The organism is Acidobacteriota bacterium (assembly GCA_016715115.1).
Classification (GTDB): domain Bacteria; phylum Acidobacteriota; class Blastocatellia; order Pyrinomonadales; family Pyrinomonadaceae; genus JAFDVJ01.
In genome coordinates, this window is the sequence record JADKBM010000004.1 from 922,747 (window position 1) to 980,417 (window position 57,671).

At 55.2% G+C, this 57,671-nt stretch carries 52 protein-coding genes (1 of these 52 running past the window's edge); 34 read left to right on the forward strand and 18 right to left on the reverse strand.

Annotation, left to right across the window (positions count from 1 at the left end; translation table 11 throughout):
• Positions 1 to 442 precede the first annotated feature (442 nt).
• A complete protein-coding gene (locus IPN69_06295) occupies positions 443 to 2,464 on the forward strand; it encodes a cation:proton antiporter (GenBank protein ID MBK8810331.1) in 2,022 nt (673 codons plus the stop codon).
• Positions 2,465 to 2,827: 363 nt separating this feature from the next.
• Here the strand turns inward: IPN69_06295 and IPN69_06300 are convergent, their stop codons facing one another.
• Both IPN69_06300 and IPN69_06305 read right to left on the reverse strand, forming a co-directional pair.
• Positions 2,828 to 3,649, reverse strand: coding sequence for a GNAT family N-acetyltransferase (locus IPN69_06300; protein ID MBK8810332.1), 822 nt, complete (start codon positions 3,647 to 3,649; stop codon positions 2,828 to 2,830).
• Between the two features lie 3 nt (positions 3,650 to 3,652).
• Positions 3,653 to 4,216, reverse strand: a complete 564-nt coding sequence (locus IPN69_06305; GenBank protein ID MBK8810333.1) for a sigma-70 family RNA polymerase sigma factor — start codon at positions 4,214 to 4,216, stop codon at positions 3,653 to 3,655.
• Between the two features lie 85 nt (positions 4,217 to 4,301).
• Here IPN69_06305 and IPN69_06310 point away from each other — a divergent pair, with 85 nt between their 5' ends.
• From IPN69_06310 to IPN69_06320, 3 genes are all read left to right on the forward strand, one after another.
• The gene (locus IPN69_06310) at positions 4,302 to 6,707 is read left to right on the forward strand and encodes a hypothetical protein (protein ID MBK8810334.1); all 2,406 of its coding nucleotides are present in this window, start codon (positions 4,302 to 4,304) and stop codon (positions 6,705 to 6,707) included.
• 81 nt (positions 6,708 to 6,788) lie between these two features.
• Positions 6,789 to 7,268 (forward strand): nuclear transport factor 2 family protein, encoded by a 480-nt coding sequence (locus tag IPN69_06315; GenBank protein MBK8810335.1) that lies wholly within the window; start codon positions 6,789 to 6,791, stop codon positions 7,266 to 7,268.
• A gap of 88 nt (positions 7,269 to 7,356) precedes the next feature.
• On the forward strand, positions 7,357 to 10,161 hold the full coding sequence (locus tag IPN69_06320) for a serine/threonine protein kinase (GenBank protein MBK8810336.1): 2,805 nt from the start codon (positions 7,357 to 7,359) through the stop codon (positions 10,159 to 10,161).
• Positions 10,162 to 10,186: 25 nt separating this feature from the next.
• On the opposite strand, the gene IPN69_06325 is transcribed toward IPN69_06320, so the two are convergent.
• Entirely contained in the window at positions 10,187 to 10,624 is a 438-nt protein-coding gene (locus tag IPN69_06325) for a hypothetical protein (GenBank protein ID MBK8810337.1), read from the reverse strand.
• A gap of 247 nt (positions 10,625 to 10,871) precedes the next feature.
• Between IPN69_06325 and IPN69_06330 the strand changes: the two genes are divergently transcribed.
• Positions 10,872 to 12,926, forward strand: a complete 2,055-nt coding sequence (locus IPN69_06330; protein ID MBK8810338.1) for a M4 family metallopeptidase — start codon at positions 10,872 to 10,874, stop codon at positions 12,924 to 12,926.
• Between the two features lie 137 nt (positions 12,927 to 13,063).
• On the opposite strand, the gene IPN69_06335 is transcribed toward IPN69_06330, so the two are convergent.
• Positions 13,064 to 13,972 carry a carboxypeptidase regulatory-like domain-containing protein gene (locus IPN69_06335; protein MBK8810339.1) on the reverse strand — a complete coding sequence of 303 codons (909 nt, stop codon included), beginning with the start codon at positions 13,970 to 13,972 and terminating at the stop codon, positions 13,064 to 13,066.
• A gap of 161 nt (positions 13,973 to 14,133) precedes the next feature.
• Positions 14,134 to 16,125, reverse strand: a complete 1,992-nt coding sequence (locus tag IPN69_06340; GenBank protein MBK8810340.1) for a VCBS repeat-containing protein — start codon at positions 16,123 to 16,125, stop codon at positions 14,134 to 14,136.
• A gap of 182 nt (positions 16,126 to 16,307) precedes the next feature.
• On the opposite strand from IPN69_06340, the gene IPN69_06345 reads away from it, so the two are divergent.
• Positions 16,308 to 16,820, forward strand: a complete 513-nt coding sequence (locus IPN69_06345) for an NUDIX hydrolase (GenBank protein MBK8810341.1) — start codon at positions 16,308 to 16,310, stop codon at positions 16,818 to 16,820.
• Here the strand turns inward: IPN69_06345 and IPN69_06350 are convergent.
• Entirely contained in the window at positions 16,770 to 18,134 is a 1,365-nt protein-coding gene (locus tag IPN69_06350; protein ID MBK8810342.1) for a 1-acyl-sn-glycerol-3-phosphate acyltransferase, read from the reverse strand. The two genes, IPN69_06345 and IPN69_06350, sit on opposite strands and share 51 nt — an antisense overlap.
• A 102-nt stretch (positions 18,135 to 18,236) precedes the next feature.
• Between IPN69_06350 and IPN69_06355 the strand changes: the two genes are divergently transcribed.
• The gene (locus IPN69_06355; protein MBK8810343.1) at positions 18,237 to 18,761 is read left to right on the forward strand and encodes a thermonuclease family protein; all 525 of its coding nucleotides are present in this window, start codon (positions 18,237 to 18,239) and stop codon (positions 18,759 to 18,761) included.
• Between the two features lie 20 nt (positions 18,762 to 18,781).
• Positions 18,782 to 19,336, forward strand: coding sequence for a dihydrofolate reductase (locus IPN69_06360; protein MBK8810344.1), 555 nt, complete (start codon positions 18,782 to 18,784; stop codon positions 19,334 to 19,336).
• A gap of 117 nt (positions 19,337 to 19,453) precedes the next feature.
• On the opposite strand, the gene IPN69_06365 is transcribed toward IPN69_06360, so the two are convergent.
• A complete protein-coding gene (locus IPN69_06365) occupies positions 19,454 to 20,533 on the reverse strand; it encodes an aminotransferase class I/II-fold pyridoxal phosphate-dependent enzyme (GenBank protein ID MBK8810345.1) in 1,080 nt (359 codons plus the stop codon).
• Between the two features lie 510 nt (positions 20,534 to 21,043).
• On the opposite strand from IPN69_06365, the gene IPN69_06370 reads away from it, so the two are divergent.
• Positions 21,044 to 22,729, forward strand: coding sequence for a hypothetical protein (locus IPN69_06370; protein MBK8810346.1), 1,686 nt, complete (start codon positions 21,044 to 21,046; stop codon positions 22,727 to 22,729).
• A gap of 563 nt (positions 22,730 to 23,292) precedes the next feature.
• On the opposite strand, the gene IPN69_06375 is transcribed toward IPN69_06370, so the two are convergent.
• The 6 genes from IPN69_06375 to lexA form a co-directional block, all read right to left on the reverse strand.
• Positions 23,293 to 23,748 carry a hypothetical protein gene (locus IPN69_06375; protein MBK8810347.1) on the reverse strand — a complete coding sequence of 152 codons (456 nt, stop codon included), beginning with the start codon at positions 23,746 to 23,748 and terminating at the stop codon, positions 23,293 to 23,295.
• Between the two features lie 271 nt (positions 23,749 to 24,019).
• A complete protein-coding gene (locus IPN69_06380) occupies positions 24,020 to 24,475 on the reverse strand; it encodes a hypothetical protein (GenBank protein ID MBK8810348.1) in 456 nt (151 codons plus the stop codon).
• Between the two features lie 233 nt (positions 24,476 to 24,708).
• A complete protein-coding gene (locus IPN69_06385; GenBank protein ID MBK8810349.1) occupies positions 24,709 to 27,798 on the reverse strand; it encodes an error-prone DNA polymerase in 3,090 nt (1,029 codons plus the stop codon).
• Positions 27,799 to 27,950: 152 nt separating this feature from the next.
• Positions 27,951 to 29,201 carry a hypothetical protein gene (locus tag IPN69_06390; GenBank protein MBK8810350.1) on the reverse strand — a complete coding sequence of 417 codons (1,251 nt, stop codon included), beginning with the start codon at positions 29,199 to 29,201 and terminating at the stop codon, positions 27,951 to 27,953.
• Positions 29,194 to 29,832 carry a hypothetical protein gene (locus IPN69_06395; protein ID MBK8810351.1) on the reverse strand — a complete coding sequence of 213 codons (639 nt, stop codon included), beginning with the start codon at positions 29,830 to 29,832 and terminating at the stop codon, positions 29,194 to 29,196. Before IPN69_06395 ends, IPN69_06390 begins: the two co-directional genes overlap by 8 nt.
• Positions 29,833 to 30,043: 211 nt before the next feature.
• Complete coding sequence (gene lexA, locus IPN69_06400) at positions 30,044 to 30,646, reverse strand: transcriptional repressor LexA (protein ID MBK8810352.1); 603 nt, start codon at positions 30,644 to 30,646, stop codon at positions 30,044 to 30,046.
• Between the two features lie 251 nt (positions 30,647 to 30,897).
• On the opposite strand from lexA, the gene IPN69_06405 reads away from it, so the two are divergent.
• The 22 genes from IPN69_06405 to IPN69_06510 all read left to right on the forward strand — a co-directional run bounded on the left by IPN69_06405 (position 30,898) and on the right by IPN69_06510 (position 47,444).
• A complete protein-coding gene (locus tag IPN69_06405) occupies positions 30,898 to 31,779 on the forward strand; it encodes a serine/threonine protein kinase (protein MBK8810353.1) in 882 nt (293 codons plus the stop codon).
• On the forward strand, positions 31,776 to 32,966 hold the full coding sequence (locus IPN69_06410; GenBank protein ID MBK8810354.1) for a hypothetical protein: 1,191 nt from the start codon (positions 31,776 to 31,778) through the stop codon (positions 32,964 to 32,966). The genes IPN69_06405 and IPN69_06410 overlap by 4 nt, the downstream gene beginning before the upstream one ends.
• An 856-nt stretch (positions 32,967 to 33,822) precedes the next feature.
• Positions 33,823 to 34,944 (forward strand): replication-associated recombination protein A, encoded by a 1,122-nt coding sequence (locus IPN69_06415; protein ID MBK8810355.1) that lies wholly within the window; start codon positions 33,823 to 33,825, stop codon positions 34,942 to 34,944.
• A 160-nt stretch (positions 34,945 to 35,104) separates the two neighbouring features.
• Positions 35,105 to 35,458 (forward strand): transcription initiation protein, encoded by a 354-nt coding sequence (locus IPN69_06420; protein MBK8810356.1) that lies wholly within the window; start codon positions 35,105 to 35,107, stop codon positions 35,456 to 35,458.
• The gene (locus IPN69_06425) at positions 35,427 to 36,677 is read left to right on the forward strand and encodes a sigma-70 family RNA polymerase sigma factor (protein ID MBK8810357.1); all 1,251 of its coding nucleotides are present in this window, start codon (positions 35,427 to 35,429) and stop codon (positions 36,675 to 36,677) included. The genes IPN69_06420 and IPN69_06425 overlap by 32 nt, the downstream gene beginning before the upstream one ends.
• Positions 36,678 to 36,765: 88 nt before the next feature.
• Positions 36,766 to 37,203, forward strand: coding sequence for a hypothetical protein (locus IPN69_06430; GenBank protein ID MBK8810358.1), 438 nt, complete (start codon positions 36,766 to 36,768; stop codon positions 37,201 to 37,203).
• Between the two features lie 287 nt (positions 37,204 to 37,490).
• Positions 37,491 to 37,925: a hypothetical protein gene (locus tag IPN69_06435; protein ID MBK8810359.1), complete on the forward strand. Its 435-nt coding sequence runs from the start codon at positions 37,491 to 37,493 to the stop codon at positions 37,923 to 37,925.
• Between the two features lies 1 nt (position 37,926).
• Positions 37,927 to 38,265, forward strand: coding sequence for an MmcQ/YjbR family DNA-binding protein (locus IPN69_06440; GenBank protein MBK8810360.1), 339 nt, complete (start codon positions 37,927 to 37,929; stop codon positions 38,263 to 38,265).
• Between the two features lie 64 nt (positions 38,266 to 38,329).
• Positions 38,330 to 38,809 carry a hypothetical protein gene (locus tag IPN69_06445; protein MBK8810361.1) on the forward strand — a complete coding sequence of 160 codons (480 nt, stop codon included), beginning with the start codon at positions 38,330 to 38,332 and terminating at the stop codon, positions 38,807 to 38,809.
• A 51-nt stretch (positions 38,810 to 38,860) separates the two neighbouring features.
• Entirely contained in the window at positions 38,861 to 39,214 is a 354-nt protein-coding gene (locus IPN69_06450; protein MBK8810362.1) for a TfoX/Sxy family protein, read from the forward strand.
• A complete protein-coding gene (locus tag IPN69_06455) occupies positions 39,207 to 39,614 on the forward strand; it encodes a VOC family protein (protein ID MBK8810363.1) in 408 nt (135 codons plus the stop codon). The genes IPN69_06450 and IPN69_06455 overlap by 8 nt, the downstream gene beginning before the upstream one ends.
• Positions 39,614 to 40,018, forward strand: a complete 405-nt coding sequence (locus tag IPN69_06460) for a VOC family protein (GenBank protein ID MBK8810364.1) — start codon at positions 39,614 to 39,616, stop codon at positions 40,016 to 40,018. Before IPN69_06455 ends, IPN69_06460 begins: the two co-directional genes overlap by 1 nt.
• On the forward strand, positions 40,018 to 40,761 hold the full coding sequence (locus tag IPN69_06465) for an ankyrin repeat domain-containing protein (GenBank protein MBK8810365.1): 744 nt from the start codon (positions 40,018 to 40,020) through the stop codon (positions 40,759 to 40,761). Before IPN69_06460 ends, IPN69_06465 begins: the two co-directional genes overlap by 1 nt.
• Positions 40,761 to 41,141 carry a VOC family protein gene (locus tag IPN69_06470; protein MBK8810366.1) on the forward strand — a complete coding sequence of 127 codons (381 nt, stop codon included), beginning with the start codon at positions 40,761 to 40,763 and terminating at the stop codon, positions 41,139 to 41,141. The genes IPN69_06465 and IPN69_06470 overlap by 1 nt, the downstream gene beginning before the upstream one ends.
• A 4-nt stretch (positions 41,142 to 41,145) precedes the next feature.
• Positions 41,146 to 41,733, forward strand: a complete 588-nt coding sequence (locus tag IPN69_06475; protein MBK8810367.1) for a YdeI/OmpD-associated family protein — start codon at positions 41,146 to 41,148, stop codon at positions 41,731 to 41,733.
• A gap of 309 nt (positions 41,734 to 42,042) precedes the next feature.
• On the forward strand, positions 42,043 to 42,540 hold the full coding sequence (locus IPN69_06480) for a hypothetical protein (GenBank protein MBK8810368.1): 498 nt from the start codon (positions 42,043 to 42,045) through the stop codon (positions 42,538 to 42,540).
• 13 nt (positions 42,541 to 42,553) lie between these two features.
• Entirely contained in the window at positions 42,554 to 43,105 is a 552-nt protein-coding gene (locus IPN69_06485) for an SRPBCC family protein (protein ID MBK8810369.1), read from the forward strand.
• The gene (locus tag IPN69_06490) at positions 43,106 to 43,513 is read left to right on the forward strand and encodes a hypothetical protein (GenBank protein MBK8810370.1); all 408 of its coding nucleotides are present in this window, start codon (positions 43,106 to 43,108) and stop codon (positions 43,511 to 43,513) included.
• A 139-nt stretch (positions 43,514 to 43,652) separates the two neighbouring features.
• Positions 43,653 to 44,054 carry a VOC family protein gene (locus tag IPN69_06495; protein ID MBK8810371.1) on the forward strand — a complete coding sequence of 134 codons (402 nt, stop codon included), beginning with the start codon at positions 43,653 to 43,655 and terminating at the stop codon, positions 44,052 to 44,054.
• A gap of 191 nt (positions 44,055 to 44,245) precedes the next feature.
• Positions 44,246 to 45,535: a hypothetical protein gene (locus IPN69_06500; GenBank protein ID MBK8810372.1), complete on the forward strand. Its 1,290-nt coding sequence runs from the start codon at positions 44,246 to 44,248 to the stop codon at positions 45,533 to 45,535.
• A gap of 20 nt (positions 45,536 to 45,555) precedes the next feature.
• The gene (locus tag IPN69_06505) at positions 45,556 to 46,524 is read left to right on the forward strand and encodes a methyltransferase domain-containing protein (GenBank protein ID MBK8810373.1); all 969 of its coding nucleotides are present in this window, start codon (positions 45,556 to 45,558) and stop codon (positions 46,522 to 46,524) included.
• Positions 46,524 to 47,444, forward strand: a complete 921-nt coding sequence (locus tag IPN69_06510; protein MBK8810374.1) for a lysophospholipid acyltransferase family protein — start codon at positions 46,524 to 46,526, stop codon at positions 47,442 to 47,444. Before IPN69_06505 ends, IPN69_06510 begins: the two co-directional genes overlap by 1 nt.
• 135 nt (positions 47,445 to 47,579) lie before the next feature.
• Here IPN69_06510 and IPN69_06515 read toward each other — a convergent pair whose 3' ends face one another.
• Positions 47,580 to 48,539 carry a GDP-mannose 4,6-dehydratase gene (locus IPN69_06515; GenBank protein MBK8810375.1) on the reverse strand — a complete coding sequence of 320 codons (960 nt, stop codon included), beginning with the start codon at positions 48,537 to 48,539 and terminating at the stop codon, positions 47,580 to 47,582.
• A 167-nt stretch (positions 48,540 to 48,706) separates the two neighbouring features.
• Between IPN69_06515 and IPN69_06520 the strand changes: the two genes are divergently transcribed.
• A complete protein-coding gene (locus tag IPN69_06520; GenBank protein MBK8810376.1) occupies positions 48,707 to 50,044 on the forward strand; it encodes a hypothetical protein in 1,338 nt (445 codons plus the stop codon).
• A 1-nt stretch (position 50,045) separates the two neighbouring features.
• Here the strand turns inward: IPN69_06520 and IPN69_06525 are convergent, their stop codons facing one another.
• Positions 50,046 to 50,897, reverse strand: a complete 852-nt coding sequence (locus IPN69_06525) for an RDD family protein (GenBank protein ID MBK8810377.1) — start codon at positions 50,895 to 50,897, stop codon at positions 50,046 to 50,048.
• On the reverse strand, positions 50,897 to 52,090 hold the full coding sequence (locus tag IPN69_06530; protein ID MBK8810378.1) for a tyrosine--tRNA ligase: 1,194 nt from the start codon (positions 52,088 to 52,090) through the stop codon (positions 50,897 to 50,899). The genes IPN69_06525 and IPN69_06530 overlap by 1 nt, the downstream gene beginning before the upstream one ends.
• A 134-nt stretch (positions 52,091 to 52,224) precedes the next feature.
• On the opposite strand from IPN69_06530, the gene IPN69_06535 reads away from it, so the two are divergent.
• Positions 52,225 to 53,064 (forward strand): pyrroline-5-carboxylate reductase, encoded by an 840-nt coding sequence (locus tag IPN69_06535; GenBank protein MBK8810379.1) that lies wholly within the window; start codon positions 52,225 to 52,227, stop codon positions 53,062 to 53,064.
• Positions 53,065 to 53,239: 175 nt separating this feature from the next.
• On the opposite strand, the gene uvrC is transcribed toward IPN69_06535, so the two are convergent.
• The gene (uvrC, locus tag IPN69_06540) at positions 53,240 to 55,084 is read right to left on the reverse strand and encodes an excinuclease ABC subunit UvrC (protein MBK8810380.1); all 1,845 of its coding nucleotides are present in this window, start codon (positions 55,082 to 55,084) and stop codon (positions 53,240 to 53,242) included.
• A gap of 128 nt (positions 55,085 to 55,212) precedes the next feature.
• Between uvrC and IPN69_06545 the strand changes: the two genes are divergently transcribed.
• Positions 55,213 to 56,142, forward strand: a complete 930-nt coding sequence (locus IPN69_06545) for a threonylcarbamoyl-AMP synthase (protein MBK8810381.1) — start codon at positions 55,213 to 55,215, stop codon at positions 56,140 to 56,142.
• An 800-nt stretch (positions 56,143 to 56,942) separates the two neighbouring features.
• On the opposite strand, the gene IPN69_06550 is transcribed toward IPN69_06545, so the two are convergent.
• Positions 56,943 to 57,671, reverse strand: the 3' portion of a protein-coding gene (locus IPN69_06550) for a glycosyltransferase family 39 protein (protein MBK8810382.1). The gene runs 765 nt beyond the window's last position; the window shows 729 of its 1,494 coding nt (coding positions 766–1,494); its start codon lies off the right edge, out of view; the stop codon is at positions 56,943 to 56,945.

Below are 57,671 nucleotides of genomic sequence, written 5' to 3' on the forward strand. Positions count from 1 at the left end.
CTATGAGCACGAGAGGAACCACAGTTGCTGAAACGCGAGCGGTTCTTGCCGGTATTCTACTGATCGGCCTTCTGTTTTCGTGCAGCGAAGGAATCAGGCTCTTGCCGTTTTCAATTGGCCCCGACCGTGGAACCCAAACAACCGTAACCGAAAACGGCGGTTTTGAGTATTCTGAAACCGTTCTCCGGTTCGGCGGTTCATACGCTGAATCACAAGGCAAATCGAAGAATCAACGACCGGCAAATTCGTTGGCGGTGGCCGAAGTTTCATTGGAAACGCCGCATCTGTCAACGGACGCAAAATCTCAAAGTCGAAATACTGTCCTGCAATCGCGGGTTCGCCTTCATCCCAGGTTTCAAATCGGCATCACGCGCGCGCCGCCTTCCGTTTGACTTACGACAGATTAACCAAATCTTTCTTGTCTTAGTCATTCGGAGGGAAAATGCACACACCAATACTCTTTGAGGATTTGCTGATCATTCTACTGGTTTCAGTACCGGTCGCTTTTGCTTGTCTGCGGCTGAAACTTCCGCTTCTAGTCGGCCTGATGCTGACCGGAATCGTTATCGGTCCATACGGCCTCGGCCTCATCAAGGAACTCGAAGCGATCGAGGTTCTCGCCGAAATCGGCGTGATGCTGCTACTGTTCACGATCGGGCTCGAGTTCTCGTTGACGCGGCTGCGCGAAATGAGAAGACTCGTGCTCGTCGGCGGCGGTATGCAAGTGTTGCTGACAGTTGCGATCACGACCGGGATCGCGTTCGGGCTGGGCCGAGAATTGGGCCAATCGGTTTTTTTCGGTTTTCTCGTCGCGCTTTCAAGCACGGCGATCGTTCTCAAAAGCTATATTGAACGACGCGAAGTCGATTCACCGCACGGTCGTGCCGGCGTCGGAATCTTGCTCTTTCAAGACATCAGCGTCGTACTGATGATGCTCTTTCTTCCGATCCTCGGCGGCAAAGAAGCACTGACCGTCGGCGCGCTCGCGAGATCGCTCGGCGGATCGTTGCTCGCGTTGGTCGTGATCGTCGGGCTTTCGGCCTTGTTGATTCCAAAGATTCTCCGGCAGGTCGGAAAGCTGCGCAGCCCGGAAGTCTTCCTGCTGACCGTCGTTCTGCTTTTCCTCGCGATCTCGTTCGCGACGTCGCAATTCGGGCTTTCGCTCGCGCTCGGAGCGTTCATCGCGGGAATGGTCCTCTCTGAATCGGACTACAGCCATCAGGTAACGGCCGACATTCTCCCGTTTCGCGACGTTTTCAACAGCATTTTTTTCGTTTCGATCGGACTGTTGCTTTCGGTCGGCGCGCTTTGGGCAAACCTCTGGAACGTACTCGGATTGGTCGTTTTCCTGTTTGCGCTCAAGTTCTTGATCATCTGGGCAGTGGTCTGGTTTATGAGGTTACCGCAGCGTGTGGCGGTAATGACTGCACTCGGACTGGCCCAGATCGGCGAGTTTTCCTTTATTCTCGCAAAGGCCGGCAAACCGTTCAGCTTGCTGTCGGAATCCGATTATCAAAGCTTCCTCGCGGCGTCGATCATCTCGATGCTTGCGACTCCCTTTTTGATCGCCGTTGCACCGCGCCTTGGCTACTTCGTTCAATCGTTTATCGCCGACAAGCCTGACAAAGACCTTATCGGGCACGACGATGAAGAGATTCACCTGACGTCGAGCGGCGGATTGAAGAATCACGTAGTAATCGTCGGTTACGGTTTGAACGGGCGCAACCTCGCGCGCGTGCTGCGTTCGGTCGGTATTTCGTATGCGGTGCTTGACCTCAACGCGGAAACGGTCAGCCGGGCCAAGGCAAAAGGCGAAAAGATCAATTTTGGCGACGCGACGCGACGCGAAGTTTTGCATCACGCCCACATCGACGAAGCGCACGCGCTGGTAATCGCGATCTCGGATCCTGACGCCGCCCGCCGAACCGTGAAGCAGGCGAGGGAGATGAATCAAGGGATTTACATTCTGGTTCGGACGCGCTACACATCCGAGATCGGTGAATTGATGAAACTCGGCGCGAACGAGGTGATTCCGGAGGAATTCGAAACCAGCATCGAGATCTTTTCGAGGGTTCTTCAGTGCTACCGCATCGACCGTTTAACGATCGAGAGTCAGATCGGAAGGATTCGCAGGCAGGGTTATGAAATGCTGCGTTCGCCGTCATTGCCGCAGATCGCCGTGGCCGACCTCGATTCCGTGCTTGAGTCGGCGACGACCGAGTCAATCAAGCTTCGGCCGGGTTCACCTGTCATCGGAAAGCGTTTGAGCGTGGTGAAACTTCGCGAAAAGACCGACGTCACGCTGATGGCCGCGATTCGCGACGGCGAAACGATGATCGGTCCGGGCCGTGATTTCGCCTTTGCCGCCGGCGATATTCTGGTTTTGTTCGGCAAAAACGAGAAGATCGAAGCCGCCGTCACGCTGCTGCAGGGTGAGGAGAACGAGAACGGTTTCAACCCGTGATATCTTCCGTTAGCCGGGCGCGTGGCAACGTCATGTCAGAAATCCCGGAACTACGCTGTCGTGGCCAACCAATCGATTTGAACCCGATTGCGCGATAGGAGTGTTTTGCGCCCGCGAAACGTGTCAAATCGCAAATCAGGAGCTTTGAAAAACCGACATTAAGGAAACAGATCGCTTTTCCTCCACGGATGAACAGGCGGGATGGGGCGAATTTGTTTGATTCAATCGAGATCGAAGAGGATTTCAAGCAACGCTCGGTTCGAAGTATCCTCTTCCATCCGATCTATCTGTGTTCTGGCAGAAACGGCGCCCGGATCGCCGCTGAATTGGTTTTTCAAAGCTCCCAAATCGCAAATCGCAAATCTAAAATCGAAAGTCTCCGCTCCATTTGGTTCGCGTGTAGGCGACGCGAAACCCGTTCTTTTCGGCGTTTCGCTGCGATTGGCTTCCGGGAAGCGCGCCCATCGTGGCGATCGTGCAGCCGTTTTCGACGGCGAACCTGAGGCGCGCTTCAAGAAGTGCGGACTGCGCCCCTTTGCGCCGTCCTTCGGGAACGGTGCTGGCGCCGGCGAGGATCGCGACGCCGTCGTAAATGAACAACATCCCGGTTGAGATCGGAACTCCGTCGAGTTCCGCAAGAAACGGGAAGCCGCCCTTGCAGTTTGCGCTGATCGTGCCGAATCCGAACATAAACTCTTCAAGCCCCTCGGCCTCGGTCGACCAGCCGCGCGCCGACGTTCGCGCCCAAAGTTCTTCTTCGCCCGCCCGGGTGATCCGCGTCGTGACTTTCGGGCTAGTGATCGGGTCCCAGAGGTTTTCACCATTCAATTCCTGATACATTACGCTTGTCAGCTCGATCGGCCGGTAGCCGCGTTCGTAGAGCGTTGCCATTAATTCGGCGCCGGCCAGCGGCGAAACTTCGTGGTGGACCGGCGCGCCGCGGTCGGTGAAGAACGTTTCCAGCTCTCCGAGTACGGCGGATGTGACCTCACCGAACATTCCAAGTCCGAACGTTTGCGTGATCGGTGATTCGATTGCATCGAACATCGCGTAGGTTCCGCCAATGTCGATCCAAGCCGCCCCGCTTTCGGGCTCCAGCGACGCACGCGCCTCGACAAACGCCGCGTTCGCGCGCGCTTCTGTCCGTTCCAGTCGTTTTGAGAGTTCAATGTCCGAGAAGACCATAAGTTACTTATCCAATTCCTTCCGCAGCCAGTTCTTGGCCATCGTCCAGTCAAGCCGGACCGTCGCGTTCGAAACCCCGAGAACGGCCGCCGTTTCATCGTTCGAAAGTCCCGCGAAATAACGAAGTTCGACAATTCGGGCCTGTCGCTTATCGAGTCGTGCGAGACGATCCAGGGCCTCATCGAGCGCGACGATGTCCACCGGTCTCTGAGGCGAAGCGATCTGAAGCGCATCGTCGATCGGAAGATCCTCGGCCACGCCGCCGCGTTTGTCGCGCTTGCGTTCACGAGCGTGATCGACGAGTATGCGCCGCATCGCCGTCGAAGCGATCGCGTAAAAGTGGTTGCGGCTCTGCCACTCGATCTCGTTAAGTCCGACGAGCTTGAGATAGGCCTCATTTATCAGATCGGTCGTCTGCAGAGTATGCCCCTGACGCTCGTTGCGAAGATACTTTGAAGCCTTGCGATGAAGCTCGGCGTAAACAAGCGGCATCAATTCATCGAGCGCTTCGCCGCGCCCGTCGCCCCAATCTTTCAGCAGCTGAGTTATCTGTTCGGCTCTGTCCACGTCCGAAATGATAGCACAGCGTCGATTAGCGTTTTCAACTCGTTTCGTCGCCTTGAGAAGTGAAGATCAGATTTTGGAGGTAGAGATGCAAACATCATTCAGATTCATTATATCGATAATTGCTTTCGGATGCGCCGTGTTTTCGGCGGCCCGCGTCAATGCGGCTTCCGTCACTGAAGTTTTTGTGCCCGGAACGAACGGTGGACCGAACGGATACTACACGATTCCGAGGATCGTACTGCAGCCGGGCGACATCGTCACGGTCGAGGGACTAAGCGGTGCCGTCGATTTCGCCGCCGGAAATCACTATGCGGCCGAGGCCAACGGGGTCGGCGATTGGTGGTATATGGCGCTTACGCCCGATGGCCTCGGCCGCCAATACTGGGAGAATCCTTACAACTACTTGCTCATCTATTCGGGCGAGTGGGTTGAGGGCGTCTCCGATCCGATTCGGACGGTCGGTCACGCCGGCCTGTTTCTGCCGGCCCAACCCGGAACGACCGCGCAACCGATCGGGACCGGTTCGAAGACGTTCACTTTCGCCGGCACGTCACCTCAGTTTCTGCGGCTCGGTATCAACGACGGCGTCTGGCAGAACAACGACGGGCAATTCCGCGCACGCGTGACGATCGCGCGTCGTTCCGTCGAGTTCGCGTCGGGCTCGGTGGCGTTTGACGAAAACGCCGGAAACGCGTTGATCACGGTCAGTCGAAGCGATGCCGCAACCGCGATGAACGTCAATTACGCGACCTCGAACGGGACCGCGACCGCCGGTCAGGATTACACCGCCGCGAGCGGGACGCTAAGCTTCGGGATCGGTGAGACGAGCCGGACTTTCATTGTGCCGATCACGAACGATTCCGCGGTCGAATCGAACGAAACCGTGAACATATCGCTTTCGGCTCCGACCGGTGGTTTCGGCGTCGGCACGCTTCAATCGATGGTCCTGACGATCAACGACAACGACACGACGAGCAACAATTCAGCGTTCGTGACGCAGAACGTTCCGGCGAGGATGTACGCCGGCGAGCAATACGAAGTCATGGTGGCTTTCAAAAACATCGGCACGACAACCTGGACGGCGGGCGCCTACGGATTGTCGTCGCAGAATCCTCTCGACAATATGACGTGGGGAATCAACCGTGCGTTTCTTTCGACAACTACTGCGCCCGGAGAGACCGCCTTTGTAACCTTCAACGTCGCCGCGCCCGCCGTGCCGGGGATCTACAATTTCCAATGGAAGACCTGGCAGCAAGACGTTGCGCATTTCGGCGCGTTCTCGCCGACCGTCGCGGTCGAAGTGATCGCCAAGCCGACGGCGACCGTGACTGATGCGATCACGATCGAGGGTGATTCCGGTCAAAAGGAGATGGTCTTTGTCGTCTCGCTTTCGGAGCCGATGATCGATCAGGGCTTTGTCGATATCGCAACGGCGAATGGAACGGCGATCGCGGGATCGGATTATTCGGCTTACAGTCCCCGGTTGATCTTCGCCGAGGGACAGAACAGTTTCACCGTCAGGATCAACATTCTCGGCGACACGGCGATCGAAACCAACGAAACGCTGTTCCTGAATCTCTCGAACGGATTCCATATCACGATCGCCGATCCGCAGGCGCGCGGCGTCATTTTCGACAACGAACGGGCCGCAATCGCCGACGCGGATCGGGATGCGAAGAGTGACTTCTGGCAGTTCAGGCCGTCTGACGGCAACTGGTACGGCCTTTCTAGCCGAAATTCAAACTCGTTTTTTACGGTTCATTTTGGCCAAGCAGGCGATATTCCCGTCGGCGGCGACTATGACGGTGATGGCTATTCGGACTTTGCCGTTTGGCGACCTTCAACGGGCGTATGGTACGTCTACAGAACGTCAGACGGACAATTCACTTCGTTTCAGTTTGGCATTTCGACCGATATCCCGACTCAAGGGGATTTTGACGGTGACCGCAAGACGGACTTTGCCGTTTTCAGGCCGTCCAGCGGAAACTGGTATTTCCGGTTCAGCGGATCGGGGTACGTCTGGTCCGAGCAGTTCGGAATCAACGGCGACGTTCCCGTCAAGGCTGACTTCGACGGTGACCGCCGGACCGATGTTGCCGTCTTTCGACCGTCGAACGGCACTTGGTACGTCCGCAAAAGCCGGGATTCGCAATACCTGATCACACAATTCGGCGCGAACGCGGACAAACCGGTTCCGGCCGACTACGACGGGGACGGAATCGACGATCCGGCGGTTTGGCGCCCATCAACCGGCGTTTGGTATCACCTCAAGAGCAGCCTGAACCACAACTCGTTCGGCGCTTTCCAGTTCGGTTTGAGCAACGATACTCCCGCGCCCGGCGACTTCGACGGAGACGGAAAGTGCGATTCCGCGGTTTTCAGGCCTTCGACCGGCACTTGGTACGTCTGGCAAAGTTCGTCGTCTTCGATGGCGGTCCGAAACTTCGGATTGAACGGCGATGTTCCGATCGCAAGTCGATGGACACAATGAAAAAAAATAGCGTTTTTGAATCGAAACGTCGCCTTACTTATCGGAGCAGTAATTCCAAGAAAACAGAAAAGGAGAAAATCAATGAAAAACACAATTACGGCAATTATCATCGCATTATTCGCATTCTGCGGCACGGTTTTCGGTCAGACGACACAAAGCGACGACAGCAAGGCTATCGTTGCCCTGATGAATCAGTTCGGCGCCACTTGGTCCGGTGGCGATCTGAAGGCATTCGGCGATCTGTTGACCGACGACGTTATCCACGTCAGCCCGTTCGGTGACCTGACGGTTGGCAAGACTGAGGTCGTGAAGTTAATGCAATGGGTTCACGACGTTCCGAACAAAGGCAAGAAATTCGAGGTAACGACGAGTGACGAAACTCTCAACTTTACCGGAACGAACTCGGCGGTCCTTACGTGTCGCTTGAAGTTCCGGAATGACAGTGCCGAGAAACATCCGGATGAGCGGTTCACGGCGGTGCTTGCGAAAGTCGGTAAGGATTGGAAGGTCGCCCAATTCCAGGTGGTAATGATCAGCGAACCGCCGATGCGAATGAAATAGAGTCGTTGATACAAAAGGGCCGCGCAACCAACGCGGCCCTCAGCCACTTGCAATCGGACCGAATTCCCATATTATTCAATTGAAATCAATGGAAGACCCAACCCGCATCGATCCAGAATCTGAAACCGGTCGCTGGCGAAGAATCAAGGAGATACTCACCGGAGCGTCGGCCTTGAGCCTCGAGGAGAGACGTTCGTATATAACCGATGCCTGCGCCGCCGATGATGACCTTAAGAATGAGGTTGAGCGGCTTCTTAAGTCGCTGGACGAAGGCGACAGTTTCCTTGAAACTCCGGCGATCGCGAATGCGCCGAGCGTTTTCGAAGAGAAAGCGACGCGGATCGATGACAACACCGACCGGATCGTGACGAACAGCGACGGCTTCGTCGCCGGAACGATTCTCGCCAACCGTTACCGGATTCTCGGACTTCTCGGAAAAGGCGGAATGGGCGAGGTTTACAAGGCTGACGACATCAAGCTCGGACAGGTCGTCGCGTTGAAGTTCCTTCCGGACCGCCTTGAGCGTAACGCGTCGGCGCTTGAGAGATTCCACGCCGAGGTCAGAACCGCGCGGCAGGTATCGCATCCCAACGTCTGCCGCGTTTTCGACATCGGCGAGATCGACGGTCGTCACTTTCTTTCGATGGAGTTCATCGACGGCGACGATCTTTCTTCGCTTTTGAGGCGAGTCGGGCGATTGTCGGCCGAACGCGCGGTCGAGATCGCGCGCGAACTCTGCGTCGGCCTCGCCGCGATCCACAACGCCGGAATCCTTCATCGCGATTTCAAACCGGCAAACGTCATCATCGACGGCAAGGGAAAGGCCCGGATCACGGATTTCGGAATCGCCGGAATCGAAGCCGAAATCGCGAATGATCGTTTGCGGGTCGGTACGCCGGCCTATATGTCGCCCGAACAGATCGCGGGCAAAGACGTCTCGGCCAAAAGCGATATCTACGCGCTCGGTCTCGTCCTTTATGAGATATTCACCGGCAAGCAGGCGTTTGTCGCCGATTCGATTCCCGAACTGATTCGCAAACATCAGACGGAAACACCGACCAATCCTTCGGAATATGTGAAGGGAATCGACCCGTTGGTCGAGAGCGTGATCGCGCAGTGTATCGCCAAGGACCCGAAAGATCGTCCGGCAACGGCGCTTCACGTGGCGATGGCGCTTCCCGGCGGAAACCCGATGCAGATCGCGCTCGATGCAGGAGAAACCCCGTCGCCGGAAATGGTAGCCGCATCGCCGAAAAGGGGCGCAGTTTCACCCCTGATCGCCGGGGCTCTTCTCGCCGGTGGAATCTTGATGCTCGTTTTTGCCGCAATCGCATCGATGCGAACGAGCGCGCAGAATTTGATCCCGTTCTCGAAACCTCCTGAGGTAATGTCAGAGAGGGTGAACGAGATCGTCACGCGATTCGGATTTTCGGACGTTCCGGCCGAACGGTTTTCACGATTCCGGGTCGACTTTTCGTACTCGGATTACATCCGTGAAAACGCGTCAAAGGAAGACTGGGAAAAGATATCGACAGGACAGCCGCTTGTGTTTGTGTTCAATGAGGAACAAAGCCCCCGGTATTTTGATGTTTATGCGGTCGGAAACGGTATGTGGACCAACGGGCCGTTGGCGGCCCCCGGAATGCGATCCGTTACGCTCGACACCCGTGGGCGTCTGATCGCGTTCAGCGCCGTGCCGCCGAAATTCACGCCTGAGTCGGTCGATTCAATAGTCGACTTTTCGGAAGCATTCAGATTCGCCGAGCTCGATTTTTCGAAGTTCAAAGAGGTCGAGCCGAGGTGGACCCCTCCGAGCGGATACGACACGCGAAAGGCTTGGGAAGGGGTGATGCCCGACCATCCGGAGATCGCGCTTCGGGTCGAGGCCGCAGGGTTTCAGGGCAAGGTCGTCTTCTTCCGATTGGTTTATCCGTGGACAAAAACAAGCGTCGCCCAGATCGATGCCTACACGACACGGGTTTGGATCGCGATGTCTTTGTTCGCCGTGCTGGTCGTTCTTACGGTCGCCGCCGCGGCATTTCTGGTGCGGAAGAACCTAAAGTCAGGAAGCGGCGACCGAAGCGGGGCGTTCAAGACGAGTTTTGTCGTCTTCTGCTCGATCTTCCTCGGCTGGTTCCTTTCGATGGGCCACGTTCCGGCGTTGATGCCGGAGCTGGGGCGGTTCGCTCACTCGATCCGGGTCGCACTCTTCGCGGCGGCCGCAACGTGGCTTCTGTATCTCGCGCTCGAACCGTTCGTCCGTCGAAACTTGCCTGAGCTGATCATTTCTTGGAACCGCTTGCTCGCCGGCGATTGGCGCGATCCGTTGGTCGGCCGCGACGTCCTGATCGGAACCGTCTGGGCGATCGTTCACGTTGCCTTGATCCATGCGGCCAACCTCTCTGCGGCGGCGAGCGGGAGCGATTACGAACCGATGATTAATGATAGTTCGCTGATATCGCTTCTCAGCAGCTCGTCGATGATCTTCTCGGGAATCGGATTGGGGGTTGCCGGCGGTTTTCTCGTTATCTGCTTTTTCGTCTTGATATTTTTGATCCTCAGACGCTTCAATTATGCGGCGCTGGCCTTCTTCCTGATCGTCACGTCGGTCGATGTCGCTGTCTACGGACGTTCGCTGCCGGCGGTGCCGTTCTTGGTTGTGATTGGTCTTTTAGGATGCCTGGTCAATTTCCGATTCGGCCTGTTGGCGACCGTCGTTTCGCAAGTGGTAGTGTTTTGGTTGGTTAACTCACCTCTGACCGTACACGTCGGCGCCTGGTTCGCGGGTGATATGGTTGCCAAATCGGTGTTGGTTGCGATCTTGCTCGCGTATGGCTACAAGACCTCGATGGCGAACAACGCGTTGTTCGGACGTGATCCGGTCCGGATCTGATCCGCCCGTGGTCGTCAGATGAAACTCAGGTTGATTCTTCAAGCCGAAATTTCCAGAGCATTCGCCGTTGCGGTTCGTCGAAAACGTACTCGCCGTCGGCGACACGCCAGTAGCCCAGAAACTCCCACCTGTTGACGCCAAGTTTGCAGAACAGCGGAACAGCGTGACCGGACTCAATCGCCGCGAGCATCGCTTGATTCGATTGATCGGGTTTTTGGTCGCCGCGTCGGCCTGCGCCGGTGTAGGAAATGACAGCGCCGTCATTTTGAAAACGGTCCTGATACGGCGGATTGATCTTTCCGAAATCAGTCAGTAGTGAAACAAGGTGTCCGCCAACGTGGAATATGCCGTTCCGCGATTTGTGGACCCGCGAGATTTCCGACCACGAGAATTCGCGCCCGATGTCGTCCGTTGTCAAAAAACATCCATTCGTTTCATCATTTCCGCCGCTTATACTTGACACAATTTCTTTTGATGCTAAAATCGCAATCGCTTCCCCAATTCTAATTGGTAAGTACTTTACCGGATCATAAGGGTCACAACCAGAAAATCATACATCGAATCGCCGCGCAAACGCTCTGCGCGACGGTGTTCTCGGATCATTTCGGCTTGATATTTTATCGGCAAACTAAATTCCCAAGGAGAAATAAAGCGTGAAGAAATTGTTAGGTATTTTGGCTCTTGCTTTTTTAGCGGGCTCGACATTTTTTTTGATCACCGGAAGTGTCGGCGCGACGAAACCGATCTTCGGACAGGGCGGCGACGATCTTGAAGTCGCCAAACAGATCAGTCTCGGCATCCTTCGCGATCGCGCTGCCCAGCGCGCGATCGGGAACGTTGACGAGTTTCAGATCCAGAAGGTCGAGGTCGATCAACTGAAGATGGCGCACACCCGCGTTCGTCAAACGGTTGCGGGCGTTCCGGTTTGGGAGGGCGAAGCGATCGTCCACCTCAAATCCGACGGTGCCCTTTCGACCATTACGGACGATATGAAGGAATCGCTCTATGTCGATACGAATCCGACGATCAATGAAAAGCAAGCGGTCAATTTGGCAGTCGACGCGTATCGCGGACGCGCCAAACAGTCCGAATCACCGACGATCGATCTTTGGGTTTATCGCGGGGAAACACGTGACCATCTCGTTTATCGCGTGACGACGCCGCGAATCGACGGTTCGGACGAAACTTCGGTCCCGGTGACGTTCATCGACGCGCAAACCGGCGAAGTCGTGATGCAGTTTGACAACCTCCAGACCGGATCGGGAAGCTCGCTTTACAGCGGCACGGTAACGATCAGCACGACCTCTTCGGCCGGAACGTTCTATATGGAGGACACGACCCGCCGTCAGGGCACGTTCAATATGAACAGCACCGGAAACGAAACGACCGGAACGGGCGGAACGCAATCGCGATACACCGATACCGACGACGTCTGGAACACGACCATCCAGCGCGCCGGCGTCGACGCGCATTACGGAGCCGCAAAAACCTTCGACTATTACCAGACAGTTCATGCCCGAAATGGAATTGACGGAAACTACGGTCCGGGAACGACGACATCGGCCGTCGGCGCGATTCCGCTCGTCGTGTCACGCGTTCATTTCGGAAGCAGCGGACGCTACAACAACGCCTTTTGGTACAACAACCAGATGTCATACGGCGACGGCGACGGAACGACTTTTACGCCGCTGACGACGATCGACATTTGCGGTCACGAAATGACCCACGGCGTTACCGAACGAACCGCTAATTTGACCTATTCGAACGAATCGGGCGCGCTTAACGAAGCGACTTCGGACATTCTCGGTTCGATGGTTGAACTCTACGCGGACGGCAATGTCGTCAGCGCGGACACTTGGAAGATCGGTGAAGATGCCTACACGCCGGGAACGGCCGGCGACGCGCTTCGCCTGATGAATAATCCGAACGCGGTCGGCGATCCGGATCATTACACCCTTCGCTACACCGGAACGGCCGACAGCGGCGGCGTACACACGAATTCGAGCATCGCGAATCACGCGTTCTATCTGATCGCAGCGGGCGGCACGAACCGCGTCAGCGGCGTCAACGTTCCGGCCATCGGTGCGACGGACGCGGCGAAGATCTGGTATCGCGCGCTTACCGTATATATGACATCGGGCACGAATTTCGCGGCCGCCAGAACCGCGACGCTCAATGCCGCAACGGATCTCTTTGGTTCGACGAGCGCTCAATACACGTCGTATGCAACGGGTTGGTGCGCGGTCGGTGTCGGTACCTGTCCGGGCGGCGGAACTCCTACGCCGACTCCTACGCCGGGTGCGAATCTGCTTGTCAACGGCGGTTTTGAAACCAGCCTGACGCCGTGGGTCAAATCCGGCACCGGCGCGCTCTACACGGCAAACGGCGCCGGGCCGCACGGCGGAACCGGCTACATCTATTTCGGAAACGCGAACAGCCGTACGGGTCAGACCTATCAACAGGTTGCGATTCCGACTTCGGCGACCGGAACGCTTTCGTTCTGGCTCAACGTGACTTCGGCGGAAACAACGACCACCACGCAGTATGACAAGTTGTTCGTCGAAGTTCGAAACACGTCGGGCACGCTGCTCGCAACGCTTGCGACGTACAGCAATCTGAATAAGACGTCATCTTCGACGACTTATTCACAAAAATCGCTGAACGTTTCGGCGTACAAGGGGCAGACGGTCAGAATTCAATTCCGAACGACGACCGACAGTTCGCTGATCTCGACGTTCAAAGTGGATGACGCGGTCTTGCAATAAAGCCGCAACAAACCAACACGCAAAAATGGGAACGGCCTTTCGAGGGTCGTTCCCATTTTCGCAAAGTAAGATAAGTTCGTTGTTGCCGCAAATCAATACCTTTGTCGGTAAATGGTTCAAAACGGCGAATCGAACGGTCATTCAATGGCGACGAAGTCGATATCGACCGCATTTTCGTTGACCATCAGTACTCTTTCCGATTGGGCAAACGTGAATCTCCTGGCATTGACCCGGATCACATAGATGTTTCCGACCTCAACTTCATCGAACCGAAACGAACCGAAAGAACCGGTTTGAACGCGGCGCGTCACGCCTTGTGAATCGGTCAGCAGAACTTCAGAGTTTCGAATCCCCAAACCATCGGCTGTCGTGATCCGTCCACCGATCGAAACCGTCGCCGCTGTCGGGACTATCGACGGTGACTGAACCGAAACGCCGTCGACTTCGGCTCGCCCCGGACCATTAGTCAATCCGCCGATGGTCGAGTTATATGTTCCGCCGAATCGAATCCTGATCGTCTGGCCTGCGTACGCCGAAAGGTCGACCGTATGAGTCACCCAGCCCGAGTTGTAGTTCGCGCCGCCGTTCGCCGTGAACGTGTAGAGCGTTTGCAGCACGACATTTGACGTGTTCAGTACTTGCACACGCCAGACGTTCGAACCGCAGGCGGGGACAGAACAAAATGAGCTCAAATTCGATTGGATCTTATCGGACCACTGAACCGAAGCCGTCTGGGCAGCCGGAAGTACCACTTGTTGCTGGATATATTCGGGATTATTGGTTGTGTTGCAGCAAAATCCGCTCCAGGCGCTTCGTGTGCCGAAGAGAGGTGATGATGTCGTTATTCCGCCGGTAGAGCCGTCACCGCCTCCGGCTGCCGTGACTTGCCACGGATACCATCCGCTTCCGGTCGTTGTCGCGGTCCACCCGGTGAAATTGCCGGTTTCAAATCCACCGTTTACGATCAGTTCCGCGGCATCGACGGAAGCCGCAGCATTGAAGAAAATGGCAATTGCGGTTGCAAGGACCATCAACGTCTTCTTCATTCTTGAATCCTCCTTTTTTGCTTTCCGGATTTGTCCGGAAGGCTGAATATTTCGTGGGTTGTCAGTGTTAATGCTCGATCGCTCTGATTCCTTTCATGCTAACACAAAAAAAAAGCCCCCTCTTTCGAAGAAGCTTTTTCGGAAACGTAGTTTATGTTGGATTATCTTCCTTGAACCGCGACATCCGAGGCGATGCCGAATTGATACGCGGAATAGCCGCCGCTCGAACTGCTCAACCGGTGCCAAACACCCGATTCAGGCCGCCATACCGCGATGTCGGATTTGCCGTCGCCGTCATAGTCGCCGGCAACCGGGACGTCGTTGGAGAGTCCGAATCCGACGACCATATAACCGTTGTCCGTGCTGCGCTGCGCAAACCAGGTTCCGGTTGCCGCGCGATAGACCGCAATATCGGCCTTGCCGTCACCGTCAAAATCTCCCGGGACTGGTTTGTCGCCGTTCATCCCAAATTGGACCGCGAACGACGAACCGTTGGCGCTGTTGATTCGGTACCAGACTCCGTTCGATGGTCGGAATACATTGATATCTGCCTTGCCGTCGCCATCGTAATCTCCCGGAAGCGGAACGTCGCCGTTCGCTCCGAACTGAACCGGCGAATAGCCGCCATTCGAACTGTTTAGCCGGTGCCAAACGCCTGTTGAAGGACGAAAGACCGCGACATCCGCTTTGCCGTCGCCGTCATAATCGCCGGCCGCCGGTATGTCCGCGCTGAGTCCGAAGCTGACCGAGTCAAATGTGTTGTTCGCGCTCTTCATTCTCCACCAGACGCCGCCGCGGAAGACCGCCGCGTCCGTTTTGCCGTCGCCGTCATAGTCGGCGGCGACCGGTTTGTCTCCCGTTTGACCGAACTGAAAGATACTGAATCCGCCGCTCGCGCTGTTGGCGATGAACCACGTGCCGTTGGATGGCCGGAATATCGTCGTGTCGCTTTTCGCGTCGCCGTCGAAATCAAACGGTGTCGCGCCCGAACGGGCCGTCAGACAGCTTCCGTTCGTTCCGACGAAGCTCCCGACCTCGCTTCTGGAAACCGTGCAGAACGACAGCAATGTACTGCCCGACAATTGTGACTGCATCAGCGAGTTTGCGCAGTTCGGAGCCGTATCCGAGTGATTCGCGCCGATGTTATGCGCGATCTCGTGCGATGTCACGAGAAAATTCGCTTCTTCCCAACCCCACGTCGGATCGACGCGGCCCGACAATCCATAGGCGAACGCCGGGTTGTTGCAGACGACGCCGAGATAGGCATAGCCCTGAGCCCGAACGTTGGGTTTGTAGGTGAATAGATGAGCCGTGTCGCGCGGGTATTGGCTCAACGGATAGTTGGCGTTCCAAAAATCCCGGAATGAAGCCAGAAGCGCGTCGGAACTCGCGCCGTTCAAAGGATCGGGAGTCGAGTAAGTGTGTTGAAAGGTGACATTGATCGTCAGGTTCAACTCGTTTTCGTAAACGCCCTCGACCATATTCAGGATGCTCAGAACCTTGTTGTTGGCGCCGGTTGCTCCTCCCGCCGAAGTGACGAAATCAAAGTCGGCCTCGGTCGCGATCTCGATCGCGTTCGCTGACACCGACGAAGATACGACACTCGGCCGGACCATTTCCTTGCCGCTTTCGATGCGCTCCATCAGCTCGCTGCGGCAGGTGAACGTGTCGAGGCGCAACACGTCGCTCTGGCGATACACGACAAAATCGCTTGGTGCGGCCATTTTCGAATAGTCGCTTGCCGGTTCGATGAAGAACATATCGCCGTTCGAAACGAAAAAGCCTTCGATCTTTGAATCGTCGATCGTCACGCGCACGCGCGAACCGCTCTCACCGTCGATCGAGCCTTTGTACGTCGTAACCGCGCCGCGCGGCAACAACCGAACGCCAACGACGCCGGTGTCCTCGGCCTTGTAATTAAGGGCCCGAAGGTCGCGCGGGGTCAACCGCAGTTCGTAAGTTCGCGACTCCGTTGAAAACGAAACGGTTTGAAGAGTTTCCGCACGGCGCGCCAGACTGCCGGTATCGAGACGTGTTAAACTGAACGACTTAAAGGACTTCGATAGATCGTTCCTAAGCGATTCGTTTTGACTGAGGGCAGGCGTTATAGAGAATAAGGTCAGAACTATAATGGACAACAAATACTTGGTCATTGAATCCTCCGAAAAGAACCTGTCAGAAATTGCTGGGAGACCTCGGGGGAAAATCCAGCCGACATTGTTAGTAAATGTTCAACAATGTTGGTATTCCAAAAATTGGCAGCGTGTTGTTCGTTAAAGTTCCCTGAATACACAGAGACGGCGATCGGTCAGGAAATACATCAGACCAAAAGAAAATGCTCAGAAAAATCTTACGAAAGTTTTGGGGGATAATTCCGGGGGGAATCCGTCTGAAACTGATTCGCGCAACTCAGAAGAAGTTCACTGTCTCAGTTGCCGCAATCATAACAAATCAAGAAGGAAAAGTGCTACTGCTCGAACATCTTTTGCGGCCGCAGGCTTCGGGATGGGGAATCCCTGGCGGATTCATCAATTTCGGCGAGCAGTTTGAAGACGCGATCCGGCGCGAGATCCGCGAGGAGACGGGGATCGAGCTTGACGGACTCGTGATGATCAGGATCCGAACTCTCGGCCGCCACGTCGAGGTTATGTTTCGCGCGCGAACGTCGGATACTCCGCAAGTCCTGAGTCGCGAGATCTGCTCGCTCGGCTGGTTCGATGTTTCCGAAATGCCCGCCGGAATGAGCGAGGTTCAGAAGTCGCTCGTGCGCGAGGTGTTGGCGGACGACACCGATGGTTTACTTGCTGACCTTCTCGAACAAACTGCGGCGTTCGGCGAGAAGCCGTAGGAACTTCTCGCGCTTGCCGAAAAACACGAGGATCGCCTTGAGCCAACCGCGAAGTTCCTCGATCTCCTCGATCGAACGGAGCGCGACCCAACCGGAAAGGAACGAAAAGGGAATCGACAAAAGGGCGTACATCCAGCCGAAAAAGTAATCGACGACCACCGCGAACCCAAGCCACGTCAAAGGCATAAAGACCATCGCCGTCAGGAGCTTGACCGTCGAGGTCATATCATGGTCGCCTTTCCGTGTTTGCGTCGCCGAAATGATGCGGCCGAGCCGGTACGGGACGAAATGGAGGATCGTTCCGAAAATGGCGAGCGGCGCGAGCAGGACAAGATACCACGAACGCAGGATCGCGTGTTTGATCACGAACCGCCGCGAGTATTCGGCAAGATCGAGAAACTCGGATTCGATCCCCAACTCGTCTAGCTTGCGATTGTATTCCTCGAGGCGCTTTTCAAGTTTCAGGTCATCTTCGTTGCGGGTTTCGGCGACGAATTTCTGCAGAAACTGAAGCCGCTCGCCAAGATGTTCGCGATGCGGCGTCGTCACCGTGAAAACTTCCTCGGCTATCTTCGCGACCTCAAGTCGGGCGTCGGATTCGGCGTTGAGCGTCACTTCGCGGAGCGCTCTCTCGATCGATTCGTTCAACTCTCGCACGGATTCGCGCGGCGGATGTCCGTTCTCGTCAAGTTCGACGCGCGCGACGCGAAACGGCGTCCCGAAGTGAAGCAAAGCCTCGCTTCGGAATGTGGTTTTGCTCGTGTAGTAAAGCCCGACTGGAACGATCTCGAGCACGAGCGATTCCGGATTGGTTCCGGAAGAGACGGCGCCGAGTGCGATTCTCGCGGCGCCCGTCTTGAGCGGCAAAAGCTGCGGCGAGTTGTGTGAAACGCCTTCCGGAAAGAGCGCGATCGCGCCGCCGGATTTCAGAAGTTCGCGCGCCAGCGTGAAGGTCTCCTGATTTTTTGAAACATCTTCGCCGCGATCCTGCTGGCGATAAAGCGGCAGCGCGCCGACGGTTTTCACCAACCAGCCAATGACCGGCATCTTGAAGAGCGTTGATTTCGCCAGAAACGCGATCCGTCGCGGCAAGGCGACAAACAAGAGGGCCGGATCGATCAGCGCGTTGGGGTGATTGCTGACAAAGATCAGTCCGCTTCCTTGCGGCAGTTTTTCGTGATTGAAAAGTTCGATTCGCCGAAAAAATACCGTCAGCCCGATCCCGAAGATCGCGCCCAAAACCCGAACCGCAAACGAACCTTCGCGTCCGAAGATCAGGTCTTTCAGTCCGAGTCGTTTTACGCGGCTTCTCATCGCGTTAGATATTAAACGATTTGGCCGTATGCGGAAAATGCATCGCGAAACTATCAGAGTCAACCGATTTCGGATCAGGTTTCTCTCGTTTATAATGCGAACGTGCGTCGAAGTATTCTAAGCGTCCTTCTCGTTTTCGTTTCATTGGCCGTTGCGTGTCAGGTGCCGCAATACGCGCCGGTCGATCCGAAAGGCGATTTTACGGGCCGCGTCGTCGCGGTCGGCGATGGCGATTCGATAACCGTGCTCGACGATTCGAAACAGGAGCGCCGTGTGCGGTTTTTCGCGATCGACTCGCCCGAACTCAATCAGGCGTTCGGGAAGCAATCGAAGCAACATCTCAGCGATCTGATCTTCGGAAAAACCGTCAAGGTCGAGGTTCACGGGCGCGATCGCTACCAACGCTCGGTAGGAAAGGTGCTGCTCGACGGGCTCGACATCAATCTCGAACAGGTCAAAGGCGGATTCGCCTGGCATTACCGCGCGTTCGAGAACCAACAGGACTGGCCCGACCGTGTCGCTTATCGCGATGCCGAAACGGCTGCCCGCGAATCGAAACTTGGACTGTGGACAGAGTCCGACCCGGAACCGCCGTGGCAGCATCGGAAAGACGAACGCGAAAGGTGACTCAGAAGAGGCTTGGCGATATGGAACTGTCAAAACGAAAGTTGGAAACATCGGTATTCGTCGGTATGAGCCTCGACGGCTTCATCGCGCGGACCGACGGCGGGCTCGATTGGCTTCCGAGCGACAACGTCGAGCCCCATGGCTACGAAGAGCTGATGGCGTCCGTCGATGCGCTCGTGATCGGCCGCAACACCTACGAGACGGTCCTCGGATTTGGCGGCTGGGCCTATGGCAGCAAACCGGTGTTCGTCCTGAGCAGCGGGGAAATTCCGCCGGCGCCCGACGGTGCGGTCGTCGAACACCTCTCCGGCGAACCCGCCGAGATCGTGACGATTCTTGCCGACCGCGGATTCAATCACCTGTACATTGACGGCGGAATCACCGTCCAACGTTTTCTTCGGGCAGGTTTGATCGACCGCCTGATAATAACGCGCGTTCCGGTACTGATCGGATCCGGGATCCCTATGTTTGGTCCGCTGGATCGCGATATTTCACTCGAACATGTCGAAACCCGCCAATATCGGGGCGGACTCGTCCAAAGCGAGTACACAATCGTTCCGGCGGAATCGGATTAGGGCCGGCTCGAAACGCATTCACCCGATTCGCGCGTACTGCCGAAAACTCGTAGGCAATTTGATCTGGGTTGACCGATGTTGCGCTCGGCGACGCACGGCCGCCGAGCGCTATCCCGGCTAAATCTCCCCCAGAAACTTCCGGATCCGTCCGAGCGCGATCTCGATCTGTTCGTACGATTTGCAGTATGCGACTCGAACGTGACCGGTCCCCCCAACGCCGAAACTTGTTCCCGAAATAACCGCGACCTTTTCCTCCGTCAAAAGCCTGTCCGAGAACTCATCGCTCGTCAGGCCGGTCCGTTTGATCGACGGAAACGCGTAGAACGCACCGCGCGGCTCGAAACAGTCCAAGCCCATATCGTTGAGCGAAGACACGATCAAATAACGCCGGCGGTCGTATTCGGCCTTCATTTCGAGGACAAACGGCTCGCCGATCTTAAGCGCCGCCAACGCGGCGAACTGCGAGATCGTCGGTGCGCTCATCACCGCGTACTGGTGGATCTTGGAGAATGCTTCGAGCAGTTCGGGAATCGCGCAGATATAGCCGATGCGCCAGCCGGTCATCGCATAGTCCTTCGAAAATCCGCCCATCAGGATCGTCCGTTCGCGCGCGCCCGGAATTGTCGGGACACAAAGATGTTCGCGGCCGTAGTTGAGGCGGTCGTAGATCTCGTCGGAAATGATCAGCAGATCGAATTCCTCTGCAATTTTGACGATCTCGAGAGCATTTTCCGGCGTCAAAACGGCACCGGTCGGATTGTTCGGGAATCCGAGAAATATCGCCTTCGTCTTGTCGGTCACGGCGGCGCGGATGTCGGCCGCCTGCGGTTCGAAGGCGTGTTCGGCCGTGCAGATGACCGGCACCGGAACGCCATCGGCGAAGATGATCTCGGGTTCGTAGGCGACAAAACACGGGCTCGGAACGATGATCTCGTCGCCCGGATTGCAAAGCGCCGAAAAGACGCATTTGAATCCTTCGCTGACGCCGACCGTCACGAGGATTTCGTTTTTCGGATCGTATTTCACGCCGTACAATTCGTCGAGATGTTCGCTGATCGCCTCGCGCAGTTCCATCAAACCCGAATTGGCCGTGTACCCGATCGGTTTCTCGTGTATCGCTTCATAGGCGGCCTTGGCGATCGGCGGCGGAGTCGGAAAATCCGGCTCGCCGACGCCGAGCGAAATAACCTCGGGCATCGACGCGGCAATACCGAAGAACTTGTGCAATCCGGACGGCGGAACGCGATGGATACGGTCTGCGATGAATTTATGTCTATCGGATAGTTTTGGTTTCATAGGCCCTCTCGAATTCGGTCAATGCCCGGTCTTGGGTGTCTAATATGAGTATAAACGATGCTTATCGAACTCGGAATGCGGATCGAAGCGGCGGATGATTTTGCAAGCCGTTGTCGGACGGACACAAAGGTCCAAAGGATTGCGGTCGCAGCTTTGCGAACGCGATGCCTTGGTGGCGTGATCGTCCAAGCTGTTGGAAAATAGGCGAAAATGCGAACATAACACGCGCCAGCCAAATGAGGTGAATATCTTTTCCGCGCCTGGCGTTCGATCCACTTGCGACAGTCTGCCGATTTTGCAAATGCCGGCAAGGCCCGTCGCAGCTTTCCAGGATCGCGAACGGAAGCAGCCAGTGATTTTTTCGACACGTTCACGCTTCCGATTCGTGTATCCCGACAAGGAGTAAATGGGATGTTAGTCAAAACCGTTTCCATTGTCGCAACATCACTCGTACTTCTGGTTGCGTCCGCCGCTCAAACACTCACTTCAGACGATAATGAAAAAGAGACACAGCGTCGGGTTCAGAAACTGATGTTTCTCAGCCAGATGGAGGGTCGAATTCGTGAGGTCGGCTTGGCGGCACCGCGGGTATTGGTGCGTTATCGGATCGCGGGATGGTTATGGAACGAAGAAAAAGACGACGCCGGTCGAGCCGAAGAGTTGGCAGTAGCGGCACTTGAAGATTTGTACAAGAACCGCGCCGAGATTCCGACGGTTTATTTTTCGATTCTCTCCAATGATATGTTCGCTCTGCTGGATCGTCACGCCCCACGGACCGCCAAGACACTCAGGGACAAATACAATGTGGCTGTATCCGAAGATGAAGGGATTCTGGAGCAGTTAGTCAGCCAAGCGGGAAGTGAAAAAGCTGCCGTCGACGTTGCGATTCGGTCGCTGTCTGCCGGGCCGTCCACGGATTTTCAGATACCTTTTCTTCTTCATCGATTGAAACAGAGGAAATCAGTTGAGGTTTTCCGGCTTCTTGATGCCTTGATTGTTTCGGTAGAACGTGCCCCGGGCCGGCTTCAACTGTATACACTCATTGGAATTTCTCCGTATTTTGCTGATTTGGATGCTCAACGTGGCTCGGCGGAACGTTTCGCCCGAATTGTAGTGAGACGGGCAAAGATCGCGTCTCAGCTACCCTTCGCTGATTTCGACGGTTGGCTTGATGTATTGACCCTAAACTCGGCAATGATCAGTCAGAGAACTCCCGACTTGGTCTCGGATGCTGAGGTTTTGCGGGTTGTTCTCACTTCGCGAATCTCTCGGCGATCACGCGTCGAACGCGAACGAAACGAAAGGATTAACAATAGCATTGACAAACTTGGCGCTCTGATCGAAGAAGCGGAACAAGCCCAAGATCCGGTCGAAAAATACGATTTCTTTCGGCGCGCTGCCAGGCTGGCGCTGGAGAAAGATCTTTTCAGGCGGTCAACCGACTTGGCTGTTGAATTCGGAAAGGTTGATCTCAGGATTGCCCCTATGCTTTCAGAAACCCAGGCGTTGGAGTTCGGACAATTTCTCGAAGGCGTTACCGCGAGAGCTCTCAAAGCCGGAGATGAGCCATCCGCATTGTATGCCCTCGGTTTTCATAAAGATAACGATCGGAAAGCGGAAGGATACATCAGTGTTGTGAATTTTTTCGTTGAGAAGGGCGATTTGAATTCTGGACGCGATATGTTTCGGGACGCGTTGCGAGTTATAGCGACTGTTGAAGACCCGGCCCGGCGCGCAACCTTATATTTCAAACTGATTCCGGCAATCCGTCGGATTGACCCGACAAGCGTCTTTGACGTCAACGTACTGGCGGCGCGGTCCATAAATGCGATTCCGTCATTGAACCCTGAGGACAAACCTGAGACCGAGAACTTCAAGAAATACGTCGCCGGAATTATGGTCGTGAATTGGAACCTGCTGCCAATGCTTGTCAGCTACGTGAAGACTGACAAGAACGGCGCCTCCGATCTTTCAGGCAGGATCGAAAAGAGGGAAGTCAAGGTTTTTGCGGAGTTTGTTCTGGGCATTGCGGCCCTTGATGATTTGAAGCAATCTGAGCAAACGGCGAAACCCCAAACAAACGAACTTAGGAGATAATTGCTGTCAACAGGTCGGAACCGTTTCCGAGTATCGCCTCACTCGGACTGAATGCGAAGACACAATCGGGAGATAATAATTCGGTGGCGACGCTCCTATTTTGGCTCTTGCCGGCAGGTATGTCGTTCCCGCATTTCGAGCCAGGGCCGCATCGGTAATCAGGATTGGAGAATCCGTTGAGGTTTCGGGTTAACGTGAAAAGCACCGGCAAACTCAGAGGCGCCGGCAACCACTCGGAATCAACGCGCTGACATTGCGCTCTTCGCGATCTCCCCGCGGGCAACCGCCGGATCGACTGCGTCCACGCTATTCGGAGCACAACCTCGCCGTTGCCGGCATTTCTCGCAAAGTCGGCCAAGCTCGCGGAGCGATTTCCCTTCCGCGAAACAGTTTTTCAAACAACTTGTGTAGTTTGCCGCAAAACGCCGAACGTTTCTTCGGGAAGCCGTGGGCCGCTGAGGCGTAATCCGGATCAGATCCGGTCTACCGGGACGCAACACAGACCACCTGCGGCGGGGTGAATGCCCGTAGCCAGTTGCGCTCAAGCAGTTTGACGAGCGGGTTCAGTATTGTCGCTGTTGATAATCCCGCCAATCGTAAACGCCGTCGCCGTTTATGTCCGCATGGCCGCCGTCCTGGCTGAGCATATGCGTGATCTCCGCCTGCGGCGCGCCGAGCGCCTGCAAGACCCCGAGCTGATATCTGTTCGCTTCCGTTTCAGCCGGCGTCCCGGCCTCATATCTGTGAGAGCGGTACTGCCAGAAATGGATCGCCTCGTGAACGAGCACACTCGCGAGCCAGGTGTCCGACGCGTTGAACGTGGCGCTGGCGATGTCGATCGCCCGGTCGCCGAAGTTCGCTCCGCTTCGTTCCGCGGCCCTGATTCGCAGATTGTATCTCGAAAGCCAGACGTAGTAGTTGTTCGCTCGATCCCTCAGCAAATCCAGACATCTCTGGACCTTCGGTCTGAACGTCGATTCGGCGATGTAGCGCGAATTTCCTTCAATTACGATAGACATAGCAGTTTTACCTCCTTACCGCGCGTTCAGAATCGTGGCTTGAGTTTGGAAAAGTCCGCGGCTGCATATTGTGACTGCAAGCGATGTGCCGTGCGTGGAGTATGAAAACACGCGGTTTGGATTGGATTCGGACTTATGGTTGGGGAAAATTCCGGAGTTTGAAGGGTGAATTTACCGCTTGGGGAAACCTTGGCGGGTGTGCGTTTTGATTTTTCTGACTTCGCGACGAGAACGGGCGGGCCGCGAGTTTACGGCCTGATCGGCATATTTGTCAGTAGTTCCGTTTTTCGTAGTCCTTCCAGTCGTAAACGCCGTCGCCGTTGATGTCGGCGTGGCCGCCTGTTTGGCTCAGCATATGCGTGATCTCGCCCTGCGGCGCGCCGAGCAGTTGGAGGACTCCGAGTTGATATTTATTTGCTTCCTGCTCGGCCTTGGTCCCGGCCTCGTAGGTTTTCCCCCGATACTGCCAGAAATGGATCGCCTCGTGGATCAAGACGCTCGCGAGCCAGGTATCGGAAGCGTTGAACGTCGAACTCGCGATGTCGATCGCGTCGTCGCCGAAATTCGCCCCGCTTTTGGCCGCCGCGCGGACTTTAAGATTGTATTTCAGCAGCCAGATGTAATAGGCGTTGGCTTTGTTTTTCAACAGATCCAGGCATTTCTGGATCTTCGGCCTGAACGTCGCGTCGGCGATATGTGCCGCGTTGCCCTCGATGACGATTGACATATCTTTGTTCCTCTTCGGATCTGACGCGGATTATCGCACTATTTGCGTAGTTCTCGCAGTCTCCGAACAATGGGTTTCGCTGAGCGGCACCTATTCCAGCCTTCGCGGCGACGGCTAGCGCTCATCGCGGACTATCGATTTGCTGCGGTTCCCCGCCCGCTCACGCAGGCGGTACTGACTCCCCGCTGGGCAGACTGCCCACCGCTCACTGCTCACCGCTCACTGCTCACCGCTCACTGATAATCGTGTGACTGGATCGCCTGCGCGGCGACGGCGAGCGGTTCGAAATAGAGGCCTTTGACCATCGTTTCGTTTTCGGCGACGCCTTTGATCAGCAAAAATCGGTTTTCGTTGATCACCGAACGGTATTTCTCGAGCACTTCCGGGAGAACGATGATATTCGTAAAGCCGGTTTCGTCCTCGAGCGTGATGAACATCACGCCGCGTGCCGTTTCGGGTCGTTGGCGGACGATCACCGCGCCGGCGACGGTGACGACGTCCTTGCGCTTCATCTTCAGCGTTTGCGCCGAAGACAGAACGCGTTTGCGGTTCATCTCTTCGCGGACGAAAGTCATCGGATGCGGACCGAGCGTAAGTCCGGTTTTCGAGAGATCGGCGGCGACGTTCTCGAGTGGCGACATCTTTTTCAAAAACGGCGTCTTCGCGGGTTGTTCAAGCGGTTGCCCGACGAACAGGCTGCCTTTGTCGCGGATCGAAAGCTCGACCTGCCAGAGCGCGCGACGGCGGTTCGCGGCATCGAGCGCGCCGGTCATCGCGAGATTTCTGAGTTCGCGTTTGTTGATCGCCGGGACACGCGCGGCGAGATCGTCGGAATCGGAAAACGGCCCGTCGCGTCGCGCGACGGCGATCGCTTCGCCCGTGTCCTTGCGAAGTCCTTTGACATAATTGAGCCCGATGCGGAGTTCGTCGTCTTCGAGCGTGCACAGATAATCCGACGCGTTGACGTCGATCGGGCGAAAGCCGAGCCCGTGGCGCTGAGCGTCTTTCACCAACGTCGCCGGCGAGTAGAATCCGAGCGGGTAATTGTTGAGCATCGCCGTCGTGAAGGCGTCAAGATGATGGACCTTGAGATACGCCGACGCATAGGTCAGAAGCGCGAAACTCGCGGCGTGCGATTCCGGAAAACCGTAGTTCGCGAAAGCGTAAACGGACGCGACGATCTTGTCCTGCGTCTCTTTGTCGAGCCCTCTGGCCGTCATCCCGCGACGCATTTTTTCCTCGATGACCTTTAATTTCTTGTCGGCGCGTTTGAACCCGAGCGCGCGGCGCAATTCCTCGGCCTCGCCGCCGGTCAACCCCGCGGCTTCCATTCCGATCTTCAGCACTTGCTCCTGAAAAAGCGGCACGCCGAGCGTTCGTTCGAGCACGGGCTTGAGCGACGGGTGCATATAGTCGACCTCTTCGAGACCCTGACGGCGGCGGAGATAGACGTTGAGCATATTGCCGACGATCGGGCCGGGCCGGATGATTGCGACCTGCACGACGAGGTCGTAGAAGGTCTCGGGCTTCGCCTTCGGCAGAAAATTCATCTGCGCGCGCGATTCGACCTGGAACATCCCGACCGTGTCGGCGTCCTGCAGCGTTTTGTATACGAGCGGATCGTCTTTCGGGATCTTCGCGAGATCGACCTCTTCCTTTTTGTGATCACGGATGATCGTCAGCGTGTCGCGGATGACGGCCATCATCCCGAGTCCGAGCAGATCGACCTTGACGATATCGAGTTCGGCGCAGTCGTCCTTGTCCCACTGGATGATGGTTCGGCCGTCCATCGACGCCGGTTCGATCGGGACAACGCCGTCGAGCCGCCCGAGCGAGATCACCATACCGCCCGAATGCTGGCCGAGATGCCGCGGGAAATTAAGAATGTTTAGAAAAAACTGAAAGAAGGCACGGATTCGCGGCGACCGTTCGGGGTCGAATCCGGCCTCGCGAAAGCGGACTAGCTGATCTTCGATATTCGAATCGTGAAACGAGATCAGTTTAGAGAGCCGACCGAGTTCGTGTTCCTCGAATCCGAAGACCTTGCCGACCTCGCGGATCGCCGATTTCGACTTGTAGGTGATGACGTTGGCGGTCATCGCCGCACCGCGCGCACCGTATTTTTGATAGACGTACTGGATGACGGCCTCGCGATCGTCGCCGCTCGGAAGATCGATGTCGATGTCCGGATATTCGCCGCGTTCTTCGGACAGGAACCGTTCGAAAAGGAGTTTGCCCTCGATCGGATCGACCGCCGTGATCCCGAGCGAATAACAGACGACGGAATTTGCCGCCGACCCGCGCCCCTGCGAGAGAATATTTCGGTTGCGGCAGAACTCGGAGATGTCCCAGACGAGCAGAAAATAGCCGGCGAGCTTTAGTTTTTCGATCAGCCGGAGTTCTTTTTCGAGTTTCTCGCGGACGATCGGCGTGATCGAGCCATACCGCCAGACGGCGCCTTTTTCGGTGAGCTTGCGAAGCAGCGAGTCCATCGTTTCGCCCTGCGGAACGGGATACTCGGGAAATGTGTAGCCGATCTCGTCCATCGAAAAATCGATGCGGCTCGCGATCTCGGACGTGCGGCCGACGGCCTGCGGGAAATCTTCGAACAGGCGCAACATTTCGGTTTCTGATTTAAGTCGGCGCTCGTCGTTGCGCGAGAGGAGCCGGCCGGCATTGTCGATCGAAACGTGATTTTTGATACACGTGAAAACGTCGAAGAGCTGACGGTCGGCTCGGTTCGCATAATACGCGCCATTGCTCGCGAAGAGCGGAACGCGCAGCTTGTGGGCGTAGCTTACGACCGACTGGTTGAGGTCTTCCTGATGGCGCAGATAATGCCGCTGCAGTTCGGCGTAGAGGCGGTTTTCGAAGACGTATTGAAGCCAGGCCATCGCCTCGAGCCCCTTGTGCTGCCTGATCTGCGAATGCAGAAACCCATCCTCGCCGCCGGTCAGGCAGAGAAGATCTTTCGAGTAAGTTTCGATGTCTTCCCGAAAAGCGAAATGCTCTCCTTTTTTGTTGCGGAGCTTGATGGTCGTGATCAGTTTGCACAGGTTCCGGTAGCCGCCGATCGAGGTCGGGACGAGCGGCAAAAGGCTGCCGTCTTCCATCGTGATCTCGGCGCCGATGATCGCCCTGACGCCTTTTTCCTTTGCTTCGAGATGAAAGCGAACGGCCCCCGAAACGGTGTCGCGATCGAGCAGCGCGACGGTTCCGATCCCGAGGCTCGCCGCCGCCGCAACCAGATCCTCCGGCAACGATCCGGAAGAGAGGAAGCTGAACGCCGATCGTGTATGAAGTTCGCAAAACATCTTATTCATTTGCGATTTGCGATTGCCGATTTGCAATTGTGGATGATCCCAACCAAGCGCTACTGTGAGCTGTACTTGCCCCGTGTTTGCCGGTCGCTACCGCTCCCGGTTCCGACTTGGCGGCCCACTCAATCGCAAATCGCAAATCGGCAATCGCAAATTCAATCGTATTCCCCGGTCACGAACCAATCGCGGCCGGCTCGGGCGAGACTATAGATCCCGCCGTTCTCGAGCTCGACATCCCATTCTTCGGTCTTCCAGTTGGCGGCGTTCCACCACTGCGCTGATTCGGACCAGACGCCGCCGTATTCGACGACCTTGCCGGCAAATCGCGGTGTGCGGACAAACATCAGGCGCTTTTGATTGACGACCACATCGGCCGCGAGCGGCGGATCAAAATAACTCAAATGAATGTGCGGCCGAATCTTATTTCCGGTTTTCGGTTCGACGCCAGCCGGAAGGCGGTCCGCGGCGAGACTGAAGGCACGGCTCAGGCGTTGGTCGAGCACGACCGGCACACCGGCGTTATCCTCGCCGATAAGTTTTTTGATCTTCGAAACCGTCAGCAAAAGGCTTTCGGGCTCGAGGCTGGTCGTCGCGAAGAGACTTTTCTGAGCCGTTCTCGGACGGGCGAAATGTGCCGTGATCTCAACCGATGTGATGCCTTCAGGCGGCGGGTCGGAGTTGATCCGGAGCGATATGATCTTCGACCAGAATTTAATGTCGAGTGTTGGAAATGAGATCTTGATCTCGTAGTCGCGCACTCCGCCGCGTTCAAGTCCGAGACTGATGGCGAGCCGTTCGGTCCGGAATCCGTAAGTGTCGGTCTGGTTGAAAACGCGTTCGAGCCCGTGTCGGACGATAAAGATCAGCTGTTCGAAATCGAGAACCGGAAAATCCAGCCGGTACGTCCAGTTGATGAAATCGTCCTTCAGATTCGGGGTGAGGACGTATTTTCCCCTGTTCTGGACGAGGTCGAGCACGTCGCGGAATTCCGGTCCGTAACGGGCGATGAGTTCGTTTTCGGGGACGCGTTTCAGATCGCGGACGCTCGAAAATCCGAGCGCGTCGAAGACGTCAAGCGTGTCGCGGTCGATCTCGAGCCGGCCGAGCGGAAGCCGTTCGAGTTTGGCGTCGGAAACGACTGTCGTCCCCTTTTTGCTGCGCGCCTGCAGGATCGCCGAGGCCGCGTTTTCGGCGACGGCGATATTTGCGCGGATCTTTGCGACGGTCAGAATTTCATCGATCTTAGCGGCGATCTCGTCGGGCGAACCGATAAGTTTTTCGAGCCCGCTCGTTTCAAACAGAACGCCGTCGCCGAGCCATTCGATCCGGTAAGCGAAGTTTTCGGCGGCCGCGACGAGTTCCGGTTTAGCGGCTTCGCTGATGATGCAGGCGTAGAGTCTAGACATAATTGCTCGTGATGCGAGTCAGCACCGAACCGCCCGACATCGGCTTTTTTGAATTAAGATCGACGAAAAACTCACGCAAGAGCTTGAATCGACCGACACCGTTCCAGACCGAACGGGCCCTTGAAACGGTGTATGACTGGCTCGACGCCGACCCGAGCAAAGGTTCGCGGACGGTGACGATAAGCATCGTCTGCCCGGTACCGACTCCGGTCCGGAAGCGATACCAGAACGAACTCGGAATATGGATCAGATGCTGTCGCGGAACGAGGCTGAGATTCAGCCAGATCGCCCCGAAACCTTTCGCCTGCACGAGATAGTCGGTAACGGTAAACGACTTTTCCAGTTCGCCGCCGCATTTTATCCAGAGCGTGTTTTCAAGCATCAATCCATTCTCTCGCGCCGATTCCGGGTTAAAACCGTCGGACACATCGACGACCGCGCAGATCTCGCCGTTCTGCGTCAGCGTCGCGAGAAACGCCAGCGCGAGTGCCGTCTTTCCGGAGCTCGCCGCGCCGCAGATCTCAGAAACGCCGCCGCGCTGCAGCCGAAGTCCGAATTGCTCGACAAACTCGCGGGAGACACGTTGTTCTTCCCGCAACTGCGAAGCACTTTTTACCAACGCTAAAGCCATGGCGATTCGTACGAGTAACGCGTTTACGCGTGACAGCACCCGTACGAGTAACGCGTTTACGCGTGACAGCGTCGGAGACGCGACCACGTATCAGTTCCCCGAGCGATGGGCGCAGGTGGTTCGTTGTCAGGTCAAGTTGAAGTTACTCCAACGTTAGTCACGCGTAAACGCGTTACTCTTACGGAGCGCGTTACTCTTACGGGGCGCGCTCCTACCCGAAATATCTGAGCAATCCGACAACGACGCCCTGGACGGTGACGCGTTCGGCGTCGACGACGATCGTCCGGTACCGGCTGTTGGCCGGTATCAGATGAACCTTGTCGCCGACGACGCGAAATGTCTTGACGGTCGCGTCGCGGCCGTCGACGAGCGCGACGACGATGTCGCCGTTGTTCGCCGTCGGCGTCGCGCGGACGACGATCCGGTCGCCTTCGAGGATCTTTTCCTCGATCATACTGTCGCCGACGACGCGGAGCGCGAAATGATCGCTGCCCGCCCGAAGCATATCGCGCGGCGCGTTCAGATATTCCGGAACGAGCACCGCCTCGATCGGATTTCCGGCCGCGACCAGCCCGAGCAGCGGGATCCGCATCGTCGAATCGGAAGCGTCCGCATCGTACTCGCCCGCCAGTTCGACCCCGCGCCAACCCTTTCGACGCCTGATGAACCCTTCCGCCTCGAGCGCGTTCAGATTCCGGTACAGCGCCGACTTCGAATTGAGCCCCAGCGCCTTCGTCATCTCATCGACGGTCGGCGACTCGCCGCTCCGCTCGATCGTTTCCTTGATAAATCTGTACAGTTTTTTTTCTTTCATCACGATCTATCCCGATTTGCCCTTATTGGACAAAAATGGAATAATTTGGAATGTTATGGAACATATCAGGAAAATTTGGAGAAATCAAGTAGTGCGAACGGCCCCAATCACAACGGACTTCAAGACAAATACGGTCTAGAGCAACAAAGACAAAGACGAGCCGAATACGACCAACTTTAGGTATATGGAATTGCACAAGAATCGAACCGCGTTTATCGTAAAGGAGAGATTGTAGACATACGGAGATAACAATGGATCATATCCCAAGCCCACCCGAATTAATGGCGACGCTGCCAAGCGTGACCAACGTAGAATTTATTGCAAGCGGCGGATTCAAAGCCGTTTTCAAGGCTGAGGTGAACGGCGAAAGTGAAGCGGTCAAGCTGGTGCTACTACCAGAACTCACAGAACCAGACCTTCGCAATCAAATCACAGCTCGGGTCGAGCGTGAAGTCAAAGTTCTCGAAAACTGCAAGAATCCGTTTCTTGTGAAGATAGGCAGCCTCAACCTCGAAGAGAAGACCATCGGCGCGCACGACTATTTGGTGTACAGTGAGGAGCTCTTGGTTGGCGAATCCCTGCTTGATGTCATCGAAAAAGGACGCAGTCCAAATCAAGATGAATTGATCATATTAGCCCGCTGCTTGATGACAGCGCTCGATGAGATTGCGATGCTCGGCCATATTCACAGAGACGTGAAACCAGGTAACATCATTTTTACCGGTGAAACAGAACGACCATTCGTTTTGCTGGACCTCGGCATAGCCTTCAAGATGCACGGAACTGAGTTAACCGCGCCAGGCGCAGGACCGCCAGGAACGATGATTTACATGGCTCCCGAACTGTTTCAGCCAAATTATAAAGACTTGCTCGATATTCGCTCAGACATCTATTCGGCGGGCGTGACAATTTTCGAGTATGCGGCCGGAAGCCACCCGCTCGCAAGGACTGGCGAAAACCCGTATGCAACGCTTTACCGAATAGTGAAAATGTCACCACCAAGATTGCAAACGTTACGACCCGACCTTGAAGACTGGTTTTGTGAAATGGTCAACCGCTGCATAAAGAAAACTCCCGCCTTGCGGTACAGGAATCCAAAGGCTTTCTGCGAAGAATTGGAGAAACAAATATGAAGGTCTTTGCCCAACACGGTCACCAGCCATCAGATAAGATAACCGGTGGTTTGACAGAAGGCGTAATACAGGGTGCGATCCTGAGTGCGCGATATCTTCCCCCAGATCGAGCCATTGAGAAGATCAATGAGCTTACAGCAATTCAACCTGGCGCTGAAATCGTCCTCGATTCTGAGTTCTACGCCTCTCGTCTATTTGGAACCCCAAACGCTCAGATTGGATCATTGGAGAAATGGAGCTTTCTTGGAAACTTCAGACGACGGGACTTAGTTCGATCACAAACTGTAGAACGGGCGCTTCGTACGGTGTTTGATTCCGTAGCTCATCTTCCCGTAACTGCGCATATTGCACCAAATATCTACATCTCGCAGTCGTTCGATTCGATGGAGGCTGGTATTGCACTAAACTTCATCGAGCGAAGCAATGACACGTTCGCAGAAACCGGACTTCCAGTTTACGCAACTATTGCCGTAGATTGTAAAGCGCTCTTAAGTCCGAACGATTTCCTGTCATTCCTAAATGACATAACGGCTATGGAATCACGACCTACTGGGTTTTACCTGATCGTTGGAGGTGGACCAATTACAGAACGGTCTGACATCGCTCAATCGGAACTCATGGATGCAAATGTCCTGGGTGGCTGGATGATGCTTAACTACGCTTTGCGGGAGAATGGCTTCCGTGTCATCAACGGATACTCAGATGTCCTCTCTCCATTTCTTACCGTTGCAGGAGCAGCGGCGTGCGCCACTGGATGGTGGTCGAATCTACGAACTTTTTCCATGGGCAGATATGTTAGATCAAATGCGGCCGGTGGACAGTTGCCGATTATCCGCTATCTAAGCAAACTGCTCCTTAATCGAATAAAACGAGATCAATTAACATTTAGCGAAATTATCCCTGGAATCCTCAATGGACTTCCACACGACATGGATTACGATGGCGAAACAAGTCGAACAACTGAAGCGCTGCAAACTTGGGAAGCAATATCTTCGCTCAACAACGATGTTCAAAGTTCGAGCATCAGCGATGCACTCTCAACTCTTGATAACATGGTGACACAGTCTGAGGCCGCCTACAGTACACTGAACAGTTATGGGATATCTGCTGGCCACGAAACCTCGTTGGAGTATTTGGAGCAATTAAGAGGCGGCGTTGAAGTATTTAGAAAACTGGCCGAGATTTGATTCTATTAGCACGCAAGACCTTGGCTACCGCTTTCGTGGACTGTGATTTATCTAACGGTCGCCTAGTTCTTGGAGTATGAAGCGCAGTAATTGTGTTCGAATCGGAATCAAACGTCCACAAACCGAGTCCCAACAACTTGAATGTTGAAAGGTGTTCGGTCGCTTTGCGTGCATGTTTGGCAGGAATCACCAAAATTGAAAGGTGTGAAAAGAATCGATATCGATTTGCTTGTAGGAGTCCTTTTCGCCAGTCCCGAATTTTGACTTCAAAAGCGCGAATCACTGATCCTTTTGGCATCCCGAATAGCGGTCCGGAATTCGCGCCAGATTTCCACGAAATCGCAACGATGTCAGCAATACCGTACCCGTTCGCCGGTATCTCTCTAGCCAAAAGCAAACGATCTTTGTTTGAACGAAAATGAACCGTGCGAAATTGATGAAGATACGCTTGGGCAAATTTGTAGGTGAACCGCCGCTCCTCCCGACCGTTTAATCCGTGTCCGGGCAAATTACGTGCGGGTTCCGAGAATCGAAGTTTTGCAATCCGATTTGTCGAATTCAGGGTCATTTAAATACTCTCGATACGGTAGGCACATCACCCGCCAAAATATCAGATTTCTCTCACTTCTTGAAGAAAAGACGAACGAACTTTTGAGCCGACAATCCAATCATAACAGCAAGACTGAAATTTTACGCATCTTTCCCGAACGTCGAATCAGAATAATCTGAATCTACCAAGGCTGACATGATTTCAATCAAATCAATTGGAATTAACCGGAATCGCAAAAATAGGTAGGAAACTTAGAGATATTGCCCGAAGTTGTCCTCAAGCGACTTCCCAACTAACATAGACCGCATGCAACCGCTTGCCGATCGAATCCGGCCCGCAACGTTAGACGAATTTGTCGGCCAGCCCCATCTGGTCGGCGACGATAAGCCTCTGCGCCGCGCGATCGAGCAGAAGCACATCTTCTCGTTTATTTTGTGGGGCGGGCCGGGAACCGGAAAAACGTCGCTCGCACGGATCTATGCGCACGCGCTCGATGCCGAATTCCACGAACTGTCGGCAGTTTCCGCCGGCAAGGACTCGATCCGCAAGATCGTCGATGCACCCGCAACCCGGCCCAGGGTTCTCTTTCTCGACGAAATTCATCGATTCAACAAGGCGCAGCAGGATTTTCTGCTGCCATACGTCGAAAGCGGCGAACTGACGCTGATCGGCGCGACGACCGAGAATCCCAGCTTCGAGGTCATCGCCGCGCTGCTTTCGCGAATGCGCGTCTTTGTCCTCAAGGAACACGGCGAAGCGGAAATGGAGCGGATCATCGAACGCACCGGCGTCGAAATGGATGAAAAAGCGCGCGACTGGCTGATTCAAATGGCTAACGGCGACGCGCGCCAGGCGGTGACGATGATCGAGAACACGACGCAACTCTATGATCGGATCACCGTCGAAAGTCTGAAAAACGCCGCGCAATCTTACCTGCGCTACGACAAAAAGGGCGAGGAACACTACAACACGATCAGCGCCTTCATCAAATCGATGCGCGCCAGCCAGCCGGACGCGGCGATGTATTATCTGGCGCGGATGATCGAATCGGGTGAAGACCCGAAGTTCATCGCGCGGCGAATGGTGATCTTCGCGTCCGAAGACATAGGGCTCGCGCAGCCGACGGCGCTCGTCGTCGCCAACGCCGTCTTTCGCGCCTGCGAAACGATCGGGATTCCCGAAGCGGCGATCAATCTCGCGCACGGCGTCGCATATCTCGCCAACTGCAAAAAAGACCGCAGCGCCTACAACGCGCTCCGCGCGGCGAGCGACGACGTCCGGAAGTTCGGAAACCTGCCGATTCCGATGGCGCTCCGCAACGCGCCGACGAAACTGATGAAGGAATTGAAATACGGCGAGAATTACGAACCGTACACGGATGACAGCCTTTTGCCGGAAAAGCTGAAAGGCAAGAAATACCTCAAGTGATTTGGGATTGCGGATTTGGGAATTCGGACTGCTTCAGCCGAATCGTAAATCCCAAATCACAATTCCGAAATTCAAAAATGTCCATTCTTCGACACGTCGTTCGTCTTACAGTTGGTGACGCCGAAGCGCGTGCCGAAATCTTAAAAACGAGGATAAACGAATGCCTGAATACATGTTGATATTGCATGAGAGTACGACCGGATTCGCCGATATGTCGGCTGAAGATATTGAAAACGTGATCGCCGAATATATGGCGTGGAGCCAAAGCGTCGCCGAAAAAGGAAAAATGGTCGGCGGAAACAAACTTCGCGACGAAGGCGGCAAGATGTTGACGGTGACCGGCGGGAAATTGCGCGTGACGGACGGACCATTCGCCGAAGCCAAGGAAGTTATCGGCGGCTATTTCACGATCAATGCCGATGATTACGACGATGCGATCGAGACCGCCCAAAGCTGCCCGCATCTCAAATACGGAGGCCGGATTGAACTCCGCGAAATCGAGCCAACCGAATAACACCGAAACCGCCGACACGGTCGCTCATCTTTTTCGGCATCAAGCCGGACGGATGACGGCCGCTTTGTCGCGCGTTTTCGGCCTTGAACATCTCGAACTGATCGAAGACGCGATCCAGGACGCGATGGTCAAAGCGCTCAAACTCTGGCCATTTCGCGGAATCCCGGACAACCCCGAAGCCTGGCTAATCCGGGTCGCGCGCAACGGAGTGATCGACAATCTGCGGCGCGATAAGCGCACGGAACCGCTCACCGACATCGAACCGGAATCGAATGACGCGATCGAAGTCAGATTCGCCGACGAACTGGATGAAGACGTGCTGCGAATGATGTTCGCGTGCTGCAGTCCGCGAATCTCGGGCGATTCGCAGGTCGCGCTGACGCTCCGCGCGATTGGCGGATTCAACGTTCGCGAGATCGCCGCGGCGTTCCTCGCTCAGGACGAGGCGATCGCCAAGCTTTTGACGCGCGCGAAACAAAAGCTTCGCGACTCCGAACTCGAATTTCCGCCGCCGGCCGAGATCACCGAACGGCTCGAACCGGTCTTGAAAGTTCTGTACTTGATGTTCAACGAGGGTTACAGCACTTCAAATGGCGAGAGTCCGGTCCGAAACGATCTTTGCTTCGAAGCGATCCGCCTCGCAAAACTACTCGCAGGGCACAGGCTGACGGGCATTCCGAAGGTTCACGCGATGCTCGCGCTCTTTATGTTTCAAACCGCGCGGATCGGTGCGCGTTTTGACGAAAACGGAGATATTCTTCGGCTTTCGGAACAAGACCGCGGCCGGTGGGACAAACGGATGATCGCCGACGGTCTGCGCCACTTGCGGTCATCGGCAACTGGAAACGAATTGAGCGAGTATCATATCGAGGCCGAGATCGCGTCGATTCATAGTCTTGCATCGGATTTCGAATCGACCGATTGGAAACGACTCATCGGGTGCTATGATCGGCTCGCCGAATATCGGCCGTCGCCGGTGGTCGCGCTCAATAGGGCGATCGCGCGAGCCAAGGTCTTCGGCTACGAGATTTCGCTCCGCGAACTCGAAGATCTTCGGGTTCAACTCGCTGAATATCCTCTGTTCCATATCGCTTTGGCTGATTTGAAGTCGGAGGCCGGACAGATCGCGGACGCGCGGGAATCGTATAACCGAGCGCTTCAGCTTACGGGAAACGCGTCGATGTACCGATTTCTGAGACGTAAGATCGATGAATCTTGAGACGATTTTCCGATCTGTGTTATTTTCTTGATCGTTTGGACAAGTGCGAATACCGGTCAGCGCCGGTGCGCCTGAAGGGATCCTTAATATGAAGAACTACAGACTCTGGGCGAAGGTTTCCGCGGGCCTGATGTTGTTTACCGGTGTGGTGCATTCGCTCAGCCTGTTCGTTCAGGCGACGCCGCAGAATGAGCCCGAACGGCAGATGCTCGAACTGATCACGACCTACAGAATGGACGCCGGCGCGGGATTTCATCCGAGTTATTCGAATCTTTTTACAGCGCTGAGTTCGTGCTTTTCGCTGCTCTGCTTCCTCGGCGGAATCACAGTTTTCTACCTGATCCGCAAAGGCACGAGCGAAGAAACGATGCGTGGCTTGCTGAACATCCACATCGCGATCTTTGGCGTTTGTTTCGCGATGATGGCGTATTTTACGTTTCTGCCGCCGATCGTCTGCACGGGACTGATATTCGTTACCCTGATCGTCGCGCGAATCGGGATCAAAACGCCTCAAGCGCCGAACTGACGAACCGTGTGCTCAAGCATTTGCAGAGGCGACATCTTCCCCACAGCCTTTTCGCATTCGGAGTAAGCGCGTCGATCCGCGAAGCGATTTCGCGGTCGGACCCGTCATCGAAAATCGAATACATAAATTCGCCCAGTTGTCGTTCCTTCCAAAGTCAGAGCTAGGAACTATTCGAAATTTCGGAACTTGTAAAGACCGCGTCTGAACCCGGTTTTTTCAGATTTTTGGTTGACGCGGGGACGTTTTGGTATAAGATTGGTGAATTCCAAACATAAGGAGAGCAGCAAATGGCGAGAAATATCCTGGCGGTCGTGATCGGATATATCAGCATCTTTTTCTTCGTCTTCGTAACGTTCACGCTTTTGTATCTTGCGCTCGGGCCGACGCAAACCTTCGTCCCGGGAACGTTCGACGTGACAATGACCTGGGTTGTTCCGAGCGTTGCGCTGAGCATCTTCTGCGGAATCGCGGGCGGCTTCATATGCGCCAAGATCGGTGCCGATTCGCGCGCCGTCACGTGGCTTGCGGTGACGGTCTTCGTCCTCGGAATCCTGATGGCGCTGCCGATGATCTTTTCGGCTCCGCCGTCGGGGATTCGTGACAACAATCTCGCGAATATGGAAGCGATGATGCAGGCGCGGCAACCGCTGTGGGTTGCCGTGGTCAATCCGATAATCGGCGCTTTGAGCGTTTTGATCGGCGGAACATCTGCCAAAAAATAGAATGGATCTGCAAGGGCTGCGAAGGTTTTGTCTGTCGCTTCCCGGCGCGACCGAGGATGTAAAATGGGGCGACGATCTCTGTTTTTCGGTTGGCGGGAAGATGTTCTGCGTAACCGGTTTCGAACCCGGTTCAAGTGTTTCGCTCAAGGTTCGGGACGAGGAATTTGCTGAACTCTGCGAAACGGAAAACATTGAACCTGCGGCGTATGTCGGTCGTTATAAATGGATCAGCGTGGGTAATTGCGAACGATTCAGCAACGATGAATGGCATCATTACGTTCGGCAGAGTTACGATCTGATCGCGTCAAAACTCCCCGCGAAACTTCGTCCATTGAACTAAGCCTATGATTTTCGAAACTTGCATTCCATCGCCTGCACTCGGGAACTTCGTCAAAGGTCTTCATATGAGTTTTAGCAGAATTGTATTCGTGATCTTGCTCGTCGCATTTGCTGCCGCATCGGTTCTCGGTCAAGAAAGCTCCGACGACGCAAAGCGAGTGGCGACGATGCTTGAGGGAACCTGGAAGGTCGACGGCAAAGAGACGTATGAAAAATGGGAGCCGTCGGGAACCGCCTTCCGGGGCAAAGGTTACAAGATCCGCAACGGTTCCGAGATCATTACTGAGCAACTCGAGGTCAAGGTAATTGATGATGCCGTCTATTACCTCGCGACGGTCGCGGACCAAAACAACGGCGCGACGGTCCGTTTCAAGCTTACCGAGTCCGGCGCGGACCGCCTTGTCTTCGAGAACCCCGAACACGATTTTCCCAAGAAGATCATTTACCGCAAAGTCTTGGAAAACGAGCTTGCAGTGCAGGTTTTAGGCGACGGCGACAAGGGATTCGCAATGCGTTTCTTGCGGCAAAACCCGGTTCCGAAATAGGCTGAAACCAAAAAAATCTGACGGCGTATACTTTTCGCAAGCAGCGATAGAATGTTCGACGAAACTCTCGAAAACAGGATCGCGCTCTGTTTCGAACAGCGCGGCGCTCACTTCGAAACGAAAAAGATGTTCGGCGGCGTTTGTTTTCTGGTCGACGGCAAAATGTGCGTCGGGATCGTCAAGGACTCGTTGATGGTTCGCTTCGATCCCGCGCGAAGCGTTGAAATTCTTGAACGGGACGGTGCGCGCGAGATGGATTTCACGAAACGGCCGATGAAGGGTTACGCATTTGTCGATGCCGGACATATTTCGACCGCGAGCGAACTCTCGGTCTGGATCGATCTGGCGCTCGAATTCAACCCGCGCGCCAAATCTTCAAGAAAGGAGAAAAAGCAATATGGATGAAGGAATGCCAAAACACGGCGAGTTTTGCTGGACCGAGGTCGCGACCGGCGATCTCGATGCGGCGATGAACTTTTATCGGACGGTCTTCGGGTGGACGTTCAAGGAAAACAACTCGGTCGGCGAAGGTATGCGTTATGAAGAATTCAGCGCTGCCAACGGCAATCCGATCGGCGGAATGTATAAGATCAGCGCCGAGATGTATGGCGACAATCCGCCTCCGCCGCATTTGATCAACTACATCGCCGTCGACGATGTCGATGCGACGGCGGCACGCGCTCCGGAGATCGGCGGCGCGGTCGTCAGCGGTCCGATGGATGTGCCGAACGTTGGTCGAATGGCCGTTCTTCAGGATCCGACGGGCGCGAAATTCGCGATTATCACTTTGGGAGGTGGCGCGTAATGGCAGACTTTACTACCGGAAATGTCGGCGAGTTTTCTTGGTACGAACTCACGACCCAGAACGTCGACGCGGCAAAGCCGTTTTATCAGGAGTTATTCGGCTGGACGATCGAGCAAAGCAAGCTTTCACCTGTCCCGTACAGTGAGATTACGGTCAATGGAACCGCCGTCGGCGGAATGATGCGGATCGACGAACAATGGGGTGAAGGATGGGACAAGATCCCGCCGCACTGGATGACATACATCACGGTCGAGAACGTCGATGCGACGGTCGAGGTCATCAAAGCCAACGGCGGTTCGCTGTGCTTCCCGGCATTCGATCTGCCGAACATCGGGCGACTCGCCGTTTGCGGCGATCCTTCGGGCGCGGTCTTTACGATCATTCAGTTCAACGCCCCGGCTTGATGAACAAGGACCGAATTATCAATTTGATCGGCCGCGGAAGAACCGACCTCGTGGTTGAACTTCTGCGGCTTCCGGATTGGCGCGAATCGCTCGACGCCGGGCCGGTGAAGCTCCTGCAATGGCTCGTCTATTACGACGACGTCACGGCATTGCGGCTGATCCTCGCGAACGGCGGGACGCTCGATTCGATCGACATTGACGAGGAACTCGGCAATGCCGCGTTTATGGGACATTGGAAAACGGTCGATTTTCTCCTGAAAAACGGCGCGGACCCGAAGTTCGCCGACGCGTTGACGGGAGAAACGGCGCTCCACAGTTCGCTCGCGAAGGCTGGGCGGCCGTTTTTCATTTTTACGATCAAACTGCTCGTCGAAAACGGCGCGAATCCGAATGCCAGAACGATTCCGGGCGTCGAAACCGGAGCGTTTATGCGCGACGTGCGGACGAAGGGCGAGACACCGCTGCATCGAGCGGCGGCCTATTCGGATGCCGAAACGATCCGGTATCTAATTGAGAAAGGCGCCGATCGCGAAGCGCGCGATGCGAACGGCGATTCGCCCCTAACCTGGGCGAGCGAACATCTACGTCCCGGCGAGATCTTGGACTTGCTCCAATTTGGCGAATTTCGGATCTCCGAAAAGTCGGTTAAGACGATGATCAGCGACCACGGCGCCGGTTGGGGATATGGGATGGAATGGAACGCTCTCGGCGAGTTTCTGCCGGAGAGCGTGGAGGATTTTTGATGGACACGACGACAAACGCAATCAACTGGTTCGAGATTCCGGCGCGAGACATCGAGCGCTCGAAGACGTTTTTCGAAACTATTTTCCAGATCGAAATGCAGCCGACGCCGCTGCCGATGATGTTCACGTTCCCGTACGCGCCCGGCAGCGGAAAGGCGACCGGCGCGATTATGATGCATGAAAAGTACGTTCCCTCGGCGACCGACGGCGTGACGATCTATCTCAACGCAAATCCGGATATTCAGGCCGTGATCGACCGTATCGAACCTGCCGGCGGCAAGATCCTGATCCCGAAAACGCAGATCAGCCCGGAGATCGGGTATATGTGTTTCTTTCTGGATACCGAAGGCAACCGGCTCGCCTTGATGGCGCGAAACTGAGATTATGGCGAATGCGAAATCTGCCGATGAGTTTTTCGAACGAACGCACCGCTGGGGCGCGGAACTCCGCACGTTGCGCGAGGCCGTGCTTTCGACCGGGCTCGTTGAAACCCTGAAATGGGGGCATCCGGTTTACACGCTCGACGGGAAAAACGTCGTCGGGCTCGGAAGCTTCAAGAGCTATTTCGGCCTCTGGTTTTTTCAGGGGGCGCTGTTGACCGATCCGGCGAACCGTCTGATCAATGCGCAGGAAGGCGTAACGGAGGCGCAGCGTCAAATGCGCTTCAATTCGGCGTCCGAGATCAATCGGAGTTTGATCATCGATTACATCACGGAAGCGATCGCCAACCATCGTTCGGGAAAAGTTATCAAACCCGCGAGCAAGCCGCTTGCGGTTCCGCCCGAACTCGAATCGGCGTTCGCGGCCGATTCGGATCTGCGCGCTGCGTTCGACGCGCTTGGACTGACGAAAAAACGGGATTTCGCCGAGTATATTGAAACTGCGAAGCGTGCCGAAACCAAGGCGCAGCGCCTCGAGAAGATCGTCCCAATGATCCGCGAAGGCCGGGGACTCAATGATCGCTACAAGTAAAATATGAAAAGAATACTATTCGTTAGCGCACTGCTAATCACTGTTTCTGTCTCTTCTTTCGGCCAGAAACCAAAACGGCCTGACCAGATTGCGCGTGAATTCATCGCCGCGTTCAACGAACAAAATGTCGACAAGATGTTGTCGATGACAACCAAGGACGTCAAATGGTTCACCGTGTCCGGCGCCGCGATCTCGACTGAAACGGCAGACAGCGACGAACTTCGGGCATTTATGACCGGTTACTTCAAGTCGTGCCCGACGTGCCGTTCGAAAGTTACGAAGGTCAATGCCGCGGGTTCGCGCGTGACGATGACCGAAACCGCGACCTGGACATCCGAGAAAGGCCCGCAGTCGAACGACAGTTTCGCGGTCTATGAATTTGAGAACAATTTGATCGCCCGTGTCTATTATTACGAAAAGCCGTCGGCGAACGGTTACGATGCCAAGCTTGCGAAAAAGGTCGGCGCCGACGAGCGCGGGATGAAGATGTTCGTTTTTGTCCTCTTGAAATCGGGCTCGAAGACGTTTGAAAAGGATGAACGCGCGAAGTTGATCGCGGGACATATGGAAAATATCGGGCGTCTCGCCAAAGCCGGCAAACTCGTTCTTGCAGGCCCGTTCGGCGAGAATGACGCGATCCGCGGACTTTATGTCTTCGACGTTCGGACAAAGGAAGAGGCGCAAAAGCTGGTCGTTACCGATCCGGCGGTTGCGGCCGGGCTTTTCGATTTCGAATTTCGGTTATGGTACGGATCGGCGGCGTTGCTCGAGCTAAACCGCATTCACACGTCGATCGAGAAAAAATAACCTGGAGGACAATATGAAGTTCCTAAAAATCCTGGGCGCAATCGTGCTGCTTCTGATCGCCGCGCTTGCTGCGCTGGTGTTCCTGACGAAGACCGATTACAAGGTTGAACGCGAAGTGACGATCAACAAACCGCGCGCCGAGGTCTTCTCGTACGCGAAGATGCTCAAGAATCAAAACGATTGGGGGCCGTGGGTCAAACAGGATCCGAGCATCAAGCTCAATTACAAAGGCAACGACGGCGAGCCCGGATTCACCTCTTCCTGGGAAAGCAATATGGAAAACGTCGGCGTCGGCGAGCAGGAGATCAAGAAAATCGACGAAGGCAAGCGGATCGACAGCGAACTGCGATTCAAAAAACCCTTCGAATCGACGAGTCAGGCGTATATGACGATGGAGGACGCGGGGCCGAATGCAACGAAAGTCCGTTGGGGATTTTCGGGATCGATGCCGCGACCGATGAATCTTATTCTGCTTGTGATGGATATGGACAAAGAGATCGGCAAGGACTTCGACGCCGGGCTCGCGAATTTGAAGACGATTCTCGAGAAAAGTCAGGGGAACTAAATGCTAAAGAATATGCTGTCGGTGGTCGCCGCGTTCATTATTGGCGGAATTTGCGTTTTTGCGATCGAAAAGATCGGACACGCGGTCTATCCGGTTCCGGCGGGACTCGATATCTTAAGGCCCGAAACGATCATCGAGTATGTGAAAAACGCGCCGGTCGGGGCGCTTCTGTTCGCGCTCGCTGCGCAATGCTTCGGGGCTTTCATCGGTGGGTTTGTTACCGCACTGATCGCGATCGCGAAGTTCCCGATGGCGATGACGTACGGTGGACTGATATTGTTTTTCGCGCTGATGAACCTGATCGTCGTGCCGCATCCGTACTGGTTTATGGCACTCGCGCTGCTGCTTCCGGTCCCGCTCGCGCTCGCCGGTTCGAACTTCGGACAGCTGTTCGCCAAACGGAGTTGAAACCCGAATTACGCAATTGAACGCCGATCTCCATTTCTCGTTGTTCGACGGAAAGATTGCGCGCGAAATAAGCAAAGCCGGGTGAACTTGACGCGTACCAGATCAGTTAAGAAAAATTCGAACATCAGGAGAAAAGCATATGGCAAAAGTAACAGGAATTGGCGGAGTATTCATTAAGAGCGCCGGCAAGGGCTCGGAACTCGCGGCGTGGTATCAGAAGAATCTCGGTATCAGCCTTGAAAGCTGGGGCGGCTCGATATTGAAATGGACTGACGACAAAGCTGAAGACGGCGGCCTTACGGTTTGGAGCACGGCGGACGCCGACAGCAAATGGTTCAGCCCCAGCGAATCGACGTTTATGATCAATTACCGGGTCGATGATATGGACGAATTGCTCGCGTCGTTGCGGGAGAATGGCGTCGAGATCGTATCGGGCCCCGAATCACACGAAAACGGCAAATTCGCCTGGATAATGGACCCCGACGGCAACAAGGTCGAGCTTTGGGAGCCGATGATCTTTGACGAGAAGAATAAGGCATAAAATCAACGACCTGTAAGTCGCTTTGCAGACGTTAACGGCGTCGACGTCGGTCGCGTCTTAGCGTATTCCAACCGTTCACGCCGCACCCGCGAAGAGCGCTTCACGAATTCACAGCGGTCGACGACGGCGAATGCATAAAGTGTTTCGCGGGAAGTTCCTTCTTATGCGTAGTTTGGGTTAACATTCTTCCTGTGAAAAAACTCAGCGCATCATTTCTGTATCTGGCCCTGCTTCTCGCGGGGTTGCTTCAGTTGGGGCTGGCGCAGGATCCGCGGCCGGTGTTTCAGGGTTCGACGTCGGTTCAGGTCGACACGACCTCGCGGCCGATCGCGAAGCAGGAAAAACGCGCGTTTTCCTTTGAGGCGGATCAGGTTTACTTCTCGAACCAGTTCGACGGAGCGCGTTTGACCGAGATCGCGCGCACCGGCGATAACGCCTATACGATCACGATCACGCCTGAGAATACGCCGGTGAATATGAGTCCGTGGTATGCGTTCCGCGTCCGTTCACTCAAGAAAAAGGACATCTACGTGACGCTCGAGTATCCCGAATCGGCGCGTCATCGCTATTCTCCCCAGATCAGCAAAGACGGCAAAGAGTGGAAGCCGCTGGAATCCGCTCGAATCGAAGAGATCGGCAACGACCCGAACGACAAAAGCGCCACGGCGCGCCCGAAAAGCGTCAGACTTCGTCTGAGCGTGGGCCGCAAACCGCTCTGGATCTCAGCCCAGGAATTGCAGAATTCGGCACAGGTCTTCGCTTGGATGGAAAGACTCGCGCGGAAAAAGAAGCTCAAGATCGAAGAGATCGGCAAAAGCACGGAGGGACGTCCGCTGCGGATGCTGACAATCGGAAATCCGAAAGCGAAGAAGTTCGTCTTAGTGATCTCCCGGCAACATCCGCCGGAGGTTACGGGGTATTTCGCGATGCAGGCGTTCGTCGAACGCATCGCCTACAAATCGAAACTCTCAAAGGAATTCCGAAAGGACTGGGCAATGTACGTCGTCCCGCTGATGAATCCCGACGGTGTCGACAACGGTCAATGGCGCCACAACTCGGGCGGCATCGACCTGAATCGCGACTGGGAGGCGTTCAATCAACCGGAAACCATCGCCGTTAGGGAATTTCTGAAACGGCGCGAATTGGAATCTGGCGGCAAATTCTATTTCGGAATCGATTTCCACTCGACGTGGGACGACATCTACTATCCGATGGAAAGGAGATTTACCGATACGAATCTGCCCGGACTGACCTGGAACTGGCTCGACGCGATCAAAAGGTCGATCCCGAATTACGAGCCCAACATTCGCCCGAACGACAAACTCGAACCGACCATCGTTTCCCGAAACTACTTTATGAAGGCGCACAAAATGGAGGCGATCGTTTTCGAGATCGGGGACAATACGCCGCGTGATTTCATCCGCGAAAAGGGCCGGGTCGGCGCCGACGAACTTATGAAACTGCTTTTAGAGGCGCAGTAAAAACCAAAGGAAGGTCCGCTTTGAGTTCCGATAATTGTTCCATACCGTGCAATCTTTGCGGCTCGACCGATGTCGAGGAGCTGAGTCTGGTCGACCGCGACTCAAGCTATCTGCGGACCGTGATATGCACCAATTGCGGCCTCGTCTGGTCGGACCCGAGACCTGACGCCGACGCGATCAAGAACTATTACACAAAAGACTATCGCATCGCTTACAAAGGCCGATACACGCCGAAACTGAAACACGTTTATCGGGCCGGAGATATCGCAAAGTCGAGATATTCGGCGGTCAAAAATCTCCTCTCACCGAGCGACTCGATCCTGGACGTGGGCGCCGGCGGCGGAGAATTCGTTTACCTGATGCGAGAGCTCGGATTTGACGCCCGCGCGATCGAGCCGAATGAAGGTTACGGGAACTACGCAAAAGACGAACTCGGGTTGCCGGTCGAGATCGGCTTCATTCAGCAGGCAACGTTGCCCGACGATTTCTATCATTTGGTCACGATCCACCACGTGCTCGAACATCTCGACGATCCGCGTGCCGTGCTCGAAAAAGTTCGTCGTTCGATGCGCGATAACGGAGTCCTCGCGATCGAGGTCCCAAATGTCGAGGGTGTTTGTTTCGCGCCGCGCCAGCGGTTCCATAACGCTCATTTATACAGTTTCAATTCAACGACGCTGCGGCTTATCGGCGAGAGCGCGGGATTCTCGATCGAAAGCCAGGGCCAGTCCGAAGACGGCGGCGTGATCACGGCGATCTTCCGCAAGACAACCGCGTCTCCCGTCAAGGCAACGATCGAAAGCGAAAACTTCAACCGTATAGCGTCGGTTGTCCGTTCGCATTCAGCGAGATCTTACTATTCGAGCAAATGGCCTTACACCCGGCGACTGGATAAGCTCCGGCGGTATTTCAACGAACGCGAAGCCATTAGAAGCGCGAAAAACGGGCGCGAAGTACTCGAGTCGGTCTTCGCCAGCAAACCAACCTGATGCCGAAGAAACGGAGCAAACTTCAAAACAACGCGGAACTGATCGCGATGCGGTCGCTTCTTGGCGCAATCGGAGCGTTGCCTTTCAAAACCTCGCTGCGCTTCGGAAAAGCAGTCGGTCGCTTTCTCTCCAAGCGATTTCCGAGGCTTCTCAAGACGGCGCGGCGCAATCTTGAGATCGCGATGCCGGAGATCACGGAAGAGGAAAAAGAACGGATCGTCCGTGGCACGTTCGAATCGCTGGGACGGCATCTCGGTTTCGTTTCGCACTTCAAGAGGTTCAAACACGAGGACGTGCGTGACCTCGTTGACATCGTCGGACGCGAGAATTTCTACGAGGCCCACGCGCGCGGAAAGGGCATCTTGTTCTTTACGGGTCATTTCGGGAGTTGGGAGGTTTTCAATCTCCTGCCGCCGGCGTTCGGCTATGAAATGAATATTCTCGTCCGGCGCATCGATAATCCGTTGGTCGAGGACTTTGTCGATCAAATGCGGACGCGATTCGGTTCAGTCACGCTCGACAAAATGAAATCAGCCAGGACAATGTTCCGAATCCTGAAGAAAGGCGAACTCCTGGGAATACTGGCTGACCTGAACGTCCAGGAAAAAGACGGCGTGTTCGTTGATTTTTTCGGCGTTCCGGCCTCAACGACGACGAGCATCGCCAAGCTCGCGCTCAATACCGGCGCCGCCGTGCTTCCGGCGTTCGCGGTCTGGGACGAAGAAAAACAAAAGTATGTCGTTTATCTCGAACCCGAAATTCCCTACGATGCGACCGACAAATCAGATGAACATGTTGTCCGCTTGACGCAAGCGATAACCTCGACCGTCGAAAGGTTCGTCCGCAAGTATCCGGAACAATGGCTCTGGATTCACAAGCGTTGGAACACGCGTCCGAAAGGCGAGAAAGGGCTTTACTAGTTTGGAGTTCGGCAAGAGTAACGCCTGAGAGTGACGCCTGAGAGTGACGCCTTCAGGCGTGAATGCCTTTTCATCGTCCAACGAAACGCTCGGTAGTCTGCGGCTGGTCACGCCTGAAGGCGTTACTCTTAGGCCTTACTCGTGCAGGAACCACTCGGTGAATTTCGGAATTCCGTCGGCAATTTTGGTAGTTGGATCGTAGTTAAGCAATCTCCGTGCTTTCGAGATGTCCGCGAATGTGATCGGAACGTCGCCCGGTTGCATCGGATGGCGCTCGACGTTCGCTTTCTTGCCGAGATTGACCTCCAGCAATTCGATCAGTTCGCGCAATTCGATGGTCTGCGACTCGCCAAGATTGAAGATCTCGTGCATCGAACCGTCAAAATCGATTGCCGCCCGCACACCTTGGACGATGTCATCGACATACGTGTAGTCTCGACGGGTTGTGCCGTCGCCAAACATCTGGATCGGCTGGTCGTCGCGAATCAGTTTTGAAAACTTGTGGATTGCCAGGTCGGGCCGCTGGCGCGCGCCGTAAACCGTGAAGAATCTTAGGCAAACGGTCCGAATGTCATATAGGTGCGAGTAGGTATGGCACAATAATTCGCCGGCAGCTTTGGTCGCCGCGTATGGCGAGATCGTGCGCGAGATCTTGTCGTCTTCCGAAAAGGGAACCTTGCAATTGATCCCGTAAACGCTCGATGAAGAACCGAAGACAAACTGCTTCACACCAGTCTTCTTGGCGGCTTCAAGCAAATTAAGAGTTCCGCAAACGTTGACCTCGGTATAAAGTTTCGGGTTTAGCAACGACGGCCTGACTCCGGCGTATGCCGCCAGATGAACGACGGCGTCAAACTCGCCGGCTTCGAAGATCTTGTCGATCGTTTCCGAACAACAAATGTCTGCCTCGCGCAGAATGAAATCCTCGTTTTCAAGATGCGCCGCGACGTTCCGGCGCTTGATCTCGGGCGAATAGAAGGCGTTGAAATTGTCGATTATGGTTACTTTCGAATCTCCCTCGACGAGCAAACCATCAACCAAATGCGAACCGATGAAGCCGGCTCCGCCAGTTACCAGAATATGTTTTTTCCGCATTATTTAAGAGGGGTATTTACTTAAATTAACAGGCAAGATAGCACAGTTGCCCGCGGTTCGGCAAAAAGCCCGGGTCTTCGATTAAACAATGCTCCGTGGTAAAATCGCGATAGAATCGCAGATTGGCGATTGCAGTTCGTTCCCAGTTGTTTGTTGGAGGATAGGTTATGAAACTCAGGTTTTTGTTTACATTTCTACTGATAACTCTAGTCTCGCTGATTGCTCCTTTGTCTACTGTCGCCCAAAAGATCGACTCGATCGAACGTGAACGGATGAAGTCGATGCTGACCAACATAAAAAACACGATCAAGAAAGAGTATTACGATCCGAATTTTCACGGGATCGACATCGAAGCGCGATTTAAGGCGGCGTCCGAACGGTTGAATCAGATCACGACGACGAGTCAGGGAATGGGCGTGATCGCTCAAGCGCTGATCGATTTCAATGACTCGCACCTTTTCTTCATTCCGCCGGCGACCAACATCGACGTCGAATACGGTTGGCGTTATCAAATGTTCGGCGACAGGTGTTTCGTGATCCGCGTCAACCCGAAGAGCGATGCCGCGAAGAAGGGATTGAAGATCGGCGACGAGGTCCTCGCGATCGAGTCGTTTCGCCCGACCCGCAAGGATCTTTGGAAGATGGAGTATTACTACAACGTGATCAGCAAACGGCCGGGTTTGAACGTCAAGGTGCTGAGCCCCGGCGAAACCCAACCGCGCGACCTGGCGATCGAATCCAATGTCCGCAAACTGCCGAAAGTCATAAACATCCAGATGCTTGGCGATCTTTTTGACACGAGCGGCAAAACGGCCTTCGATTACAACTACTTCAAGTACGTCGGCAATGCGACGATCTGGAAAATGCCGTCATTCGGAATCCAACCGGAGAACATCGACACAATGATGAGCAAGATCCGCGGTTCGTCTTTGATCCTCGATCTTCGTGGAAACGGCGGCGGTTATATCGTCACGCTTGAACGGCTGGCCGCGTATATGTTCGACAAGGATCTGAAGATCGCCGAACTCAAGGGCCGCAAAGAAATGAAACCGCAACAGAGCAAAACAAAGGGCAAGGACGGCTATGCGGGCAAGCTGATCGTTTTGATCGACGGCGAATCGGGTTCGGCGGCGGAGATCTTCGCGCGCCTTGTGCAGCTCGAAAAGCGCGGCATCGTGATCGGCGACACATCGTCTGGGGCGGTGATGCAGTCACGGCAGTTTCCGCTCAGCACCGGTGCCAACGACGAAGTCGCCTATGGTGTCAGCGTGACGAATGCGGACGTCATAATGTCGGACGGAAAGAGCCTCGAACATACCGGAGTGACGCCGGATGAGATCGTAATTCCGGAGGCCGCCGACATCGCCAACGGGCGTGATCCCGTTTTGTCGCGAGCGCTTATGCTGACCGGAGCCAACGTGTCGCCGGACGAGGCGGGAAAATACTTCCAATATGTCTGGAAGGAATATCAGGGCCGCGACATCATCGAGATTCAGATGAAGTAACTCAGTTAAGGAACTTCTGCCGCTGGTGAAAGCGATGGAGGATCTCTTCGAGGAAGCCTTCGTATGTAAAATCCTCAAGCGAGTACTGAGGTTTCAGTTTGTACATTATCGGCAGGGCGACGCGCCACGCCATCCAAAGACGCTGCCGCTCGGACAGATCCCAACGGCGGCGCAAAAACACTTCGACGACTTCGACCTCGTCGTGCGTCAGCGACCGGATATCGGTTTGAAACTCGACCTTTTTTTGCACGCGCCGAAAGGCGGCATCGCTGATTTGATTTGAAAACGTCTCGGCGAACGTCGGCGCCTCGTCCGTGCGCTCGCGGACGACGACCGTGCCGGCGAACATATCGCCGATGCGCTGGTCTCGACTGCTCGAGAAGACGGAGATCAGTCCGATCGAGTAGAAGGGAATGATCGCGGCCGTCGGAAAAGAATCGAAGATCCGAAGCAGATTTCTGGCGACCGCTTCCCAGAGCGTGATCGGCCGGCCGTCCTCGCGGATGACACGCAGTTTGAGCAGGCGTTTGCCCGGCGTTTGCCCGTTCCAGAGCCATTCAAAGAAAACGAAGTAACCCGCGAACAACGCGAAAACGACGAGGATCATAATCGCGATCGTCCATTTCGACATTTCCTTCAGGACTTCCTGTGGTTCCTTGTCGAGTCCTTCGAGTCCGACTCCGGACCAGGTTATGAACGCCCAGGCGACGATGAAGATCGCCATAAACTGAATAAAATGATCGATCGCGACCGCGAGAAACCGATTTCCGATCGATGCCAATGCAAACGCCAGCGGAACGCGTTCGGGCGTTTCGATAATCAGAGTTTCTTCGCTTTCGATGATTTGCGGCATCAGTGTTTCCGAATCCGCAGGAAACGGCGTTTACCGACCTGCAACAAGATCTCTTCGCTTAATTCAACTTCTGCGGCCGGGTTTGAGACCTTTTCGCCGTCAACCTTCACGCCGCCTTGTTCGATAAGGCGTTTGGCCTCCTTTTTCGAGGGAGCGAGTCCGGTTTGATTGATCAGATCCGCGAGATTGTATTTGCCTGATTTGAGCAATGCCTCTTCGATCTCGTCCGGGACCTCCTTGTTGACAAAACGGCGATTGAAGTCGTCTTCGGCGTTTTTGGCGGCTTCGTTCGAATGAAAATCAGCAATGATGAGTTTCGCGAGTTCAACCTTGAGATTGCGCGGATTTTCGCCGCTCGACTTCATCCGGTCAATCTCCGCAGGCGTTCTGTCTGTCAGCAAATCAAAATAACGCCACATCAGATCGTCGGAAATCGACATTACTTTGCCGAACATTTCGTTCGGAGCTTCGTCGATGCCGATGTAGTTGTTGAGCGATTTCGACATCTTGTTGACGCCGTCGAGCCCTTCGAGCAAGGGCGTCGTCAAGATAACCTGCGGTTCCTGCGAGTACTCGCGCTGCAAATTGCGGCCGACCATCAGGTTGAATTTCTGGTCCGTCCCGCCGAGTTCGACGTCCGCCTGGAGCGCGACCGAGTCGTAGCCCTGCGTCAGCGGATAAAGCAGCTCGTGAAGCGAGATCGGCCGCTCTTCCCGGAGACGTTTTTCAAAATCGTCGCGTTCGAGGATCTGCTTGACGGTCACGTGCGAGCACAACCGGACGAAAGCAGCCGCGTCGAACTTGTCCATCCATTCGGAATTGAAACGGATCTCCGTTTTCTGAGGATCAAGAAGCTTGAAAATTTGCGTTTTGTAGGTCTCGGCGTTGGCATTTATCTCCTCGCGCGAAAGCGGCGGTCGCGTCACGTTCTTGCCCGACGGATCGCCGATCATCCCCGTAAAATCGCCGATCAAGAAGATCGCGGTATGGCCGAGTTCCTGAAACTGACGGAGCTTGCGGATCACGACCGTGTGGCCGATATGAATGTCCGGCGCTGTCGGATCGGCACCGAGTTTGACGCGAAGTGGTTTGCCCGTTTTTGCGGAATGTTCGAGTTTTTTGCGCAGGTCGTCCGTGCGAATCACGTCCACCGTGCCTTTGGTCAGGAACTCAATCTGTTCATCGATCGTCATAAGTTTCTTATTGTAAGTAGATTCTCAGGATTTTTCTATTTTTAAGTCTGGAAATCGGCAGATTTGCCTTTCGATCGCGTTGGAAATCGAACGGGATTGAAGCGTCGCAGCTTACGAACTACAATTTACTTATTATGAAAGAAACACTCGCAAGCACAAAACTCGCGTTCGTCGGTTGCGGCGTGATGGCCGAATCGATCATCGCCGGACTTTTGCGGAAAGAACTCGTCACGCCGGATCAGATCGCGGCAAGCCACCCGCGGGCGGGACGGCGCAACGAACTTCAGGAAAAATACGGCATCACGGTGTGCGAGAAAAACTCAGACGCCGTCCGCGAGGTGCAGGACGCGGCCGATTCGTGCGTTTTTCTTTGCGTCAAACCGCAGCGGATCAAGGGAATTCTCGATGAACTCAACGGTGTCGCGAAGTCCGATCAACTCATCGTATCGATCATCGCCGGCGCGCGGATCGAAACCATCGCCGATGCCCTCGATTGCCGCAAGGTCGTGCGCGCGATGCCAAACACGCCGTCACAGATCGGTGCCGGAATGACTGCGTGGACCTGTACGCCGAACGTCTCGGAAGACGAAAAGGCGCGCGTCAAAACGCTTCTTTCCGCGCTCGGGAAAGAACTTCACGTCGAAACCGAGAATATGATCGATATGGCGACATCGCTTTCGGCAACCGGCCCGACGTACATCTTTATGGTGATGGAAGCGTTGACCGACGCCGGCGTGCATCTCGGATTCTCGCGCGAAATGTCGAAGGAGCTCGTCCAGGAAACTATGCTCGGCTCCGTTCTGTTCGCGATGGAGTCGCACAAACATCCGGCCGAACTCCGAAACATGGTCACGTCCCCGGGCGGGACTTCGGCCGACGCGATTTATCAAATGGAAAAAGGCAGCCTGCGAACGGTTCTGTCGAAAGCCGTCTACGCGGCCTATCAACGCGCCGTCGCCCTCGGCAAAAAGTGATCGATTTCGCTGGGACCTATCAACTATCAGTTATCAACTATTCCGAATTTATCAGTCGTTGGAAAGGTCGAATCTCTTAAAATACTGTGGCCTGGTGATTCGGAATAGGTGATAGTTGATAACTGATAGTTGATAGGTCCCGGCCGATTGTCGTGGCAATTCGACGCGATCGACATCACCTGGCGTGATTGGCCGCAAGTTCACGCTGACGCTTGAAATGATCAAAGATCGCGGTCGCGGTCTGCTCTCCGACGACCGGCTTCAATTCTTCCACGGTTTTCTGCGCGATCTTTTCGATCGAGCCGAATTTTCGCAAGAGTTTCATCTTCCGGGTTTCGCCGACTCCGGCAATGGCGGTCAATTCCGATGTGAAGTCGCGGATCTCGCGTCGTTTGCGGTGGTATTCCACGGCGGTTTTGTGCGTTTCGTCGCGAATCTGTTGGACGAAGCGCATCGCCGAGGAATTCGGGTCGAACGGCACGGCCGCGTCCTCGCGCCCGTACGGCAAGAGGTGCGAGATCTCACTGTGACGGCGCGGGGGCTTGACCAATCCGACGATCGGAAGCGCTTCGAGATCGAGTTCGCCGAGCGCCGCCGCCGCCGATGATATTTGGCCCTTCCCGCCGTCGATAAAGATCAGATCCGGAAGCGGTTTCTGCTCGTCGAGGCGCCGGCGATACGTTCTCAGAACGGCCTCGTGCATCGAAGCGAAATCGTTCGCGCCCTCCACCGACTTGATCTTCAGACGGCGATAGTTCGCGCGGTTCGGTTTGCCGTTTTCGAATACGACAAGTCCCGCGACGTTTTCCGCACCGGAGATATTCGAGATATCGAAACTCTCGATCCGCGCCGGGAAACGCGGGAGTTCGAGAATCTCCTGCAACTCTTCGAGAACGCGTTCGAGGTCGGCTTTGAGAACGCGGAAGCGTTGTTCGAACGCGATCTTCGCGTTAGTTTCGACCAGCGAGATCATTTCGCGCTTCGATCCGCGTTTCGGATCGTAGATGTGAACGCGGCGACCGCGCCGTTCGGTCAAGAGCTTTTCGAGAGTCGCGCGGTCATCGAAGTCGTTCGGGACGTGAATCTCAAGCGGCACATAGTCGGTCGTGTAGTATTGCGCCAAAACCTCGCCAAGAAACTCAGCCGCGTCGAAGGTTTCGTCATCGATGTCTTCCCAGAAAAACTCGCGCCGCCCGACGATCCGGCCCTCGCGCATCGTAAACAGCTGAAGCGCCAGCCGCTGTTTTTCGCGGTAGAATCCAAAAATGTCGACATCGCGGTCGGGTGAACTCGCCATCTTTTGCTTCTCGCCGAGCGCGAGGACCGTCTGCCGAAGGTCGCGAAACTTCGCCGCGAGCTCGTATTTCTCGTTCTCCGCAAAATGCCACATCCGGCGTTCGAGTTCGCCGGCAAGCTCGGTGTCTTTGCCTTCGAGGAGCAGTTTTACGTCCGAGGCCGCCTGCGCGTAATCGTCGGCGTTGCAGAGATTCTTGACGCACGGGGCGAGGCAGCGTTTCAGGTGATACTCGAGACACGGCCGCGGAAGTTTGCCGTCGATCTCGATCTCGCACGTCCGCAATTGAAACGTCCTGTTGATCAGATCGAGCGTCTTTCGCGCCAGATTCGCCGGCAAAAACGGCCCGAAATACGCCGCACCGTCCTTTTGGATCTTGCGCGTGATGACGACCTTTGGAAACGCCTCGCGCGTGATCTTGAGATGCGGATACTGCTTGTCGTCCTTGAGGAAGATGTTATAGCGAGGCTTGTGCTTTTTGACCAGGTTGGACTCGAGCACGAGCGCTTCGACTTCGGTATCGACAACGATGAACTCGAAATCACGGATCCGCTTGACGAGTTCGCGCGTTTTCGGATCGTGGTTTTTCGAAGACTGAAAGTACTGCCGAACGCGATTCTTGAGGTTCTTCGCCTTACCGACGTAGATGATCTTGCCTTCCGCGTTCTTGTGAATGTAAACGCCGGATTTGGTGGGTAGGGTTTTGAGTTTTTCCTCCAGCGTCATATCAAGGATTCTACGAAATCGACGGACAAAACTAAAGATGGTCTGAAAATCATTGCGATTGCTATTCATATGATTGTTGCGCGCGCTTGCGATTTCGATCTTGCGGCATAAGATAGAGAATTGCCGCAATGAAGACACTGCTGACATCAGACGCTTTGGAGGCCGCACGTATCATCCGTCGCGGGGGACTTGTCGCGTTTCCCACCGAAACCGTTTACGGGCTTGGAGCGGACGTATTCAATGCAAACGCGGTTGCGAAGATCTTCGAGGCGAAACGTCGCCCGGCCGACAATCCGCTGATAGCACACGTCGGGAGTTTTGAGCAGATCGCGCAGTTGGTAAAAACGATCACGCCGGCGGCGCGGAAACTGATCGATGCGTTCTTTCCGGCGCCCTTGACGCTGGTCTTGCCAAAGTCGGCGAAGGTCCCTTTGATCGCCACCGCGGGACTCGACACGGTCGGCGTCAGAATGCCGCGTCACGAGAAGGCGCGCGAGTTCCTTGCGGCGTGTGGCGTCCCGGTCGTCGCACCGTCGGCCAATCTTTCCGGCCGGCCGTCGCCGACGACCTGGCAGGCGGTTTATGAAGATCTCGCGGACCGGATCGACTGCATTCTCGAAGGCGAAGCAACGGAGATCGGGCTCGAATCGACGGTCGTCGATTGCACCGGCGGGACGCCGCTCGTCCTGCGCGCCGGTGCGATTTCGCTGGAACAGCTTCGGGCAGTAGTTCCGGAGACGCGAATTTACGTTCCAGCGGCCGATGAGTCGGTGCGAAGTCCCGGATTGAAACACAAACACTATGCCCCGACGGCACGAATCGTGATCGGTGTCGATCTTGGTTCGGCAAAACGGGCGGCGTTCATCGGATTGAATCGCCCGATGGGGAACTTTGAAACTGTAAGGATCTGTCCGAGCGTCGAGAACTACGCCCGGGAGGTTTTTGCATTTTTCCGCGAATGCGATCGGGCAGGCATTGAGTTGATCTGTTGCGAACCCGTGGAGGAGATCGGCATCGGGCGCGCGTTGATGGATCGACTCCGGCGCGCAGCTGAATGAGCACTTGAAACCACGAAGAGCACGAAGCTACACGAAGTTTCTTAGGCGGGTTTCGCGTCGAAAAACAGCTTCGTAGGTCTTTGTGTGGCTCGGTGGTTTGCCGCTTTTGGACGGTCTTGAAACCACGAAGAGCACGAAGCTACACGAAGTTTCTTAGGCGGGTTTCGTGTCCAGAACCGGTTTCTCTTCTTTTCGTAGGTCTTTGTGTGGCTCGGTGGTTTGCCGCTTTCGGACGGTCTTGAAACCACGAAGAGCACGAAGCTACACGAAGTTTCTTAGGCGGGTTTCGTGTCCAGAACCGGTTTCTCTTCTTTTCGTAGGTCTTTGTGTGGCTCGGTGGTTGCCGCTTTCGGACGGTCTTGAAACCACGAAGAGCACGAAGCTACACGAAGTTTCTTAGGCGGGTTTCGCGTCGAAAAACAGCTTCGTGTGTCTTCGTGTCGCTCGGTGGTTGCCGCTTTCGGACGGTCTTGAAACCACGAAGAGCACGAAGCTACACGAAGTTTCTTAGGCGGGTTTCGCGTCGAAAAACAGCTTCGTAGGTCTTTGTGTGGCTCGGTGGTTTGCCGCTTTCGGACGGTCTTGAAACCACGAAGAGCACGAAGCTACACGAAGTTTCTTAGGCGGGTTTCGCGTCGAAAAACAGCTTCGTGTGTCTTCGTGTCGCTCGGTGGTTGCCGCTTTCGGACGGTTTTGAATCAACGACGAGCACGAAGCTGCACGAAGTTTCTTAGGCGGACTTCGCGTCAAAATCCGGCTTCTTTTCTTTTCGCGTGTCTTAGGGACGCGGCAAGAACTTCTCACCTGTTTCGTTTGACGATCGCGATGACCATTTCACCGTTGTCATCGAGAACTTCGGTCCGGATCAGTTCGGGCTTCATCAACGTGTAAAGATAGACCTGCGGAACGATCACCAAAACCTGGTCCGAACCGGTCCGATCCATATGCTCCAGGATCTCGGAGACCCCGAAGAACTTGCGCTGCTTTCCATCCGATTCGCGCACGAGGCGTCCCGCACCGTAGAACTCCGCCGAATGCGAGATCGCGTGCATATTTATGATCTTCTCGGTTCGGTAACCGCGCTCATTCGCCGTTGCGACCAAGTGCCAGACAGTTTCTTCACGGATGAAGTCGGCGACGACGAATCTTGCCAGAATCGCGACCGTCACTAGCATCAGAATCGCGATCGAGACAACGGCATTTCGCCGCAAAGCGGACTTTCCGACAAACCTGACGATCGGGATCGCCGTCAGGATCAGCGCCGCCGGAAGCGCCGGAAGAACGTATCCCGGAAGCTTTGAACCTGAAAAACTGAAAAACACGAGCGGCACGAGCATCCAGGCAAAAGCGAAAACGACGAACGGCTTGCGCGTCGGACGTTCCTCGTTGCGACGAAACAGGCCACTGACCGCGGTCCAGACCGAACCCAGAAAGAACGGCAACCAGGGAAACGTCATCAGAGGAAACACAACCCAGAAGAACCAGAACGGTTGCGGGTGGAGGTACTTGTTCGACGTATAGCGCTGGAA

What these genes read in the sequence shown, in the direction of transcription:
- IPN69_06295 (MBK8810331.1), top strand. Translation starts at nt 443, where the DNA reads ATGCACACACCAATACTCTTTGAGGATTTGCTGATCATTCTACTGGTT.
- IPN69_06300 (MBK8810332.1), bottom strand. Translation starts at nt 3,649, where the DNA reads ATGGTCTTCTCGGACATTGAACTCTCAAAACGACTGGAACGGACAGAA.
- IPN69_06310 (MBK8810334.1), top strand. Translation starts at nt 4,302, where the DNA reads ATGCAAACATCATTCAGATTCATTATATCGATAATTGCTTTCGGATGC.
- IPN69_06315 (MBK8810335.1), top strand. Translation starts at nt 6,789, where the DNA reads ATGAAAAACACAATTACGGCAATTATCATCGCATTATTCGCATTCTGC.
- IPN69_06320 (MBK8810336.1), top strand. Translation starts at nt 7,357, where the DNA reads ATGGAAGACCCAACCCGCATCGATCCAGAATCTGAAACCGGTCGCTGG.
- IPN69_06335 (MBK8810339.1), bottom strand. Translation starts at nt 13,972, where the DNA reads ATGAAGAAGACGTTGATGGTCCTTGCAACCGCAATTGCCATTTTCTTC.
- IPN69_06340 (MBK8810340.1), bottom strand. Translation starts at nt 16,125, where the DNA reads ATGACCAAGTATTTGTTGTCCATTATAGTTCTGACCTTATTCTCTATA.
- IPN69_06345 (MBK8810341.1), top strand. Translation starts at nt 16,308, where the DNA reads ATGCTCAGAAAAATCTTACGAAAGTTTTGGGGGATAATTCCGGGGGGA.
- IPN69_06350 (MBK8810342.1), bottom strand. Translation starts at nt 18,134, where the DNA reads ATGAGAAGCCGCGTAAAACGACTCGGACTGAAAGACCTGATCTTCGGA.
- IPN69_06360 (MBK8810344.1), top strand. Translation starts at nt 18,782, where the DNA reads ATGGAACTGTCAAAACGAAAGTTGGAAACATCGGTATTCGTCGGTATG.
- IPN69_06365 (MBK8810345.1), bottom strand. Translation starts at nt 20,533, where the DNA reads ATGCCCGAGGTTATTTCGCTCGGCGTCGGCGAGCCGGATTTTCCGACT.
- IPN69_06370 (MBK8810346.1), top strand. Translation starts at nt 21,044, where the DNA reads ATGTTAGTCAAAACCGTTTCCATTGTCGCAACATCACTCGTACTTCTG.
- IPN69_06375 (MBK8810347.1), bottom strand. Translation starts at nt 23,748, where the DNA reads ATGTCTATCGTAATTGAAGGAAATTCGCGCTACATCGCCGAATCGACG.
- IPN69_06380 (MBK8810348.1), bottom strand. Translation starts at nt 24,475, where the DNA reads ATGTCAATCGTCATCGAGGGCAACGCGGCACATATCGCCGACGCGACG.
- IPN69_06385 (MBK8810349.1), bottom strand. Translation starts at nt 27,798, where the DNA reads ATGAATAAGATGTTTTGCGAACTTCATACACGATCGGCGTTCAGCTTC.
- IPN69_06390 (MBK8810350.1), bottom strand. Translation starts at nt 29,201, where the DNA reads ATGTCTAGACTCTACGCCTGCATCATCAGCGAAGCCGCTAAACCGGAA.
- IPN69_06395 (MBK8810351.1), bottom strand. Translation starts at nt 29,832, where the DNA reads ATGGCTTTAGCGTTGGTAAAAAGTGCTTCGCAGTTGCGGGAAGAACAA.
- lexA (MBK8810352.1), bottom strand. Translation starts at nt 30,646, where the DNA reads ATGAAAGAAAAAAAACTGTACAGATTTATCAAGGAAACGATCGAGCGG.
- IPN69_06405 (MBK8810353.1), top strand. Translation starts at nt 30,898, where the DNA reads ATGGATCATATCCCAAGCCCACCCGAATTAATGGCGACGCTGCCAAGC.
- IPN69_06410 (MBK8810354.1), top strand. Translation starts at nt 31,776, where the DNA reads ATGAAGGTCTTTGCCCAACACGGTCACCAGCCATCAGATAAGATAACC.
- IPN69_06415 (MBK8810355.1), top strand. Translation starts at nt 33,823, where the DNA reads ATGCAACCGCTTGCCGATCGAATCCGGCCCGCAACGTTAGACGAATTT.
- IPN69_06420 (MBK8810356.1), top strand. Translation starts at nt 35,105, where the DNA reads ATGCCTGAATACATGTTGATATTGCATGAGAGTACGACCGGATTCGCC.
- IPN69_06430 (MBK8810358.1), top strand. Translation starts at nt 36,766, where the DNA reads ATGAAGAACTACAGACTCTGGGCGAAGGTTTCCGCGGGCCTGATGTTG.
- IPN69_06435 (MBK8810359.1), top strand. Translation starts at nt 37,491, where the DNA reads ATGGCGAGAAATATCCTGGCGGTCGTGATCGGATATATCAGCATCTTT.
- IPN69_06440 (MBK8810360.1), top strand. Translation starts at nt 37,927, where the DNA reads ATGGATCTGCAAGGGCTGCGAAGGTTTTGTCTGTCGCTTCCCGGCGCG.
- IPN69_06445 (MBK8810361.1), top strand. Translation starts at nt 38,330, where the DNA reads ATGAGTTTTAGCAGAATTGTATTCGTGATCTTGCTCGTCGCATTTGCT.
- IPN69_06450 (MBK8810362.1), top strand. Translation starts at nt 38,861, where the DNA reads ATGTTCGACGAAACTCTCGAAAACAGGATCGCGCTCTGTTTCGAACAG.
- IPN69_06455 (MBK8810363.1), top strand. Translation starts at nt 39,207, where the DNA reads ATGGATGAAGGAATGCCAAAACACGGCGAGTTTTGCTGGACCGAGGTC.
- IPN69_06460 (MBK8810364.1), top strand. Translation starts at nt 39,614, where the DNA reads ATGGCAGACTTTACTACCGGAAATGTCGGCGAGTTTTCTTGGTACGAA.
- IPN69_06465 (MBK8810365.1), top strand. Translation starts at nt 40,018, where the DNA reads ATGAACAAGGACCGAATTATCAATTTGATCGGCCGCGGAAGAACCGAC.
- IPN69_06470 (MBK8810366.1), top strand. Translation starts at nt 40,761, where the DNA reads ATGGACACGACGACAAACGCAATCAACTGGTTCGAGATTCCGGCGCGA.
- IPN69_06475 (MBK8810367.1), top strand. Translation starts at nt 41,146, where the DNA reads ATGGCGAATGCGAAATCTGCCGATGAGTTTTTCGAACGAACGCACCGC.
- IPN69_06480 (MBK8810368.1), top strand. Translation starts at nt 42,043, where the DNA reads ATGACCGAAACCGCGACCTGGACATCCGAGAAAGGCCCGCAGTCGAAC.
- IPN69_06485 (MBK8810369.1), top strand. Translation starts at nt 42,554, where the DNA reads ATGAAGTTCCTAAAAATCCTGGGCGCAATCGTGCTGCTTCTGATCGCC.
- IPN69_06490 (MBK8810370.1), top strand. Translation starts at nt 43,106, where the DNA reads ATGCTAAAGAATATGCTGTCGGTGGTCGCCGCGTTCATTATTGGCGGA.
- IPN69_06495 (MBK8810371.1), top strand. Translation starts at nt 43,653, where the DNA reads ATGGCAAAAGTAACAGGAATTGGCGGAGTATTCATTAAGAGCGCCGGC.
- IPN69_06510 (MBK8810374.1), top strand. Translation starts at nt 46,524, where the DNA reads ATGCCGAAGAAACGGAGCAAACTTCAAAACAACGCGGAACTGATCGCG.
- IPN69_06515 (MBK8810375.1), bottom strand. Translation starts at nt 48,539, where the DNA reads ATGCGGAAAAAACATATTCTGGTAACTGGCGGAGCCGGCTTCATCGGT.
- IPN69_06520 (MBK8810376.1), top strand. Translation starts at nt 48,707, where the DNA reads ATGAAACTCAGGTTTTTGTTTACATTTCTACTGATAACTCTAGTCTCG.
- IPN69_06525 (MBK8810377.1), bottom strand. Translation starts at nt 50,897, where the DNA reads ATGCCGCAAATCATCGAAAGCGAAGAAACTCTGATTATCGAAACGCCC.
- IPN69_06530 (MBK8810378.1), bottom strand. Translation starts at nt 52,090, where the DNA reads ATGACGATCGATGAACAGATTGAGTTCCTGACCAAAGGCACGGTGGAC.
- IPN69_06535 (MBK8810379.1), top strand. Translation starts at nt 52,225, where the DNA reads ATGAAAGAAACACTCGCAAGCACAAAACTCGCGTTCGTCGGTTGCGGC.
- uvrC (MBK8810380.1), bottom strand. Translation starts at nt 55,084, where the DNA reads ATGACGCTGGAGGAAAAACTCAAAACCCTACCCACCAAATCCGGCGTT.
- IPN69_06545 (MBK8810381.1), top strand. Translation starts at nt 55,213, where the DNA reads ATGAAGACACTGCTGACATCAGACGCTTTGGAGGCCGCACGTATCATC.